A 57,671-nucleotide genomic window follows, 5' to 3' on the forward strand; every position below is an offset into this window, starting at 1 on the left:
TCCGAGCACGGACAGCAATTCCGGATCAATTCCCCGCCCGTTATCTCCAACCCGCATTAAAACCGACTGACCGGCGGATACCACGCTGACATTGACGGCACAGCTGTCCTGCTTTCTTGAAAATGCATGGCGGAGCGCATTTTCGACGAGGATCTGCAGCACAAAAGGAGGAATTTCGATGTCCTCCAAACCGCGTTCGATTTCAAGGCTGATTTTATATTTCCCGGGAAAACGGGCCTGCTCCAATGATAAATATGCCTGCAGATGGTTTAGTTCTTTAGAAAGCGGGATGAGCAGCTGCCTTGCCCCCTGCAGATTGGAACGGAAATAGACGCTGAGCTGCAGCAGAAGCTTTCGGGTTTTTTCCACATCCGTACGGCAAAGAGCAGAAATCGTATTGATCGCATTAAACAGAAAATGCGGATTGACCTGTGCCTGAAGCGCCTTTATTTCTGCGTCTTTCAGCAATTTGCTCTGCAGTTCCGCCTCGCCGAGTTCAAGCTGGGTGGAAAACAGCATGGCGAGTCCTTCTGCAAGCTCTTCTTCAACCCGGCTTAAACCTGACGGGCTTTTAAAGTACATTTTCAGCGTCCCGATCGTTTTGCCGTTTGACGTCAGCGGCAATACAATCGCCGCATGCAGCGGACAAGGATCATGCGTGCATTCAATTTCTTCCTTTGATGTCGCTTTCATAATATGACCCGTTTTAATGACGCGCTTTGACAATCCGGTGATCAGGCTTTCAGTAGGAATATGATGGTCGGCACCCGCGCCGACGTGCGCCAAAATCTTTTCGTTATCCGTAAGCGATACCGCGTCCGTTCCTGTTTGCCTGTGAATGATGGCGGCGACGCTTTTGCATGAGCTTTCATTCAGCCCCTGGCGGAAAAACGGAAGCGTCTGATCGGCAATCATCAGCACCCTATGGGTTTCAAGGGCTCTCGCCCGTTCTTCCTTCCTGATAATCGACTGAATGATCGAAAGAAAAATAAAAGTCCCTGACCCGTTTACCAATATCATCGGGATGCCGATGATGCTCACAAGCGTCCAAGCATCAGAAAACGGCTTGGCCATCAAGAGGATGAGCAGCATTTGCAGCGATTCCATCCCGAGTCCGACAAGCGCGGCCACCCGCGGTGTCGGCATCGCATAGCGTTTTCTGAAATACCGTCCGATCCAGCCGGACAAAATGCCCGCTAAAACGGATGAGACGGCACAGCTGACTGCGGTCGCGCCGCCGAGTGATAAACGATGCAGGCCGGCCAGTATGCCGACGCCGATCCCCACATACGGGCCGCCTAAGAGTCCGCCGATTTCAACGCCCATAATTCTTGTATTGGCAATTGAACCGGACGGATTAATTTGAAACACCCAGTCATTATTCATGATTGTATTCCGCTGAATTTCTATTCCCGTATAGTTGCTGATGATACTGAACAGCGAGAAAATTGAAATCAGCACCGCTTTGCCTTTATAGCTCTCAGGCTGCTGGAGCGCCTGTCTGAACAATCTGGTATGAGCCAGAACAAATCCCAATATGACGATAATTCCGACTCTTTCCAGCATCATGATGATCAAATGCAGCATACTTTTCACCTGTTCTTTCAAATTTTATTTTATCACGTTTCAGAGCCTGAGACAGAATCTGACACAAACCTGCCTGTTTTTTTCAAATCATCTGAAAACAAATCTTTCACAGTCTATATATCTATTGTAGAATAAACGGGAGCCTTGCGGCAGAGAGTTTCAGAATATAACAAAGAGGAGAAGATCATGAAAGCCGTATTTTTTGATTTGGACGATACACTGTTATGGGATGAAAAAAGCGTCAGAACAACATTCAGGGAAACATGTTTACAAGCGAAAAAAAAATATGGCCTTGACCCGCATACATTTGAAGAGGCGGTTCGGAAAGCGGCACGGGAATTGTATATGTCATACGAAACCTATCCTTATACGGTCATGATCGGCATTAATCCGTTTGAAGGATTGTGGGCGAATTTTTCCGAGCCGGTCAGCGAAGGATTTAAACAGCTGAATCGGATTGCGCCGGAATACAGACGAAACGCCTGGACGAACGGCTTAAAAAGCGTCGGTATAGACGATGCGGCTTACGGCGAATATTTGGCGGAGTTTTTCGCGGCGGAACGCAGACAGCGTCCGTACGTGTATGATGAAACGTTTGCAGTGCTTGATAAGCTGAAAGGTGTTTATGAATTGCTTCTGCTGACAAACGGCGACCCCAGCCTGCAGAAAGAAAAACTCGCCGGCGTTCCTGAGCTCGCGCCTTATTTTAATGAAATCGTCATCTCAGGCGCTTTCGGAAAAGGGAAACCCGACGCCTCCATATTCGAACATTGCCTCGGCCTCCTGAACCTGAAAAAAGAAGACGCCATTATGGTCGGAGATAACCTCAATACTGATATATTGGGAGCGAAACGGGCAGGCATTACGACAGTCTGGATAAACCGGACGCAAAAGAAAAATGATACGGACATTGCCCCTGATTACGTGATCAGCGATCTTCACGAGCTGTTTGCGATTATAGAGAAACAAAAAGAAAGATAATGTTATACGCAAAAAAACCCCATTCTGAATGAACGGGGTTTTTTGTATTTCCGGTTATTTTTTCGCTTCGGCTACAGCCTTTTTCACAAAATCGTCCAATGAGACGGTTTCTGATTTCTGCTCGCCGTATTTCCGGACGTTTACCGCGCCGTTTTCCGCTTCTTGGTCACCGACCACAAGCATGTACGGGATTTTTTGCATTTGCGCTTCACGGATTTTATAGCCGATTTTTTCGTCCCGGCTGTCAAGCTCGACACGCAGGCCTTCACGCTGCAGGCGCTCCTGCACTTTTTTCGCATAGTCAAGATGCACGGACGGTGATACAGGAATGACTTGGAATTGCACCGGCGCAAGCCATGTCGGAAGGGCGCCTTTGTGCTCTTCGATTAAGAAAGCAACGAAACGCTCCATCGTTGACACGACGCCGCGGTGAATAACGACAGGACGGTGCTGTTTACCGTCTTCCCCGACGTAAGTGAGATCAAAGCGTTCCGGAAGAAGGAAGTCAAGCTGTACAGTTGACAATGTCTCTTCTTTGCCGATCGCCGTTTTCACCTGTACGTCAAGCTTAGGGCCGTAAAACGCCGCTTCGCCTTCCGCTTCATAGTAGTCATGGCCGATTTCGTCCATTGCCGCCTTCAGCATGGATTGCGCTTTGTTCCACATCTCATCATCATCAAAATATTTTTCCGTGTCTTCAGGATCGCGGTAAGACAGGCGGAATGTGTAATCATTCAGGCCGAAGTCTTCGTATACGTCTTGAATCAAACGGACCGTGCGGATGAATTCTTCTTTAATCTGATCAGGGCGGACGAAAATGTGCGCGTCATTTAACGTCATGCCGCGTACGCGCTGAAGACCTGAAAGCGCCCCTGACATTTCATAACGATGCATCGTTCCCAGCTCTGCGATGCGGATCGGAAGCTCACGGTAGCTGTGAATGTCCTGCTTGTAAATCATCATATGGTGAGGACAGTTCATCGGACGGAGCACGAGTGTTTCATTGTCCATTTCCATCGGCGGGAACATGCCGTCCTGATAATGTTCCCAGTGACCTGATGTTTCGTACAGGTCTTTGCTTCCGAGAACAGGCGTATAGACGTGCTCATAACCGAGGCTCAGCTCTTTATCCACAATGTAGCGCTCGATCACGCGGCGGATGGTTGCGCCTTTCGGCAGCCAGAGCGGCAGGCCTTGTCCGACTTTTTGAGAGTTGGCGAACAATTTTAATTCTTTGCCCAGTTTTCGGTGGTCACGCTCTTTCGCTTCTTCAAGCATCCGCAAATGCTCTTTTAAGTCATCCTTTTTAAAGAAGGCCGTGCCGTAAATGCGCTGAAGCATTTGGTTTTTGCTGTCGCCGCGCCAGTATGCGCCCGCAAGGCTCAGCAGCTTAAATTCTTTAATTTTGCCTGTAGACGGCACGTGCACGCCGCGGCACAGGTCAAAAAATTCGCCCTGCTCATAAATGGAGACCGTTTCGTCTTCTGGGATGGCATCCAGCAGTTCAAGCTTCAGATTATCGCCGATTTCCGCAAACATGGCTTTTGCTTCATCACGGCTCACTTCTTTTCGGATAATCGGCAGATTTTCACCGACGATGCGTTTCATTTCTTTTTCAATCTTCGGAAGGTCATCCGGCGTCAGCGCCTGCTCCATTTCAACGTCATAATAGAACCCGTTTTCAATGACGGGGCCGACACCGAATTTCACATCTTTATAAATGCGTTTAATCGCCTGGGCCAATAAATGCGCCGTGCTGTGCCGCATGATGTTCAAACCTTCTTCTGTGCCTTCTGTAATGATTTCTACGGCACCATCCTCTTGAATCGGCGTTCTTAAATCAATTTCCTGTCCGTTCAGTTTTCCGGCTAAAGACTTTTTCTTTAATCCCGGGCTGATGGATGCCGCGATATCTTCTGTTGTTGTTCCTTTCGGAAATTCCTTTACCGCTCCGTCCGGAAATGTGATGTTGATCATATCTGACATCTTCGTCACTCCTTTTTTTATGCAAATCAAAAACCCCGCCCCCTATGAAAGGGACGAGGTTAAATAAACGGAATCGTGGTTCCACCCTTTTTTCCGCGCGGCCGATTGTTTCGGCACCTGCGGCTCTAAACTCTGTAACGGGAGTTCCCGTCAGCTATTACTGGCGCTTCTTCCGGCGTTCACAGCTGAAGTTCAAAGGCGGTAAAGACAATGATCCATAGCTGGAAAGCTTTCAGCCTGGGCTCTCCTCTCTTATAAAGCCGGTATCAATGCTTCATGTCCTTATCAATACGTGTAGCAATCATTAATCTTTTATGTATTATAAAATGTCTGCGAGAAAAATGCAACTCGGTTTTCCGTCTGATTTCGCACAGACAGCCCTGCCGCCTACACAAGGCCGTCCGTGCGGCTATCCTTCCGTCTTCTCGGCTGCAAACGCGCCCAGCGGAAAAAGGCGCACCCTCTCCTGAAACACGTTTTGAATCGTTCTGGACATCATATGCTCCGGTTTGTCCGTATACAGTTCTACCGTCTCAGGCGCAATGGAGATCAGCGGCGCAAGGAGATGGGAATCTATATACATCGGGTGCTCCCGGACAAACCGTCTGTCTATGTATTTTTTCTGTTCCCGTTCTGACAAATAGCGTAGCTCCCACAGCGTAAAAGCCCGGTCATGTACGATGCGGACTTTCTTCATCCGCGGCGGATTGGATGTCACATAATCTCTCAGAGACTGAATAAAGTTTTGATATTCCTGTTCCATCCGGTATTCATCTATCGCGGCCTCTGCGTATTCTCTGAGCCGCTCATAATACCTGCCGAGCCGGAACGTCTGAAACGAACGCACGGAAAAAACACCCGCATCAAGTGAAATCGTCCGGAGCGCATCTGAAATAAACTGTGTGCGCGGCTCTTTCTTCGGCTCGAACGGATGATCATCCAACTCTCCTTCCATAATGCTGTGTGCAAGCTGAAGGATTTGCTGCTGTTCATCCTGATCGGTGAAGCAGTATGCATCCTCAATAAGCGAAAGCATATGCTCGTCTTCTTTGCATTCCAAAAAAAACCTGACAAGTATCGGCTCAATAAAGCGCTGAACGCAAAAAGCCGTTTCAGACCTTGCGATTCCGACTTTTTTTGTGCCTTCACGGACAATAAAATGTCTCCGGTCGTCCGATTGCTGAATGAGATGTAAAAAAGCGGCGGTATCGTGGTCATCTTCAAAGATCACTTCAAGCATATTTGTCCCCCCTTACGGCATCTGTTACAAGTATATGGGGGATGTTTTTAAAATAGACGTAAAGGTTAGCTTTCACCGCCGAACAAATGGCGCACCTTCTTTTTAAATATAACGGGAAGCGATAAAAATACGATGTAAAGAAAGATCACGCAGAGTACGGTCAGCACATTGCCGGACATAAAGCTCGCGCCGAGCACATTCAGGACGATCGTCCCCGGAATGATGCCCGCTGCGGTCGCCAAAAAATACGTCATCGGCCTGACTTTCGATAGGCCTGCGGCATAGCTGATCACATCAAAGTTAACAGGCAGAATGCGCAGGATAAAAATATAAAAGAAGCCATTGGTTTTCATCTGCTTTTGAATGGCTTCCATTTTTCCATGACGGCTTTTCTCATTAAAGGCAAACAGCCCCGCCGCAAAAAATGACGCGGCGGCAGCGCCCATTGAGCCCGCCAGCGTATACACGGTGCCGAAAAACGGGCCGAACGCCAATCCTCCGGCGACGGAAACGATTGATACGGGAAACAGCACAAAAGGCCTGACGATGGAAATTCCGATAAACACAAGCGGCGCAAAAATACCGAACGATAATATCCACAGCCGGATCTCCTTAGGCGACAGATTCAGATATTTGCGGTTTGCCCACAGCAAAAGACCCGCTCCCGCCGCAGCCGCAGCCCAAGTGACAGCCTTCTTATTCCTCATTCCCTCAAATCCTTCCCATTGGACGCCGGCATCATGAACGGCGGCGGTTTTCCCCGTCAAGACGGACGGGCGAAGCCAAATATAAAATCCGCTCCATCAGTCTTGCCGCTTTTACTTCTTCCTTTTCTCCCCGCTGTGAATACGTAAAATGATGCTTCAGCTCGTCTGGTGAAAAATTAGACGAGAAGAAAGTGGGAAGCTGCTGGCTCATTCTGTGCTGAAGCACGGTGCCGATAACTTCATCCCTTACCCAGCTTGTCATTGACTCCGCTCCGATGTCATCAAGCATCAGTACGGGCGTGGTTTTCACCATATTCAGTTTCGCCTCCAACGACTGATCCTGGAGCGAGTTTTTCAGCTCTCTGACAAATTCGGGAACATATACGATCATTGATGAATACTCTTTTTCCGCCAGCTCGTTGGCAATGGCGGCTAAAATAAATGTCTTTCCGATTCCGAATTTTCCGTACAGATACAGCCCTTTGCCTTTTCCCGTTTCATTATAGCTCTTCAGAAAATCCGTCACATGCTGGAAGATGCCGACTCTGCTCGGATCGGTAATATCGATCTGCTGAAACGTCGCGCCGAGAAGATCCTGCTGAATATACATGCTCTTCATCAGGGACTTTTGCCTTTTCTGGCGGTCGAGCTTTCTCTTTTCCGGACATTCGTAATATTCAATATCGATGGAACGCCCGTTGATCACAAGCTTCGGATGATAGCCTTCAAGCAGGCTGTTCGTCCGGCTGTCTTTCGAACAGAAGGCGCACTGTTTGCTTTGCTGAACGAATTCGTACAGTTTATTTAACCCTCTGTCAATCATGCTTTGATTGATTACATCTTTCTGTTCCTTCAAAAAAGCCTGGACGTCTTCGTCAGCCATGACTTGCTGCTGCATTCGTTCCAGGCGTTTTTGAAAGTCAGGTCTTTTCGTCACGCCTTCTAAGGATCGGCTGATCGGTTCCATTCAATATCACCCCGCTTCTCTGTCTCAATAGGCAGAGTATTTTTTCAGTTTTTTCATTTCTTCCATCATTTTTTTCTTCTGTTCCTCAAGATCCTGCGCGGAAAGAGCCGGCTGTTCTTGTTTCTTCCCGGTTTCTTCTTCTTTCATCCAATCAGGGCGCTTTTCTTCCCGGACGGTTTTTTTGCCGCGCGCCGCGCCGTTTGTTTTGCCGTCCGCCCAATCAAGATATTGCCTGTGCTCTTCTATTGCCAGCTTCATTGCTTCCCGTACCGTTTTGACTTTCTTTCTGGCCCAGTGGGCGGCGATTTTTTGGATATAGTTTTTGGACAGCTTCATATCCGTTTTCAGCATGACATAATAAATCAGCACATTGGTGACGCCGGGCTCAAGCTTTTGTTCGAACATAATATCGGCGATAATCTGCAAGTCGGCTTTTGACGGCTCGGTCCCGTCCGCAATGTCCTGAAGAAGCTTTCTCGGTGATATGGTCTCAAGCTGTGCGATGAGTTCGCCGTTCAATGAATCGTCCTTTTCCGTCCGGTTTTCTCTCAAGGTGACAGGCTGTGTTTTATCAATCAGTTCCGGAAGCTTCCCGCTTCTTTCAATTTGGTACCAGTCGCTGGCCGCTTTCCTCAGCGCTTCGGCCGTTATCGTATCCTGTTCATTAATTGCGGTCATGACGACGTGCTGCATGGAGATAGGATCTATTCCGTATAAATATGAAAGCTTTTTAATGCTCTCCCGCACGTCCTGCGTGATTGATTTTCGCGGTATCATCGTTTCTGACAGTCCCGCCATGAAAAGCTCAAAATCAAACACTTCCTCCGTCACCGTATAGGAAGGCGCTTGTCCGACAGACGCCGTCTCATAGTCCTCGGAGAGCTTCATCGCCTCTTCCATATCAGGCGTCATTTTCCATTCACTCGGCTGAAAAGAGGCAAAGGCGTGATTAAACGGACGGGTAATTTCCCTTGCGCCCGCGCCGACGGAAGGATGCGTGTAAAATTGTCTCAGCTGCTGGTATTTCGTTTTACCGACTCTGTTATAAAGAAAGACATTCAGCATGCCGTCTTCAAAAAAATCATTCGGTCTGAGCGGGGGCAGCAGCTCATAAATAAACATCCGCTCTTTTTGCTCGGACTCCCGGATATACACTTTCAGCAGCCCGATCCCTTCAAGCTTTCCCTGTTCATGATGAATCTTTTTTAAATTTGACTGCATCATGCCCATCAGCTGCCTGTGCGTGGATTCCGCTCCCCACAAGCGGTTCTGCTCAAGCTCCCCCCATAAGGTCATATAAAGGGAGAATGCAAATGAACCGATCAGCGGCTGGTACAGATGTGTCAAAACCTGTCTGTCGACATCCTGAAGAAGCGAACGGCTTTTGACCGTATAAGGATCTACAGGCAATACGTCATTCCAATAGTCAGCCATGATTCTCAAACCTTCCGATATGTTTCTACTCTCATTTTACACCGTTTCTGCGATCTATCAAATGCCAATTTTGCTCATGAGAAAAGAGCCAGACACAATCTCTTAGCTCTCTCAGCGTTCTTTCTTTATTAAATCTTTCAATTCATCGATAAACACGTTTATATCCTTAAACTGCCGGTAGACGGAAGCAAAGCGGACATAAGACACCTCATCGATTTTCGCCAGACGGTCCATTACCATTTCTCCGACAAGTTCGCTTTTGACTTCAGATACACCTTGGTTTCTCAGCTCTTTTTCAATGTCAAAGCACATGTCTTCCAATGTTTTTAAAGGAACGGGCCTTTTTTCACAAGCTTTAATTAACCCGCGCAGCATTTTTTCACGGCTGAATTCTTCCCGGACGCCTTCTTTTTTCACGACGATCAGAGGCATCTCTTCAAACTTCTCAAATGTAGTGAAGCGGTAATGGCAGGCTTCGCATTCCCGCCTTCTGCGGATTGATTTCCCTTCGTCCGCAGGCCGTGAATCAAGTACGCGGGAACCGTTATGCTGGCATGAAGGACATTTCAAATTGGATCAGCTCCCATCTGTTTCGTTGCTGTAATGCGGTTCGCAAGCTCCCGGTAAATGCCCGCCAACGTTTCTAGGATGAGCCTATTTGTTGGGAGAGCCGATAGACCGGCCTTATCTTTTCTATTTTACAAAAAAAATGCTTAAAGAAAAAGCAATGCTGTTTTTTTACATTAGAAAAGGAGCATCAGCTTCAAAGCGCGTAATGGCTTTTTCAGCTTAGCTCCCTTGTGTTTGCGTTTTGAAAATTACAGTACTTTCGCTTGTGCCTGTTTAATCTGTACAGGCCCCATTCCTCTCGGTATTTCAATGTTTTCTCTTGTATCTGCATGTAATGCGTCCGCAATGTAATCCGCAGCCACATTAGGATCCAGGTCTCCACAAGTATAAACATCAATGCTTGCATATCCGTGTTCAGGAAAACTGTGAATCGTTAAATGTGACTCAGAGATGATAACGACTCCGCTTACGCCTTGCGGTGCAAATTTGTGAAATGCGACCTCGCGCACTTCAGCTCCTGATTTCAAAGCAGCATTTACAAACGTTTTTTCAATAAAATCCATGTCATTGAGCTTATCAAAATCGCATCCCCACAGCTCGGAGATGACGTGACGCCCCATTGTTTCCATAATCATGGACCCCCCTTAACAAGAATTAAAAAAGTGAATTTCCGAGAACTGACCCGGCCATTTACCACGGGGGAAAGTTAGTCCGGAGAGGTCCTAACCCTTTAAGTAATTCCGAAGCAGTCACGAGCAAGAAGTTCACGAAAGATAGTATACTGTGTTTAAGTTTATTTTGCAAGGTGTGTTTTTTGCGAATATGCCGTTAAGGGTTTTTTTCTAACAAATGTCCATGATCTTTAGTCTACACAGCTGACGGGTGTTTCATTCGCGCGGCGACATGACGGATAAGATCAACGACCCGGCAGGAATATCCCCATTCATTGTCATACCAGGCGAGCACCTTTACTTTTCGGTCTTCCATCACCATCGTTGTCAGTCCGTCGATGATCGCAGAGTGTGAATTCGTATTATAATCCGAAGAAACGAGCGGCTCATCCGAATAATCAAGAATTCCGTACATCGACGTTTTTGCGGCTCTTTGGAAAGCGGCGTTCACTTGCTCGGCCGACACATCTGTTTTCAGATCGCAGACAAGGTCCACTAATGACACATTCGGAACGGGAACACGCAAAGCAAGACCGTGAAGTTTTCCTTTCAAATGAGGCAGCACGAGCGACAGCGCTTTGGCGGCGCCTGTAGAAGTCGGAATGATGGATTCTCCGCACGCTCTCGCCCTCCGCAGATCTTTATGCGGATTGTCGATATTTTTTTGATCATTCGTGTAAGCGTGAACAGTCGTCATCAGGCCGCTTTCAATCCCGAATTCCTGATCAAGCACTTTGACGACCGGCGCAAGACAGTTTGTCGTGCAGGATGCATTTGAAATAATGACATGTTCATCGGGATTGAACTGCTCTTCATTTACTCCCATGACAATGGTAACGTCTTCATTTTTGCCCGGAGCCGTTAAAATAACTTTTTTCGCCCCTGCTTCAATATGGCTCATTGCTTTTTCTTTTGAATTAAATTTCCCCGTTGCCTCTACGACGATGTCTATTCCGCATTCTTTCCACGGAAGCTCTCTCGGGTCCCGGCGATTGAACAGCATAATATGTTTTCCGTTGACGATCAGGCTGTCGTCGGAGGTCTCAACTTCTTGATCGTATTTGCCGTGAATTGTGTCATACTTTATCAAATGAGCAAGCGTTTCCGGGGGATAGCTTGCATTAATGGCTGTTATTTGAATTTGATCATCTTCCATTGCTTTTCTGAACACCATTCTTCCGATTCTTCCAAACCCGTTGATTGCTACTTTTACCTTCATGCTCAGGTCACCCCTTTTTAATATGCCACTCTAATTTACCTTTATTTATATATAGTATAACACATTAAAAGAAATCCGCCAGTACAACTTGATAAAAATCCACCCTTATACCGATCAATATGTTGTTCAATCGGTTTTTTTGCATATAAAATGATCTTTCTTCCATAAAAAAAGCAGGATCAGCGTCTCAGGCTGCCTGCTTTTTTCTTATATTTGTCCCGGTTCTTTGAATTTGTCATTTAAAATACTGTCCTCTAAAACGGAAGACACCTCGCCGTACCGTTTAGCAATATGCATCGCGCCCCAGTCGCACAGCGCGTTTAAAATTCTTTCCAGACTGTGCCCGTATTCACTCAGCTCGTATTCCACTTTCGGCGGCACCTGATTGTATACGATCCGGTTGATGACGCCGTCAGCTTCCAGCTCCCGCAATTGCTGTGTCAGCATCTTCTGGGTGATGTCCGGCATAAGCCGTTTCAATTCGCTTGTCCGTTTTTTCCCGCGCATGAGGTGGCAGAGGATCACACACTTCCATTTTCCGCCGATCACTTCAAGGGCCGCTTCTACGGATATATTGTATTTTTTCTTCAGCAACGGTAATTCCTCCTCATCTATAGGAACTAAAAAGTGCCTATGGCACTTAAAAGTACGTTCTTTTCAATGACACTTCTATCGATCATAATGACATTTGCCGGCTGAAAAGGAATGTACTCTTATACTTATATCGTTTACCCGGCATCATTTCAACCATACATTATCGTTCAAGGAGGAAAACAGATGTCTTCACATCGCCAAAGCTATTTACCAGCGCTGCTGGCACTAGCCGTCAGCGCTTTTGCGATCGGCACAACCGAATTTATCAGCGTCGGGCTGCTGCCGCTTATATCTCAAGATCTGCATATACCTGTGACAACGGCGGGGCTTACCGTTTCCATGTATGCTCTGGGCGTGACATTCGGCGCGCCGGTTTTAACATCTCTCACATCCGGCATGTCACGGAAAACGCTGCTGCTCTGGGTGATGTTAATTTTCATCGCCGGAAATACACTCGCAGCGAGCGCTTCCTCAATCGGCGTCTTACTGGCGGCACGGGTTATTTCGGCGTTTTCCCACGGCATTTTCATGTCAATCGGGGCAACAATCGCCGCCAATATCGTGCCGGAGCATAAAAGAGCAAGCGCGATTTCCATTATGTTTACGGGGCTGACGGTGGCTACGGTGACCGGCGTTCCGTTCGGCACCTATCTCGGCCAGCAATTCGGATGGAGAATCGCATTTGCCGTCATTGTGGCGGTAGGAATCATCGCATTCCTCACAAACGCGCTTCTCGTTCCGTCACATTTGCGCAAAGGAACGAAAACCGCATTTTCCGAGCAGGTCAAACTCGTCACAAACGGCCGGTTATTGCTTTTATTTATTATTACCGCGTTAGGCTACGGCGGAACGTTTGTCGTGTTTACGTATTTATCTCCGCTTCTTCAGGAGGTAACCGGTTTCCAGAAAGAAACCGTCGCGGCCATCCTGCTCATTTACGGAATTGCGATTGCCATCGGAAACATGATTGGCGGCCGTTTATCAAACCGGAATCCGCTGAAAGCCTTGTTTTATATGTTCATTGTCCAGGCTGCTGTGCTGTTTGTTCTGACTTTTACCGCGCCGTTTAAAACAGCCGGGCTGATCACCATTATTTTCATGGGGCTGTTGGCGTTTATGAATGTGCCGGGGCTTCAGGTATATGTCGTGATGCTGAGTGAACGTTTTGCGCCAAGCGCCGTTGATACAGCATCAGCCTTAAATATCGCGGCATTCAATGCCGGAATCGCGATCGGCTCGTTTGCCGGCGGAATCATTACAGACTCAATCGGAATCATTCATACCGCTTGGATCGGGGCGCTGATGGTGCTCAGCGCCGTCGTATTAACCGGATGGAGCAGGAAGCTTGAAAAGCGGGATCGCACTGCCCTTGAAAGGAGGTGAGTTTTTCTTCAGCGCATTTTGATTGTTTCAACAGACAACTAATAGGAGGAATATATACATGACAACACATTTACAAGCAAAAGCAACATTGCATAACGGAGTAGAGATGCCTTGGTTCGGCATCGGCGTTTTCAAAGTAGAGGAAGGCGCGGAACTCGTCAACGCGGTGAAAACGGCATTGGTGCACGGCTATCGCAGCGTTGATACCGCCGCGATTTACGGAAATGAAGAAGGTGTCGGCGAAGGCATCCGCCAAGGGCTGCAAGAAGCGGGATTAAAACGTGAAGACATTTTTGTCACGTCAAAAGTATGGAATGCCGATTTAGGATATGAAGAAACGTTAAAAGCGTTTGACACAAGCTTAGAAAAACTCGGTTTAGATTATTTGGATTTATATTTGATTCATTGGCCTGTCGAAGGAAAGTACATCGATGCGTGGCGGGCGCTCGAAACCCTCTACAGGGATGGACGCATTAAGGCGATCGGGGTCAGCAATTTCCAAATTCACCATCTGAAACATCTCATGAAAGAAACGGAAATCAAGCCGATGATCAACCAGGTGGAGTACCACCCGCGTCTGACACAGAAAGAACTGCTTGCTTTCTGCACTGAACAAGGCATTCAGCTTGAAGCGTGGTCGCCATTGATGCAAGGGCAGCTGCTTGATCATCCCGTCTTACAGGAGATCGCTGAGAAGTACGGCAAATCAGCCGCTCAAGTGATTTTGCGCTGGGATTTGCAGAACGGTGTCATCACCATTCCGAAATCAACTAAAAAACATCGTATTGAAGAAAATGCAAATGTCTTTGATTTCGAACTGTCAGCTGACGATATGAAGCGGATTGATGATCTGAACGAAAATCTCCGTGTCGGTCCTGACCCTGACAATTTTGATTTTTAACCAGAAAAACACCGTTCGGCTTTCCGAACGGTGTTTGTTTATGCCCAGCCGCTCAATACTTCCTCAAGCTGGTGCTTTGTATATTCAAGACTGCCGCTGTTATCAATGACGGCGTCAGCTTTTTTTGTTTTGTCCGCTAAAGGCATTTGCGACGTTATCCGGCTCATCGCTTCTTCTTCTGTAAGGGAATTCCGCTCCATCAGCCGTTTGAGCTGAATGTCTGCCGGTACGGTGACGACGAGCACCTTGCCGACAAGATAATCAAGCCCGCTTTCATACAAAAGCGGTATATCCAAAACGACGAACTGCTCTTTTCGCGCAACGGCTTCATCCCGCTGTTTCAACATTTCCGCACGTACCGCCGGATGAACGATCTGATTCAGCTTCAGACGCTTCTGTTCGTCAGTGAAAACGATAGAACCGAGTTTTTTTCTGTCAATATCGCCATTTTCCAGCAGGATGTCTTTTCCGAATGCTTCCACAATTTGTCCGTAAGCCGGCATTCCTTTTTCCACCGCCTGTTTTGCGATGACATCCGCATCAATGACTGTTATTTTTTTGTCGATCAGCATACGCGCTACCGTGCTTTTGCCGCTTGCGATGCCTCCCGTTAAACCGATGACCAAGCTCAAAAAGCCCACTCCTTCTTACATTTTCCAAATCCCGATGATAATCAGCAGGACTCCCGGCAAAAATGTCATTTTATCTATCCAATTCCATCTTGAGAGCAAATGCCCCGCGTTTATGCCGAGTGAAACAAACAGCGAGCTCATCAGCCCGACAGTCACGCTCATCATAACCGGAGAAAAGCCGAGAATGGCCGCTCCCAGCCCGGCGCCAAACGCGTCAATGGATAAGGCGATACCGAGCAGAAGCGCCTCGACTCCGTTAATGGTTCCGGATTGATCAATATCGGCGCTGGTCGGTTTTTTCAAAATGTGAATGACGATGCCGAGCGATTTCACTTCAAGATTAAGTAGCGTTTTTTCATGCAATAAGTAATCCGGCTCTTTAGCCGGTTTGAAAAATTGCCAGATGACCCATGCCCCGATTCCGATTAAGATCAGCCCGCCCAGTTTTTCCGTGACGGATACGGGAAAAATCTTTGTCAGAAAATGGCCGATCAGCATGGATATAAACATCACAGAGGCTGAACAGCAAGCGATCACGGCAATCGCTTTGAACGGGATTTTCATTTTTCTCAAACCATACGTAAACCCGACTGAAAAACTGTCCAAGCTGACAGCAAAAGCCAAAAGCAGCAAAGAAACAATCTCCATATCCGTTTCTCCCTTTCTCTTGATCGGCAATTGTGACATATGCCTATTGGGTGAATCACAATATATATATGGAGAAAGGTCATCAACTGTGTTAGAAAAAAGTCATTCTGCTGCCGCCTGCTTGAACAGCTTCAGTTCATGATTTTTTTTGGCAGCGGGCGCAAAAATGCGTCCCTCTTCCGCCGACCACGATTTTAGAAATCATCGTGCCGCACGACTTGCACGGCTCATCCTTTTTGCCGTATACGTAATGTTTGAGCTGAAACATTCCGATTTCCCCTTGAGAATTGATATAAGACCGGACGGTGCTCCCGCCCGCGTCAATTGCTTCCTGAAGGGTGTCTTTAATTTCTGTATGAAGCGTTTTTATCTGCCCGTCTGACAGACTGTTCGCTTTTGTCTCAGGATGAATACGCGCCCGGAATAAAGCTTCATCGACATAAATATTGCCGAGGCCGACGACCGCTTTTTGATCGAGCAGGGCTGTTTTCACCGCGCGGTTCGTTTTTGCAAGCCGCTCTTTTAAATAAGCAGCGGTAAATGCTTTATCATCGGGTTCGGGCCCGAGCTGTGAAAGCGGTAATGCATTCAATTCCTCTCCCGGCGCAAACAAATGCATCGTGCCGAATTTCCGGACATCCCGGTAGCGGAGCTGTGTTCCGTCCGTCATGTGAAACACGACGTGCACATGTTTATCGTCAGGCTCATCGGCCTGATGAAGACCGTATTTCCCCTCCATCCGCAGGTGGGACACCATGACATAATGATCGAGGTGGAAAAGCAAAAACTTTCCCCTTCTTCCGATGGATCGGATTGTTTCTCCTGCAATCTGCCGCGCGAATTCCTCCGGCTCGGCGGGTTTTTTGATGATATTCGGCCATCTGATATCCGCCGATTCAATCGTTTTCCCCTTCACAAGACCGGTCAGAGTGCGCCGGACCGTTTCAACTTCTGGTAATTCCGGCACAATCATCACTTCCTTTTTCTCTGTTTATTTTGCATCGTACCAAGACGGCCCTGAAGCATAATCCGCCTTCAGCGGCACGTCTAATGCCAAAGCATGCTCCATCACTTCAGGAACCAGCTTCTCTAATATTTCAATTTCTTCCTTAGGCGCTTCAAAAATCAATTCATCGTGCACCTGAAGCAGCAGTCGTGCCTTCAGGTTTTTTTCTTTCAGCTCAGCTGCCATGTCAATCATGGCTTTTTTAATAATATCGGCGGCGCTTCCCTGAATCGGCGTATTCATGGCCGTCCGTTCCGCAAAGCTCCGCAGGTTGAAGTTGCGGCTGGTCAGCTCAGGAATATAGCGGCGGCGCTGCATAAGTGTCGTGACATATCCTTTTTGCTTCGCTTCCTGCACCGATTCTTCCATATATGCCTTGACGCCCGGGAAGCTCTCCAAATAGCGGTCTATAAAAGCGCCCGCTTCTTTCCGGGTGATGCCGAGGTTTTGTGACAGCCCGTAATCACTGATGCCGTAAACAATGCCGAAATTGACGGCCTTTGCCTGGCGGCGCATCGCTTGTGTCACTTCATCTTCACTGACATGAAACACGTCCATGGCGGTTTTTGTGTGAATGTCCATGTCATTCGTAAACGCTTCGATCAGATTTTCATCTTTTGAAATATGCGCAAGCACCCTTAATTCAATTTGTGAATAATCGGCGGCGAAAATAAGCCAGTCCGGTTCGGACGGTACGAAAGCCTGACGGATTTTCCGCCCTTCCTCCAGCCGGATCGGAATATTTTGCAGGTTCGGGTCCGTTGAGCTGAGGCGTCCGGTTTGAGTCAACGCCTGATTGAATCGTGTATGCACCTTATGAGAATCCTTGCGCGTGACCTTCAGCAGCCCTTCTATATAAGTCGATTGAAGCTTGCCGATTTGTCTGTATTGCAGGATATAAGCGACGATATCATGTTTGTCGGCGAGCTTCTCAAGCACATCGGCTGAAGTGGAATAGCCTGTTTTTGTTTTCTTTACTGGCGGCAGGCCGAGTTTTTCAAACAGAATGACGCCGAGCTGTTTTGGTGAATTGATGTTAAACGGCTCACCGGCGATGTCATGGATTTTTTCTTCATATTCTTTCAGCTTTGCCTTGAGCTCTTCGCCCATTCGCTTCAGTCTTTCAACATCCACTTTGACGCCCATTGATTCCATTTCTCCAAGAATAAGCGCAAGCGGGAGTTCGAGATCTTCATATAATTCAAGCTGATTATTTTCTTCCAGCGCGTGCAGCAGTTTGTCACGAAGGCTGTTAACGGCAGACGCTTTCCGCGCGAGATGATCGGCAAGCTCTTTTTCAGCCGGAACGGCGCGCTTTGCGCCTTTTCCGTATACCGCTTCATCTTTTGAAACGATATTCAGCCCGTATTCTTTCGCTACGCTCGCGACATCGTCGTACGAATTGCCCGGGTTTATAATGTAGGCAGCAAGAAGCGCGTCAAATTCCGTTCCCTTCAGCTCAATTCCCTGCCAGCGCAAAGCGACGACGGAACGTTTGCTGTCAAACACCCATTTTTTCATCGATTCATCTTCAGCCCAAGATTTAAAAGCTTCAGACTGAATGGCGATTTCTTTCGGAATATAATAAAGACCTGTTTCATTCACGATGGAAAAGCCGAGGATCGGTTCTTCGTGATAGTTATCACCGATTTGTTCGACGACCAAAGCGGACGGCGAAACGAGCATATCTTCGGTGATTTCTTCTGCCGTTTCGACATTGATGTCTTCAAAATTTTCTTCCGCCGTTTCCCCGCTTTCTTCACCGAGCCGCTCAAGAAGCGTATTAAAACCGAGTTCTTTAAAAATGGCAACAACTTGTTCACGGTCAAACCCTTTGTAATCTAAATCTTCGGGCTTGACTTCAATCGGCGCATTTGTCATAATCGTCGCCAGCTCTTTGCTCATCAGGGCTTGCTCCTTATATTCTTCAAGCTTTTCTTTTAATTTTTTTCCGCTGACTTCATCAATGGAATCAAGCAGTTTCTCAACCGAATGGAACTGCTTTAAGAGCTTAATCGCGGTTTTTTCTCCGACGCCGGGGACGCCCGGTATGTTATCGGATGAATCCCCCATTAATCCCTTCATATCAATGATTTGCAAAGGGGTCAGACCGTACTTTTCCTGCACGTGCTCCGGCGTGTAATCTTCCACGTCGGTAATGCCTTTTCTCGTAATGGCAACGGTCGTTTTCCCGGTTGCAAGCTGGGTTAAGTCCTTGTCCCCCGACACTACCTTTACTTCGAAGCCTTCTTTTTCAGCAGATACGGCAAGGGTGCCGATAATATCGTCCGCTTCATATTCAGGAAGCTCGTAGCGGCTGATTTTGTAGGCATCAAGGAGCTCGCGGATGAACGGCATCTGTTCTGAAAGCTCCGGCGGCGTTTTTTGTCTTCCGCCTTTATATTCTTTAAACGTGCTGTGGCGGAAAGTGGTTTTTCCCGCATCAAAAGCCACCAGCATGTGGGTCGGCTTTTCATCTTCCAGCATTTTCATTAAAATCATCGCAAACCCGTATACGGCATTTGTATGAATGCCTTTTTCATTGCTTAAAAGCGGCAATGCAAAAAACGCCCGGTATGCCAGACTGTTTCCGTCGACAAGCACTAATTTTTTTCGTTCCGTCATTCAATATCCTCCTAAGAGCAAAAGCTCGTCATTCCTCTATTTTTTAATCTCACAGCTTCTCTTATTTTAACAAAGTTCAATTTGAAAGGAAAATGAGCGAACCCCGTGAAAACGCAAAAAAGGACGGGAACAAGAAAACACGTTCCCGCCGTCAAAATTGGCTCCTTGGATGAAGGGGTTCTGTTATATCCTAACAAGATAGGTTTAACAGGTCATGAAGAAATTGTTAATCCTTTGTAAAGCTGATCACGCTTCCGGCTGCCGCTTCAGCGTCACGGTAAATACAGTGCCCTGTCCCGGCTCGCTTGTGACCTCGATTTTACCTTCATGGGCTTCTATTAAGTGCTTCACGATGGCGAGGCCGAGCCCGGTTCCTCCCGAGTTGCGGCTTCTGTCTTTATCCACGCGGTAGAATCTCTCAAATATCCGCGGGATCTCTTCCTTCTGAATGCCGATTCCCGTATCGGACACTTTGATATCGACAACGGTTTCTTTCACATGTACCGAAATCCCCACCGTCCCTTTTTCAGGCGTGTAGGTCAGGGCATTGTTCGCCAGATTCAAAAATACCTGCTTCAGCCTGTGCGCGTCACCCGTCACAAAAATCGGCTCTTCCGGGAGATCGAGCTGAAAGCTGATGCCTTTTTCCTCAGCCTTATGCCGCAAAAGCGCTTCAATTTCATGCAGAATTTTTGCAGCGTCAAAGGACTCTACGCGCATCGTAAAGTTTTGCTGCTCCATCTTGGATAAATCCAATAAATCCTGCACGAGAGATTGGAGCCGCTCACTTTCTTTCAGAATGATAGACAGAAAGTCTGAAAGCGCCTTTTCGTCTTTCATCGCTCCGTCTAACAGTGTTTCCGTAAATCCTTTAATCGAGGTGATCGGTGTTTTCAGTTCATGGGAGACATTGGCGACGAAGTCCTTTCTCATCTGCTCCAATTTTTTAATTTCCGTCATATCGTGAAAGACGAGGACGATGCCCTTCCATTCATCGTCGGGGCCCATGATCGGAACGCCGTCAACTTCAAAGTAGCGCCGCTCAATATTGATGGGAAGTCTGAGCAGCTGGCATTTTTTCGTCTCTGTCATAAAAATGTCTTCGACAAGCCGAATGATCTCCTCATGTTCAAACGCATCATGGTAAAGGCGCCGAAGCAGACGTTCAGGCTTTGTATGAAACTGCTTCGTATATGACCGGTTCACGAGATTGATAAAACCTCTCCCGTCTATTAAAATCAAACCGGATCCGATATTTTCAATAACGGTTAACAGACGATCGCGCTGCATATCCTGCGTTCTCGTCATTTCCATTAAATCGACCGCCAGGCTGTTCATCGCACGCCCGAGACGGTCCGACCGCCTTGCGTAGCCGCTGTAGGAGCGGGCGTCGTAATTCCCTTTGGACAGCTCCGTTGCCACCTTTGTCGCGGCGTCGATTGATTTTTTGTAACGGGACGTCATGTTTGTATAAAAGAAAACGATAATGATAAAAGCGGTACAAAGACTTGCTGCCAGCATGCCCCACATTTCTCCGGTAACACTTGAACCGCCGTTGATCTCAGAGGAAACGAGTACATACCCCGCAATTTTCCCGGCGTCATTTTTTACGGCAGTGCCGCGGATGACTTTGTTTTTCGACTGTACGGCTTCCTCGCTTTTATTGTGAGAAATGAACTCCTTTACGGCTGAATCATCAGCATGACTGCCGGAATGATATACGGCGTCACCCTTCTCGTTGAGCACGGAGACGTTTATACCGAGGGTGCGGCCGGCGTCACGGATTACCGTTTCATTGCTTTTATTGCCGATTCGGCCGGTGTCAAGAAGGCCCGCTATGTATACCGATTCCTTTTTCAGCTGATCCGCCGTTCTTTCTTCAGCGGATGAAGAAATAAGCTGCTGTAAAAAAAGGCCGAGAACACTGAAAACCAATATGATACATACAACGAGTAAAGCGAACAGACGCACACGGACTTTATTCATTCATTTTTGGCTCCTCCAGTTTATACCCCAAACCTCTGATTGTTTTAATATAGATGGGTTTTTTGGTATTTGATTCGATTTTGTCGCGCAGATGACTGATATGAACGTCAACAATCCGGGTATCCCCGGCAAAATCATAGTTCCAGACCGCGCTCAGCAGAAGATCTCTCGTCAGCACTCTTCCCTTATGTTTTCCTAAATACAGAAGCAGTTCAAATTCTTTAGGCGTCAATTCCAGCTGTTCTGACTTAAAGTACGCTTCGTAATGCTCCGGAAGAATTTTCAGCTCGCCGATGAGAATCTGCCCGTCCTTTTCCTCTTCTCTGCCTTGTGACAGCGAAGAAATGTCAGCCCTTCTTAAAATGGCTTTCACCCGCGCAGTGACTTCCCGCGGACTGAACGGCTTTGTCATGTAATCATCCGCTCCGAGCTCCAGTCCCAGCACTTTATCAAACTCCTCATCTTTTGCTGTCAGCATCAAGATCGGAACCATCATTTTCTGCTGTCTGAGCTGTTTACAGACGTCGATTCCGTCCACTTTCGGCAGCATGACATCCAGTACGATTAAATCCGGATTTTCATTCTCTGCCTGCTCCAGAGCCTCTTCGCCGTCTGATGCGGTGATGACATCATAGCCGGACCGTTCCAGATTATACTGTAAAAGAGTAACGATAGATTGTTCATCATCTACAACTAAAATTTTTTTGTTCATGCTGCGCCCTCCGCTGTCTATTTTCCCCGACATCCAATTTTCTCTATTTTATGTGCTGCATATCACTTTATGATTTCATTTTATCCAATACTGCCCGTTCAGACAATTCGCCTTTTTGATCATTTTCAGAGAAAGGATCGCTCAGGGAAAAAGAAAACGCTTTCATTAATTGTAAAAAGAGGAAGGCTTCTGATTCGGAAGCCTTCCCTTTTTTCTTATGACAATACTTTCATCACGTTTTTGACAGATTCAACTGATTTACTCAGCTGCGCTTTTTCATAGTCTGTCAGTTCAAGCTCGATGATTTGCTCTAGGCCGTTTCCTCCGATAATCGTCGGTACGCCTAAGTAAATGCCTTCATGACCGTATTCGCCTTCTAAGTAAGCGATGGTCGGAAGCACGCGGCGCTGATCTTTCAAAATGGCTTCTACCATTTCAGTCAGTGACGCAGCAGGCGCGTAGTAGGCGCTTCCGTTTCCGAGAAGGTTGACGATTTCCCCGCCGCCTTTTCTTGTGCGTTCTACAATCGCATCAAGACGGTCTTTCGGGATAAGCGTTTCAAGCGGAATGCCGCCCGCATAGGAATAACGGACGAGAGGAACCATGTCGTCACCGTGTCCGCCAAGAACAAAACCGGTCACATCTTTTACAGACAGGTTTAATTCTTCAGCGACGAATGTTCTGAATCGCGCAGTGTCAAGCACTCCGGATTGTCCGATGACGCGTTCTTTCGGGAAGCCTGATTCTTTGTACACCGCATATGTCATCGCATCAACAGGGTTTGTCAATACAACGATAATGCAGTCAGGAGAATATTTCACGATCTCACGTGTGACGCTTCTCATGATTTTTTCGTTTGTAGATACGAGATCATCACGGCTCATGCCCGGTTTTCTCGCAATTCCGGCTGTGATGACGACGATATCAGAACCGGCTGTGTCCTCGTAGTTGGACGTGCCTGTGATTTTCGCGTCAAATCCTTGGACCGGACTTGCTTCGAGCATGTCTAGCGCTTTTCCTTTTGTCGGGTTTTCTAATTGCGGAATATCAACGAGCACAACGTCCGCAAGCTCTTTTTGAGCTGTAAGAAAGGCTGTTGTCGCTCCCGTAAATCCTGCTCCGATAACAGAAACTTTACTGCGTGTTTTTCCCATGATTCTCTTCTCCTTTTTTGGCTTCATTAGAAGTCTGCTTTAGGTTCAGTCCATGTTTTTGATTAGCTCTTCACCAAACTCTGAACATTTCACTTCAGTTGCACCGTCCATTAATCTGGCAAAATCGTACGTTACTACTTTTGAAGCAATCGTTTTTTCCATAGATTTAATGATCAAGTCGGCAGCCTCATTCCAGTTCAGGTGTTCAAGAAGAAGCACTCCTGAAAGGATGACGGATGACGGGTTGACTTTGTCAAGGCCGGCATATTTAGGAGCCGTTCCGTGAGTCGCTTCGAAAATCGCATGCCCTGTTTCATAGTTGATGTTCGCTCCCGGCGCGATTCCGATTCCGCCTACCTGAGCGGCAAGCGCATCAGAGATATAGTCTCCGTTTAAGTTCATTGTCGCCACGACGTCGAATTCGCTCGGACGGGTTAAGATCTGCTGAAGGAAAATATCAGCGATGCTGTCTTTGACGATGATTTTTCCTGCCGCTTCCGCTTCGCTCTGCGCTTTATCAGCCGCTTCTTTTCCGTCTTTTTCGACAATGCGGTCATATTCAGCCCAAGTGAATACTTTATCTCCGTATTCTCTTTCGGCAAGCTCGTAGCCCCAGTTTTTAAATGCCCCTTCAGTGAACTTCATGATGTTTCCTTTGTGGACAAGCGTGACAGACTTACGGCCGTTTTCGATCGCATACTCAATGGCAGCTCTGACTAAGCGGCTTGTGCCTTCTTCAGAAACAGGTTTGATGCCGATTCCTGACGTTTCAGGGAAACGGATTTTGTTAACACCCATTTCATTTTGCAGGAAGCTGATCAGCTTTTCAACTTCTTCAGAACCTTTCGCATACTCAATTCCGGCGTAAATATCTTCCGTATTCTCGCGGAAAATGACCATATCCGTATCTTCAGGACGTTTGACCGGAGAAGGCACTCCCGTGAAATATCTGACAGGGCGCAGGCACGTAAACAAATCAAGCTCCTGTCTCAGCGCCACGTTCAGAGAACGGATACCGCCGCCGACCGGTGTCGTCAGAGGACCTTTGATGGCGATGAAGTACTCTCTGATGTCTTCCAGCGTTTCGGCAGGAAGCCACTCACCTGTTTTATTATAAGCCTTTTCACCGGCATAAACTTCTTTCCACGTGATTTTTTTCTCGCCTTTATATGCTTTTTCAACAGCGGCTTCCAATACTTTAGAAGCGGCGTTCCAAATATCAGGGCCTGTGCCGTCGCCTTCAATAAACGGGATAATCGGATTATTTGGTACGTTTAATACTCCATTAGAGACTGTAATTTTTTCACCTTGTGACACAATATTACCTCCCAGTATGTAATTCATATTTAGAAAACATTTTATTTTTCTTGTATAGAAAATAAAATGACTTTTCTCAAGATTCTATCAAAATTGTAAACCAATCCGGGCTTGATTAACAAGAGGCTAACGACATGAAAATCACCAGCCTCCCGTTTGATCAGGCTCTTTCATCAATCGGAACAAAAGTCTGCTTATCCGGACCCGTGTAATCAGCGCGCGGGCGGATGAGGCGGTTGTTATCGTACTGTTCAAGAATATGGGCGATCCATCCTGACATTCTGCTGACCGCAAAGATCGGCGTGAACAGATCGTGATCAATGCCGAGACTGTGGTATACAGATGCGGAATAGAAATCAACGTTAGGCGGGAGTTTTTTCTCCGACGTTACGATTTCTTCGACACGGATTGACATCTCGTACCATTTGCTTTCACCCGTCAGATTCGTCAGGCGTTTGCTCATTTCTTTTAAGTGTTTGGCGCGCGGGTCTCCATGCTTATACACACGGTGTCCGAAGCCCATTACTTTTTCCTTTTTCTCCATTTTGCTGCGAATATAAGGCTCGGCGTTTTCCACTTCGCCGATTTCTGTCAGCATTTTCATGACGGCTTCATTGGCTCCGCCGTGAAGCGGTCCTTTTAAAGCGCCGATGGCGGCAGTGATGCCTGAGTAAATATCAGATAAGGTGGCGACACATACTCTCGCCGTAAATGTTGATGCATTCAGCTCATGATCCGCATGAAGAATGAGCGCTTTGTTAAACGCTTCCACTTCGATCGGAGAAGGCTCTTCACCGTTTAAGGTGTAAAGGAAGTTCTCCGCGATTCCATACTCTTCCTTCGGTTCAACAGGATCAAGTCCTTTGCGGATTCTTGAGAAAGCGGCGACAATGCCCGGCACTTTCGCCTGCAGACGGATGGCTTTTCTGTAGTTCGCTTCCGGATTCATGACATCGGCTTCACTGTCAGTCAGACCGAGTAATGAAATCGCCGTCCGGAGCGCAGCCATTGGATGTACGTTATTGAGGGGATAGGATTTGAAGTGCTCAATGATTTCTTGTGGAACGGCAGCTTCTTTCGCAAGCTGTTTTTTCAGTTCAGCAAGTTCCGTTTTATTCGGCAGGCGCAGATGCCACAGCAAATAAATGATTTCTTCAAAACTTGCATTCTCTGTCAAGTCGTCAATATCGTACCCTACATATGTAAGGGTATCGTCGATAATAGAGCTTACAGATGATGTTGTTGCTACAACCCCTTCAAGACCGCGTGTTGCTGTCATATTCAACCTCTCCTTTTCAATCAAAATTCCCCTTTAAAGAGTATATAAAACATACGGCTTACTTAAAATGAGTCATGCAAACACTCCCTTTCCCCTTCAAGAAAATGCTTACATTTCAATGGTTGCGATTACATAACCAGTATGCTTATAGAGGAACATAACAAATTCTTATAAGCTTATTTAAGTTTAAGCCTATTCTTATTATAAACAATAATCTGATTAATTTGTAGACTTTTAACTAAAAATGTTTTAAAAGCCTTATATATCAAGGCTTTTCGTTGATAAATTTAATCGTTTGTTTTCAAGTGCTTTGTAAAACCATGTATTCTCATGTTTTCAATTGGGGGAGTTTTAGGGGGCTTTTAAATAGGACAGACGCAAATCGCTCTCCTTTCTTGCTCTAACTTTACCCTCTTTACAAAAAAGAACATTCGTTCTGTACAATTAACTCAATTCAAGGAGGGGCGCCATGAGATTTAAGGATAAAACATGACTATTAAAAAAAGCCCTATCTAAGGGCTTTTTCTGCTTTTACTTTATGAAGATGGGGTCTGATAAAAAGAGACAACTCCAATTACCATTAACACGATGACTATCCCTAAGATGGTCCATAATGTTATTTTAACGCTTTTTTTCATGTTATGACCCCCATCTTTTTATTGAGATTGTTTTTTATTATGTGCCGACTGGCTTTTCAGCTAATATATAAGTACCGACTGGCTTTTCAGCTACATGTTTATTAGAAAACCCCATAAAGCCCGCAACAGCTAACCCGCTCAAACAAGCAACAGATAATGCCGCAAAAAGAATTCTCTTTTTCATCAAATTCCCTCCAACTGCTTCATTTTCTTTTCAGCTAAAATAGCTTTATTAGAAAACTTTAGAGCCTCTTTATACAGTCCCCTTTCTTCAAATTTTTTTGAAGTGACTAAAGCCAGATCGCGAATGCTGTCAAAGTCATTTTGTTCTGCTAATCTGTTCATATGATTGTGAATCCGATCAACGCGCTCATTCAAAGGACATTGTGAAAGCTCATGAATAATATTTATTTTAGCTTCGTATATTTTATTCTGTTTTTGTCTAAGATTTTCCTGTCCCTTTTTCAAATAATATGATGCTTTATTGTTTTCCCCCATCATCACCAGCTCTTTTGCAATCATATATAATGAATTTATATAATACGATGATTCACACCAGTCTTTATTTCTTAATGCATGCTTGATGGCATTAAGACAATCCTGCGACCGCTTCGCCTCTGAGTATGTAATGCTTAAGTTGTGATGAATCATTGCTGCGAAAAAAGAATCGTCCAATTTTTTTGCCACTTTAATTGCTTGCAAATAATGTTCCTCTGATTTTTCGTATTGTCCCAATTCAGTGTAATTATGAGCAACCACCATTAGCGACGTCGCAAATTTCTTCAAATAATTTTCGTTATTCTTATAGATATTCACTGCATTGGTTATATAATTTAACGATACGATGTTCTGGCCCAACATCATGTACATAGAGGCAACCTTTGAATAAAATTCTGCAGCTTCAATTTCATCCGGTATTAATGAAAGCTTTTTTTCAGCGATATTAAATAAACTTATGGCGCTCTCGAAATTTCTCTATATGACTCGTACAGCGCTTCAAATAAATAAAAATAATATTCAATCATATGGTCTGTTTTTTGGATTTTATCAGCGTGGTTTTCATTAAAATACGAATGGGAAGGCAGCTCTTTACCTCTCACCTGATACAAAAGCATTCTATGACGCTCTTCCAATAAAGAATAGTACATTAAAACCTCTTGATCTTCTTCCATTTCATCTAAAAGCGGTTTGATCTCTTCAAAATATTTCTCAGCAGACTCAGCGTCTTGTTGTTTTATCGCGATATACCAATCATTTAATATATTTGCAACTCTTTCAGAAGCCAGTTTACTCATACGATAAACCCCTCTTTATACAAATATTCTAAATTTTCTCAAAAAATATTCTAGCATACATTTAGCATAATATGTAATATATAGGAATCATTTTCGACATACCGCATTTCTTATTTCGTTTTTACGCAATCAGAGGAAAAGGTAATTCAACCTATTTTTTTAAGTTCTAATCGAAGTCTAATAGTAAAAACAAACCAACCCAAAAGAACCGTTTTGTATTTGGAAGTTTTGTTATGTATTTACTCCGGCTTTCATCGTGGTAAAATTTCGAATAACATTTTATCGCGAAAGGATATGAGCATGAAAATCTTTGAAGCAACCTCCCTGCTTTCTGCCGCCAAACAACGCGCAACCGAATACAAAGAATTGCGCAGCCAAATGACGAACCTCAAAAAGGCGTTCCAAGGTATGGCAGACTTGGGCGACAGCGATTTTTCGGGCAAAGGCACCGACAACATCAAAGCTTTATTTCAAGATCATGCAGGCGTCACAGATGAATGGCTGGAATTGATTGATATGAAAATTGCGTTTCTCACAAGCATAGAAGCTATGATTGAAGATGCCGGCCTTTCAGACTCTTATGTGGAAGAATCTTTCCTTGAACATGAATTGACAAACGAACTTGATAAATCAAAAGCGATTATGCAAGAGCAGCGGAACGAAATGAAAGGTATCCTTGATGAAATCGCAGATATACTGCCGCTCGATCTCTTTTCAACCGATAACGCGGATCAAAAATTAGATGATTCTGATACAACAAAAAGAGATACAATACAAAAAATTGGTGAGCTGGATAACAACCTTTCAAATGAATATGGGCTGTCAGAAGCTAATGAGGCGTTCATTATGGCAGATTTTCAGGCATTACAAGATGCGACAGGTAAAGGCAAAAACGCCACCCCGCTCAACTATAATGCCAAGGCGTACCGGGAAAGTGAAATCCATCAGATGCAAGCAGGATTACATAAACAATCATCGGAATATCTTTCGTTCAAAAAACAGCAGGCAGAAGAGAGAAGAATTGCGAAGGAACAGGAAGAGCTTGCGAACAGGCCGTGGTACGAAAAAACATGGGATGTTGTTTGTGATTTTACAGGTGAGGTTACCGGATATTATGATTATAAAAGGGCAGCTGATGGAGTTGACCCCGTTACAGGTGAAAAACTTACTGCCGGGCAACGGGTCGCAGCCGGGGGAATGGCTGCTGCAGGGTATATTCCGATTGTCGGTTGGGCCGGCCGTATCTTTAAAGGCGGAAAAGCAGTCTATTCAACTGGGAAAGCGATATACAAGGCTGATAAAGCCCTCGAAATATATAAAACTCCCAAAACCTTTCATGCATTGGAAAGTTCTCAAAAAGGGCTTTATGGCTTAGTCTCAGCAAATGGTTTAAGTGAAGGGATAACAGGCCGTGATATGTTTGGGAATAAGATTTCCAAAGAACAGCAGCATAACAGTATTAATGCAGCGCTTGCTGTTTTTATGCCTTTCGGGGCAAAGGGTTTTTCCGGTAAAACAGGCCTTAAAACTTCAACTTCAGTTAAAAACACAACTATTATTGTTAGCAGAAAAGGGGCTTTGAAAGAAGCTAAAAGAGACGCCGGTATACCACGTGCTCAACATCCAGAGTCAATTAATCGAGTAGAAATGCGCACTGCTCCCCACGAAGGTAGTCGTGTAATTAAAGATAAAAATGGTAAGATCATATGGACGAGGGAGTACACTTTCACTAATAATAAAGGGGAAAAGATTATCATACAAGATCATAGTGCTGGGCATGAAAAAGGTGGTCAGGGCCCACACTTTAATGTTCGACCGATTGATAACACTCGAACAGGAAAGGTTCCTGGCACAAAAGAACATTATCCTTTTAACAAATAATTTGAGGTGATTTTATGTGGTACACAAAGATTGAAGAGAGTCGTTTTTTAAATAGTTTATATAATGAGGTGCCAAATTTAGAAAATGTACGCATCGAAGGAATTTACATAAAGGAGGAAGGCAGAAAAGTAACATTACATTTTGACATGCCATTTTATGCAGAAAACCCTCCTAAGAAATGGGCTAATTTAGGATACAACTCAATTGCTCTTCAAGTCGACTTTTTTGATATTCATTCTTTAGAAATGAAAACAACATCAGATACATACAGAGGAAACATCGAAATAAATAATGATGAAGAGGGATTATTAGAGGTTAATGTGACTGGGGAGATTACGGCAAAAATTAAAGCTGATGCAGGATTTATTCAATCAATAAATGGTTATATTAACGGCGCTATATAATTATGCTATATATACAAAAAAAGCCCCCTCTCAATGAGAGATGGGGCTTTTTATTATTCCAAAAGAGTTCTTAGTTTCATCTTTGTCTTTGGCCCATGAATGCCGTCAGCAGTCACGCCGTACATGGACTGGAATCGTTTGACTGCATTTGCGCTGTTTTCGGGCCGTAAATATCTTCATCAAACCGTTCACTAATTGAAACTGACTCATTTACTGATGTAAGTGAATTTAAATAAATTGCAGAAAAACCCTCCTCATCTCGAGAAGGGCTCGATTTCTACTTCTTTTTCTCTAAATCAGTCCGAAGAAACAAACTGATGCCGCTCAACTTTTCAATCGAAGGGCTTTATCGGGCTCTCCAACTATTTTCCCCTATGCTTTTCTTTTGCTTTTTGTTTTCTGATTAAATATTTTTGTTCCTTTATTTTTTCTCTTTGTTTTCTATTCAGTTGTTTTTTCTTTTCTTTTCTTGCTTCAAGCTCCTGTTTTATCGCTTTTTGTGCCTTAGTTGATATTTTTCATCTCTTTAGAAGCTTGTCGTTGCAATCTTTTTGGGTTTAATTTCTTAGATTTTGCTTTAACACAAACCCCTTCTTGTTCAGTGTGGGAGAGAGTCTGTAAAAGTTGATTATTAACAAAATGCATTATTTCTGAATCCTTTGGCTCTTGTCCAAACAAATGACGAATTGCTCTTAATTTCCCATCATTCACAACTTCAATGACTCCTACCCAAAACTGACCATCGTAGTAAACCGTTAATTTCATAACGATTCCCTCCTCCTAAATTTACTGAAGAATGATGGACATCCCGAGGAGGGGAAGGTTACTGACATTTTAAATCATGCATCCGGACTACCAACCGAATTGTGTTTTTTCATTCTCATTATAAATTTAACAAACTTTCAAATTGAAGGAAAGGGTCTCCGCTTATTTTAACAACACTTCAAGTTTTGCTTTGGTATCAGCACATAAATTCCATCAGCTTTTAATCCATTCATCAATTGGAATTACTGCAATCGCTGTTTTCGCTCCATGTGCGCCGTCAATCCCGAAGTTCTTTGTTACATGGTAAGCCGCTTCATTCATCGGAATAATGCAAATGGCATTTGTCTGAATTACAAAATGCGCAAGTGCAAACTCTAATTTTCTCCACAAAAAAAAGCAGCTTTACGCCGCTTTTTTACTTTACGAAGTGAATATTTTAACGATTTGCATGGCCAAGTAGGCGATTCCGGCGCCGATTAACGGGCCGACGGCGACGCCTCCGAAAAGCGCGACGGCAAGTATCGTGCCGATGACCAGCGCCGTTGTAATATGAGGGTCGTTTTCCAATAAGGTGAGACCGTTTTTGGCGATTAAGGCAACCGCGATCCCGGCACCGAGAGCGATCCACGCATAATATGATTTCATTGCTTCTCCGAGCTGTTTAAAACCGATATCACCTGTGGCAATCGGCACTAAAACGGCGATTGTAATGACGGTGACTCCCCAGTTGATGCCTTTTGACTGAATAACCGGAAATAGTTTCTGATCAAGACCGACAGCTTTTATCACAATGAGAAAGCCGACGGCAAAAAGCAATGACTGATTTTTGGCTATCAATGCGATGGCCAGCAATAATAGTAAAAATAAATTCGCCTGTGTAAACATCCTGAAAGCACCTTCTTTCATCATATCTGTATTCATATCCTTTTTTTTGACGAATAAACTAATGTAATAGGACGTGCCGACCGAGAGGAGGATCGATGTGAACCCGCACTACGCAACTGTTTTTTTCCGCGCGCTGTTTGTACTCGCTGCGGCCGGCGGCGCTTTAGCGGCCGGTTACGCCTCATTTCCGTTAACTTATCCGTTTCTGATCGCCCTTATTCTGTCATCAGCGATCATTCCCGTTGTTGACTGGCTGGACAAACTGACGGGGATGCCCCGGTCAGTCAATACAGTCATTGTCCTGGTCTTCTTTTTGCTTATTCTTCTTGGCGCGGCGACATTTCTCGTTGCGGAAATCATTTCGGGAACCGCCTATCTGGCCAAAACGCTCCCTCCCCATATCAGCGCCTTTATGACGTATTGTGAAGAGCTGTTCACTTCCCGCATTCAGCCATTGTACCACGAGCTGACCGTCCTATTTAACGGACTGGAAACCAATCAGCAGGCATCCATCGTGACGCATATTCAGACCCTCGGTGATACAGCCGCTAAAAATGCGGGGCTGATGCTTTCACATCTTTTGGAGCTGGTGCCGAAATGGATTGCCTTCCTTCCCAATACAGCTGCCGTCTTCATTTTCGCAATGCTGGCGACTTTTTTTATGACAAAGGACTGGCATAAGCTGAAGGCGCTGCTTTATTCCATTCTTCCGGAACGGGTTTCGGCAAACGCCAAGGCCGTGTCGGGAGAGCTGAAAAAAGCGATGGCAGGTTTCATTAAGGCGCAGGCCGTGCTCATACTTTTCACGATGATCATTGTCTTTATCGGACTTTTTCTTTTAGGGATTGAGCATGCGGCAACCATCGCCTTTTTTATCGGCCTGGTGGACCTTCTCCCGTATCTCGGCGCCGGGTCGGTCTTTGTTCCCTGGATTATGTATTTGGCCATTGCCGGTCAGCTTCCTCAAGCGATCGGTCTCGGTGTTTTATATATTGTCGTTCTCATTCAGCGCCAGCTGACGGAGCCGAAAATTTTAAGCAGGTCAATCGGACTTGATCCGCTTGCGACCTTAATCGCCCTGTTTGCCGGCTTTAAACTGTTCGGAATTTTAGGACTGGCTGCGGGGCCCGCGCTGCTCGTTTTCATTCAGGCCTTTATCACAACGGGCGCTTTAAAAGAAATATGGGCCTATATTACTGTTCAATCCAAATAAAAACAGCAGCCCTGTAAGAAGGCTGCCGTTTTTATTTGATAATGATCCGCTTGTTTTTTGACATTCCTCTCAGCCATTTGAACAAAAGCGGCTTCATGCGGTTCCGAGTGAACGGAATCAGAAGACAGGCCCCTGCAATATCGGACAGAAAACCCGGAAGCATCAAAAGCAGGCCTCCGAAAAAGACGCATATTCCATCAAGAAGCGCTTCCCCCGGCATTTTGCCGTGCTGCAGGTCGCGCATCACCCGATGATACACATCGGTTCCCTGTCTTTTTGCCACCAAGGCGCCTAACACGCCTGTCAAAATGATGAGAAGGAAGGTCGGAAAAATACCGAGCCATTTTCCCGCCAGCAGAAACAAGCCGATTTCAATTGCCGGACACACGATAAACAGTAAGAATAACACTCTCATTTTTCTGCCCTCCTGCCCTTCTAAAAGCGCGTCACCGCCCGCATGGGAATAGGAAAATCAGCCTAAAGACAAAAGAGAAGGGAGAACCCCCCTCTCTTTTTTAAAGCTGTTTAAAGAACGCTTGCGCGGCCTTCATACACAGCGCCGCGGGCAGCGTCAACTGTGATAACCTGTCCTTCTGTTAAAACTGAAGTTGCGTTCTCCAGACCGACGATAACCGGAATGCCCAAGCTTAAACCGACAACGGCTGCATGGCTTGTCAGACCGCCTTCTTCAGTGATGAGCGCTGATGCTTTTTCAAGTGAAGCGATCATGTCACGGTCAGTGCTTGAAGCAACCAATACTGCGCCGTCTGTCATTTTTTGTTCAGCTTCTTTCGCATTTTTTGCAACAACGACCGGACCGAATGCAGATTTGCGTCCGATGCCTTGTCCTTTTGCGATAATGCTGCCGACAGTGTGGACTTTCATCAGATTCGTCGTGCCTGATTCACCGACAGAACCTGCTGTAATGACAATCAGATCACCGCGTTTCACGATGCCGCTGTCAAGTGATTTTTGAACCGCGTCTTCAAGCATTTCATCGGTTGAAGTCGCGTTTTGGCCGCTTGCCGGGAATACACCGAATACAAGGCCGAGTTTGCGTGATACAGACTCATTGACCGTAACCGCTACAATCGGAGCCTGCGGACGGTATTTCGCGATCATACGCGCCGTATGGCCGCTTTCTGTAGGGGTAACGATAGCTGCCGCACTCAGATTGATCGCCGTGTGCGCAACTGATTGGCCGATCGCATCGGTAATCGTCATGCCGACCTGATCTCTGCGTTTAGACAGAATTTCTTTGTAGTTCAGAGATTCTTCCGTGCGTGTGGCGATGTTAAACATTGTTTGAACCGCTTCAACAGGATATTGTCCCGCAGCCGTCTCACCGGAAAGCATGATAGCGTCTGTGCCGTCGAAAATGGCGTTGGCAACGTCACTTGCTTCAGCGCGTGTCGGGCGAGGGTTGCGCTGCATGCTGTCAAGCATTTGAGTCGCAGTAATAACCGGTTTGCCGAGCGCGTTGCATTTTTTGATCATTTCTTTTTGCACGAGCGGCACTTCTTCAGCCGGAATCTCTACGCCGAGGTCTCCGCGCGCTACCATTAAGCCGTCAGATACTTCCAGGATCGCATCCAGGTTGTCCACGCCTTCCTGGTTCTCGATCTTAGGAATGATTTGAATGTCAGACGCGTTATGCTCTTCAAGCAGTTCGCGGATTTCCAGGACATCCGTAGAACGGCGTACAAATGACGCAGCGATAAAATCAACGCCTTGCTCGATACCGAATACGATGTCTTTGGCGTCTTTTTCAGTAATTCCGGGAAGGTTGACGCTGACGCCGGGAACGTTTACGCCTTTTTTATTTTTCAGCGTGCCGCTGTTTAAGATTTTTGTTTTGATTTCGTGTTTTTCCGGATTTGATTCCAGCACTTCCAATCCGATTAAACCGTCATCCAACAGGATGATAGATCCTGCTGACACGTCGTCTGCCAGGCCTTCATAAGAAACTGAGAATTTTTCAAGCGTTCCCAGCACCTGTTTCGTAGAAACGATAATTTCATTTCCCGCCTGAAGCTCAAGCGCGCCATTTTCCATATCGTGCGTACGGATTTCCGGACCTTTCGTATCGAGGAGAATCCCCACGTTTTTGCCGAGCTTTTTGCTTGCTTCTCTGATGTTTTTGATTCTTGCGCCGTGCTCTTCGAAATCACCGTGTGAAAAATTCAGACGAGCAACGTTCATACCCGCTTCCATCAATTTTGTCAGCATTTCTACACTTTCACTGGCCGGACCGATTGTACAAACGATTTTTGTTTTTTTCAACTCGTTCACTTCCTTCTGAAATCTTCAGCTTCTTCCGCCTTAAATAGACAGTTCTTTTGAAAGCTGATACATGTTTGGTTCAACAGTATGTTTTGATTCTAAAATTTCTATAATATCATGGTCTACAAGCTTGTTGTTTTGTATACCTACGCAGCGTCCGCCTTTTCCTTTAAGCAGAAGCTCAACCGCGTAAGCGCCGAGGCGGCTTGCAAGAACCCGGTCAGAAGCGCTTGGAGATCCGCCGCGCTGGATGTGCCCTAAAACGGATACCCGTGTTTCAAGGTTCGTTTCTTCTTCGATGCGTTTTCCGAATTCAACTCCGCTGCCTACCCCTTCTGCAACGATGATGATACTGTGTTTTTTGCCGCGGTCGTGCCCTCTCTTCAAACGGCCGATAATTTCCTGCATATCGTAGTCCGCTTCAGGAATTAAAATTGATTCCGCTCCGCCTGCAAGACCTGCCCATAAAGCAATGTCGCCCGCATGGCGCCCCATCACTTCAATAACGTATGTACGCTCATGAGACGTAGCGGTGTCACGGATTTTATCAATCGCATCAATTACGGTGTTTAGCGCCGTATCAAATCCGATCGTAAAATCAGTTCCCGGGATGTCATTATCTATCGTACCCGGTACACCCACACACGGAAACCCGTGTTCCGTTAATTTTTTCGCACCCATGTATGAACCGTCTCCGCCGATGACGACAAGACCTTCAATGCCGAGTTTCTTTAAATTTTCGATTCCTTTTTCACGGCCTTCAACTGTTTTGAATTCAGGACATCTGGCCGTATACAGCTTTGTTCCGCCGCGGTGGATGATGTCACCGACCGAACCAAGCTCCAGTTTCTCTATTTTTCCGCTGATTAATCCTGAATAACCGTTATAAATTCCGTACACTTCGACGTCGTGGTAGATAGCTTTCCGCACAACCGCGCGCACCGCAGCGTTCATACCCGGGGAATCCCCGCCGCTCGTTAAAACTCCTATACGCTTCATTTCCTATTCACCTCAGCAACATATATATGTTAAACATATCATGATCATTGCCCTAAAACAATGAAAAGGGACGCCTGAGCTCCCATGAAACCTTACCTATTATACAATTAAATAAATTGTTTTTAAATAAAATTTAAGGAATATCACAAAAATCACAAAAAATAAACGTGAGCCATAGGCTTCACGTCTATTCAGTTTACCCCGATATATTGATCCTCAACCGAAACTTTCCCGATTGCTTTATATTTTTCATAGCGCTGTGAGATCAATTCTTCGGCGTTCAATTGAAGAAGAGATTTTAATGTTTCTTTAAGAATACCGTCAATATAGCCCGCCTGCTGCTTGATATCATGGTGAGCTCCGCCCTTCACTTCTTTAATCATATCATCAATAATTCCTAATTCTAATAAATCGGGCGCAGTAATCTTCATGGTTTCGGCCGCTTTTTTCGCAAGGCTGGAGTCTTTCCACAAAATGGACGCGGCTCCTTCAGGAGAAATAACGGAATACGTCGAGTTCTCAAGCATCAGCATGCGGTTGCCCACACCTAATGCAAGCGCGCCTCCGCTGCCGCCTTCCCCGATGACGATACAAACGACAGGCACTGTCAGGCCGGCCATCTCGAACAGGTTCTTGGCGATGGCTTCACTTTGTCCCCGTTCCTCCGCCGCTTTACCCGGGTACGCTCCCTTCGTGTCGATGAAGCAAATAATCGGGCGGTTGAACTTATCCGCCTGCTTCATGAGACGAAGCGCTTTGCGGTAGCCCTCAGGGTGAGGCATCCCGAAATTGCGGACAAGGTTTTCTTTCGTGTCTTTTCCGCGCTGATGTCCGATAACGGTGACCGGCATGCCGTGATATTTGGCGACTCCGCCGACAATCGCCGCATCGTCTCCGTATGTTCTGTCTCCGTGGCACTCAAAAAAGTCGGTAAACAGGTATTGAATGTAATCAAGCGTCGTCGGCCGGTCGGGAAGGCGTGCGATCTGCACTCTGTCCCACGGCTTCAGGTTTTTATAAATCTCATCCTGGAGCTTGCTGAGCCGGTCTTCAAGCCTTGCGATTTCAGCGCTTAAATCCATCTCCGAATCTTGGGTAAATTTTTTCAGTTCGGCGATTTTCGTCTGCAGTTCAATCACTGGTTTTTCAAATTCTAATCTTGCAGCCACTCATGCTCACCTCCTGTTTGGTGCATGTCCAGCAGAAATGCGAGTTTGTCTTTCATGTCGTTTCGGTGAATCACCGCATCAAGCTGGCCGTGCTTTAATAAAAATTCCGCCGTCTGGAAATCTTCCGGCAGTTTTTCCCCGATCGTCTGTTCAATAATACGTCTTCCGGCAAATCCGATCAAGGCGCCCGGTTCAGCGAAATTATAATCACCGAGAGACGCGAAACTGGCCGATACGCCGCCTGTCGTCGGATGGGTCATGACAGAAATAATCAGTCCCTGCTCCTCACTGAACAGTTTTAATGCAGAGCTTGTCTTGGCCATTTGCATAAGGCTTAAGACCCCCTCCTGCATACGTGCGCCGCCGGAAGCGGTAAAGATGATAAACGGGACTTTTTCCTCTTTTGCTTTTTCAATTGCAAGCGTGATTTTTTCGCCGACAACCGAACCCATGCTGCCCATTCGGAATGTTGAATCCATGATCGCGATCACGGCAGGGAATCCGCTGATGGTTCCTTTTCCGGTAACCACCGCTTCATTCAGCGATGTTTTCTCACGGTCTTTTTCGATTTTTTCTAAGTATTCCGGGAAACCGAGCGGGTTTTCAGATATCATTCCCTGGTTGAATTCTTCGAATGAATCTTCATCCAGGAGGCTTTCAATGCGCTGCTTTGCATTCATCGGGAAATGGTGCCCGCAGTTCATGCAGACGCGCAGGTTTTTATCTAACTCTTTTGTGAGCATGATTTTTTTACATTTGGAGCACTTTGTCATAATGCCTTCCGGAACATCATGTTTAGCCTGCTCAGACGGCACGGAAGCATATTTTTTCTTTTTTGTGAATATATCCTTTAACAAATGATTACCTCCCTTTTGTGAAGGGTTCTCTTCACTGCATGTCTTCCGATTAGATAGACTTAATAATAACTTTACCGAAACTATTGTACTTTTTTTGTCAAACGGTGTCATCCTCCATTCGACATTTTTTGCTGCAAAACAGACGGAAACGGACGGATTTCATACCGTAAAAAGCGTTGTTCAGCCTTATCTGTCAGCGTTTTCAAAAGAAATAAGGATTCTGCTGAAATTTTTTTAAGACCTGCCCTTAAAAAAATGCCAGCAGTCCGTATATTGAACAGCAGCGCGTTGTTTTTTTCCAACGCGCTGCCATTTCATTTTTGTGTTATTATTCGCCGATGACTGTGAGCTGTCTTGTTTTTTCAGCCACTTCCTCAGGATCGACCGTAATTCTGGCGACGCCCGTTTCCATCGCTGCTTTCGCAACAGCTTTCGCAACGGCAGGAGCCACACGTTTGTCAAATGGAGCCGGGATGACATAATCAGCGCTTAATTCTTCCTCTGAAACGAGGGAAGCAATCGCTTCAACCGCAGCAATTTTCATTTCTTCGTTGATGTGAGTCGCGCGAACGTCAAGCGCCCCGCGGAAAATTCCAGGGAATGCCAGAACGTTGTTGACCTGGTTCGGGAAATCAGAACGGCCTGTTCCGATTACGCTTGCGCCGGCTGCGCGCGCGTCTTCAGGCATGATTTCCGGATTCGGGTTGGCCATTGCGAAGATAATCGGATCTTTCGCCATGCTTTCCACCATTTCTTTCGTCAGCGCGCCTTCGACTGATACGCCGATAAAGACGTCTGCATCTTTAATGACATCCTGCAGCGAACCGTCGTTGCGGTCTTGGTTTGTAAACTTCGCCACTTCGTTTTTCACTGCGTTCATGCCGGCCGGACGCCCTTCGTAAATCGCCCCTTTAGAGTCGCACATTACGATGTCGCGTACGCCGAAATGGTAAAGAAGCTTGATGATCGCGATGCCTGCCGCTCCCGCTCCGTTTGCCACAACTTTAATGGATGACATGGATTTTCCTGATAATTTCAGCGCGTTTACAAGTCCGGCAACGGTTACGATGGCAGTGCCGTGCTGATCATCGTGGAAAACCGGAATGTTTGTTTCTTTTTTCAGGCGCTCTTCGATAATGAAGCAGTTCGGCGCCGCAATATCTTCAAGGTTGACACCGCCGAATGTCGGTGCAAGCAGCTTCACAGTGTCAATGATTTTGTCCACATCGTTTGTGTCAAGCGCGATCGGGAATGCATCCACGCCCGCGAAACTTTTGAACAGCACCGCTTTCCCTTCCATGACCGGAAGTGAAGCTTCAGGCCCGATATTACCGAGACCGAGAACGGCTGATCCGTCTGTTACGACTGCTACCATGTTCCCCTTCATTGTATAGTCATATACTTTATTTTTATCGTCATAAATCTCTTTACAAGGCTCAGCTACTCCGGGAGAGTAGGCAAGGCTTAAGTCGTCCGCGTTTCTGACTTCTACCTTTGCTTTTGATTCCAGCTTTCCTTGATTTACTTTGTGTAAATGTAACGCTTCTTCTCTTAATGACATTCTAAACACTCCTTTTAAGTACTTTGTTATATATTCTGCCGCATAGACTGGTACAATCGCTGGAGGTGAAAAATTTCAGAATCTTTAAATAAGATAGCACAATTGTTTCAATTGTATAACAAAATGATTATTGTTACCACTATTTTAACACGACGTTTTCGCGGCCCAGCAGCTCTTTTAAACGGTATAACGCCTGATGGTCCGCCTGAATATGAAAAGTATCCGGCAGCCTGATCGTCTGCTTGTCTTTTTCATAATAAAGATAAACGCCGGTTTCCCCTTTATGCTCCAGTAAAATACGCTTCATCTTTTCCAAAAACTCCTGATTGTGCCGGCTGCCTTCGATTTTGATGTAAACAGACGGCGCTCTGTCTGCCTCCGTCTGCTCAAGAAGAGAGGCGGATGACATGATGAATTGTGTCTTCTCCTGACGCTCTTCCATTTTCCCGGCGGCGAATAAAAGCGCGCCTTCTTCTAACAGCGGAGACAGCCTTCTATATTGGTCAGGAAACACGACGGCTTCCATTTCTCCCGTTTCATCACTTAATGTGAGAAACGCCATATGCTGACCTGTCTTTGTCCGAATCGTTTTGATGCCCGCGAGCAAAGCGCCGATTGACAGCTGCCCCTTCGGCATCTGCCGCGCTGCTGTGATCGCTTGCGCCCCCCTTTTTTTCAGGAGATCCCTGAAAGCAGATAAAGGATGGCTTGAGAAATAAACACCGAGAGCTTCTTTTTCGAACCGAAGCTTGTCCACGAGCGGAAATTCCTCAGCCTCTACATATTTTGGCTTAATGGAGAACGATTCTTCCAAAAACAATCCCATTTGGTCATCGTCTGCACGAAAAAGTTCAGCGTGCTCTAAAGCCACATCAACGGAGGCCAGCAATGCGGCGCGATTTTGATTGAATTCGTCCATGGCGCCAGAAAATATAAGGGCTTCGATGGTTTTCCGATTCACGCTTTTTGCGGGTACGCGAAAGCAGAAATCGAAAAGATCCTCGAACGGTTTATGTGTTCTTGCTTTATAAATATCTTTCACTGCCGAGACGCCTACGTTTTTAACGGCCCGCAAACTGTATCTGACGGCTCCGTTTTCCGGCGCAAACGGAAAACCGCTTTTGTTTATTGACGGCGGAAGGACTTGAATCCCACTCCCCTTCGCTTCATGCAGATATTGCGATATTTTGTCCTCATTGCCGATGACGCTCGTCAACAGCCCGCACATAAAATATAACGGATAATGCGCTTTTAAATAGGCGAGCTGATAGCCGATCATGCTGTATGCGACAGCATGGCTTCTGTTGAATCCGTAGTTAGCGAATTTTACAATCAGATCGTAGACCTCGTTTGCAGTGACTACAGAATACTCCTTTTTTATGCACCCTTCAACAAAATGGCTTCGCTCTCTGTCCAGAATGTCCTTTTGCTTTTTGCTGACAGCCCGTCTGAGCAGATCCGCTTCACCTAATGAAAACCCTGCCATGCGCGAGGCGATCATCATTATCTGTTCTTGATAGACGATGACGCCGTAAGTGTCACTGAGAATATTTCTTACATCCTCGTGCGGCACTTCCACACGCGCCCGCCCGTGTTTCCGGTCGATAAATAACGGAATATTTTCCATCGGTCCCGGCCTGTAAAGCGCGTTAACCGCGACAATGTCTTCCAGTCTTGACGGCTTCAGGCGCTTCAGCACGTTTCTCATTCCTGAAGATTCCAGCTGGAAAATACCCGTCGTATCACCGTTTGACAATAGTGAGAACGTTTTTTCATCCTGATAAGAAATCTCGGAAAAATCAATTTTCGTATTCGTTTCTTTTTCAATCATCGTTTTAATGGATTCAATAAGCGTCAGGTTGCGCAAACCTAAAAAGTCCATTTTTAAAAGACCGAGATCTTCCAAGTGATCCATCGCATACTGCGTTAAATACACGCCGTCATGCCCTTCTTGAAGAGGGACAACTTCCGAAAGCGGCTCTTTACTGAGAACGACCCCGGCCGCGTGTGTTGACGTGTGCCGCGGAAGACCTTCAATTTTCCTTGCGATCTGAAACACTTTATGAAGAACGGCGGATTCGGACAGCCGCCTGTTCAGCTGAGCGGACTGCCGCCTCGCCTCCTCAAGCGTCATTCCCGGTTTTGACGGAATCAGGCGGGCAAGCTGGTCGGCTTCTTTCGGGCTGATTCCGAACACTCTCCCGGTATCCCTTAACGCCGCCTTTGCGGCCAATGTCCCGAAGGTGATAATCTGGGCGACGTGCATGGCCCCGTACTTATTTTGTACATACTGAATGACCTCATCCCTTCTCGTATCAGGGAAATCGATATCAATATCCGGCATGCTGATCCGCTCGGGATTAAGAAATCTCTCAAACAGCAGAGAATGTTTAAGCGGATCCACGTCGGTAATGAAAAGGGAGTAAGCGACAAGCGAGCCTGCCGCGGACCCTCTTCCCGGGCCTGTCACAATGCCCTTTTCATGCGCGTACTTCATAAAGTCCCATACGATGAGAAAATAATCACTGAATTTCATGCGCCTGATGATGTCCAGCTCATATTCAAGCCGGCGGACAGCGCGCTCATCAGGAGTGCCGAAACGGAGGCGCAGCCCCTCATGACAGATCTCCGCCAAATAGTCATCGGCTGATTTGCCGTCCGGTGCCGGAAAAGACGGAAGCTGTGTCTGTCCGAGGCTGACATCGACCCGGCATTGCCGGGCGATACGCGCGGCTGCTTCAATCGCTTCCGGATGCCGCGTGTAAAGCTCTGCCATTTCTTCAGGCGTCCTCAAGTATAAGTCCGGCAGATCCCCGCTCTGATCCTCCCACTTCTCTCCGGCTTTAATAGCGCACAGACAGCGGTACGCATCTTGATCTTCTTTCTTGATATAACGGACATCCCCCGCAGCGCAGACAGCGATTTCCGTTTCGGCTGACAGGCGGAGAATCTCTTCTGATAACGTCTCATGTCCTTTAAACGGCTGGTACCCTAAATAAAAACGGCCGTCTCCGAACAGCTCCCGGAATCCTTCGGCAGCCCGGACCGCTTCTTCAAACTTCCCGACTTGAAGCAGGCTTTCAATGTAGCCGTTTTCACCGGGCGTAATGGCGATCAGCCCCTCACGATAGCTCTTCATCCATTTTCGCTTCATGCCGCCCTTTGCCATGGATTGCAGCGCACTTGAGATTTTCACCAGGTTCTGATAGCCGGTGTTTGTCTCTGCTAAAAGAATGAGCGGGTGTGCTTCAAGCTCCGTATCGTCCGTGTATATAGAAGCCGTCAGACCGATAATCGGCTTAATTCCGTTTGATTTGCACGCTTTATAAAACTCAATGGCGCCGTACATCACATTTTCGTCCGTCAGCGCCAATGATGAATATCCGAGTTCCTTCGCTTGTGTAACAAGCTCTTTTACAGAAGCGGCGCTGTTTAACAGGCTGTAGCCGCTATGTACTTGCAGGTGAACAAAAGACAATGCCGCCACTCCTTTCTCATACGTTCATTTTGCCTTTCTACATTATAAGACGGGTTTTCTTAAGAAACAAACGTTCTTTTTTTGACTCATCATCATACTTGTCCGTTTCGCTCAATATGATAGAAAAGTGAGGTGGTGTATATATGGATCAGGAAGCCGGATTTATGGCGAATTTCATCAGCAGTTATTTTATCGCCCTCGGTGTGTTGCTCGGCGGCGCGCTGATCGGCGGCCTCGGGGCTTATTTATCAGGCGAGCCTCCGCTGACAGCGATCACAAAATTGGCGAACAGGCTGAAGATCTGGGCGCTTGTCGCGGCCATCGGGGGAACATTTGACGCGGTATACAGTTTCGAGCGGGGGCTGTTTGAAGGCAACACGCGCGACATCTTCAAACAGCTTCTTTTAATTATTTCAGCAATGGGCGGCGCGCAGACCGGCTGGCTGATTATTTCATGGCTGACCCAGGAGAATATGTCATCATGAGAATTCCCGAGTATTATAAAAAACCGGGATGGCAGCGTTTTTTTGCGGGAATGATGTGCGGAGCCATCGTCAGCTGGCTGTTCTTTCTGTTTACATACGGAACGTTTCAGGAAGAACAGGTGACGTTAATTGAAAAGCAGCGGGAGCACGCGCGGGATTTAAAAAACCAAATCTCCATCTATCAGAAGGATCTTCATAAATTAAATGAGGATAATAAGCAAAGACTTCTCATCCAAAGTGTTGATGTGAAGCTGATCAATGGGGAAAAATACAGAATCGCCCAGCCTGACAAGATGAAATTTGAGGAACAAGTGAAAGATAATATTTCTGAAGTCATCACAAAGGATATTGAAAGCGTGTATAAAACAAAGGAACTTTTAAAACGGACGATCGAAAACAAAATATACACCATAAATGAGAAGGAATTTAAGGCTGAAGTAAAGGAACTGACGATTTATACGAGATTGTCTGTCGAAATTCATATTTCTTTTGCGACGTAATTATGTCATTTTTAAAAAATTTCCATAGACCTGTCGCTTTTTTCTCCGCTTTTTTATAAACTGTAGATGAGACATTTTCAATGATTCTGAAGGGAGGAAGGGAAAATGGAGGTTTTTAGTGAACGCCGCTTGGCAAAAGATCATGCAGCCCGAATCAGACAAGGCTATTCCGCATATGCAGAAACAGACACACTCGCTTCCCTCATAAAAAAAGAACTCCAAATCTGTAATCTCCGCGTCTACGAAGACCTGACTGATTTCGGCTGCTGGTTCATCCCCGTGACAGATGAACACTAAGAAAGAGGGTCTCCCCTCTACTTGTGTTCGTTACATACCTCTTCCAGATCAGCAAGAATCTGATCGGTTTCATCCCAGCTGAAGATGGATGCGCCGGCCGCAAGCGGATGTCCGCCGCCATTGTATTTCCGGGCAATTCCGTTGATGACCGGACCTTTTGAACGGAACCGGACTCTGATTTGATCGTCTTCTTCTACGAAAAACACCCAAGCGCGGATACCCGAAATATTTCCGAGTGTTCCGACAAGCTGCGACGCTTCAGAAGCGGTGGTTCCATATGTCTCCAAAATGTCTTTTTTAATGAAAACGGAAGCGACGCCGTTTTCAGACAGTGACACATTTTGATAAATAAAGCCGTTAAGCTTCACCACATTTAATTTTGTTTCATACAATTGATTGAACAGCTCTGACGATGAAAATGGGAACTCAATGAGCTCTCCCGCGTATTTTAATGTCTTTTTTGTGGTGTTCGGGAATAAGAAACGCCCCGTATCACCGACGATACCCGCGTAGATCAGCTCAGCTGCTTTCGTATTCAATTTCCAGCCGTGCTGCTTTCCTTCCAGGTACAGCTCATAGATCATTTCGCTTACGGAGCTTGCATTCGTATCGACCCATAACAGATCGCCATACGGATCTTCATTTGGATGGTGGTCTATTTTCATGAGCTTTGCGCCGGAATGGTAGCGCTGATCGTCGACCCTGCCTTGGTTTGCGGTGTCGCACACGATGACAAGAGCATCTTTATAGGTTTCGTCATCCACCTCATCGAGGGAATATAAAAAAGACAAGGACGGCTCAGGCTGTCCGACGGCAAAAATATTTTTTTCGGGATACGTTTCCCGCAGGATTTCCGTAAGGCCGCACTGTGAACCGTAGGCGTCCGGGTCAGGCCTCACATGTCTATGTAAGATAATGGTGTCATATAATGATATGGTTCTGATCAGTTCGGATTTCATCGTTCTCTCCTTTTCGTTTTTATTCATTTAATCATACTCTTTATCCATGGAAAAGGAAAATCTTTCAGCAACGGTATAAACGGTTTTGCAAACTCATATAATGGAGGATTTCATTTATGCTGGTTTTTGTTTTTCTCATCGGGCTTTCTGCCTGCTTTTACGTGTATTACAAAGTAAAAGGAATCCAGACGAAACGGGCGCTGGAGAAGGAATGTTTTTCGGCTAAATCAAGTATGGCATTAGGCGCGCTGGTGCTTTTGTACGGAGTAAACCAAATGATTCTGTTTCACTCCGTCCTGACCCTGGTCATCGGCGGCGTCTTCATTTTAATCGGAGCAGGCAGCGCATGGGCCGGGTATAAAGCCTATAAGCATTATGAGCCCATCCATGCAAAGGAAGCGGAGAGGGACCACGCATAATGAATGCCAAGGGACCCGGGTGCGTCCCTTAACTTCTCTCCATCAGCTGCACCATGAGCATCGCTTTTGAAACGATGCCGCTTTGGCTTGACACTTCCACTTCCATTTTCCCGAATTTCCGGCCCGCCTCTAAAATGCGCGGTTTCACTTCAATGACCGACTCCATCTGTACGGGCTTCAGGAAGAAAATCGTAATGCTTTCAATGACCAGCTCGCCGCGTTTGCGGGAGCGTAAAAATCGGCTGGCGGCCTGGGTTAAAATCGTCGTAAACACCCCGTAAGAAATCGTGCCGAGCTGATTGGTCATTTGCGGCGTGACTTCATATTGATAAACGGCCGGCGTTTTGTCATCTTCCTCTTCTTTAAATCCCCTTGAAACAATATCATCCAGCTTTTCCCCGACCTGAGGCTGCTTTTGAACCATTTGAAGCGCTTTTAAGACATCCTGGCGGCTGATCATTCCGATCAATTTGTGATGCCCGTCTGTCACCGGAAGCACTTCAATTCCTTCCCAAACCATCATTTGAGCCGCTGAAGCGACAGATGTTTTCCCGATCACCGTGACAGGGTTTTTGGTCATTACTTTTTCAATCGGAACTGACCGGTCATGCCCCGCGATATCTTTCGATGTGAGGATTCCGTGGATTTTCATCTGCTGATCGATAACCGGGAAGCGGCCGTGTCCGGTTTCATAGTTTTTTTCGTACCATTTCTCCAGCTTATCCTTAGGGGACAGCGTCACTGTCCGATCTGCGGGCGTCAAAATGTCTTCCACGAGCACAATCTCTTTTTTTATGAGCTGATCATAGATCGCCCGGTTGATCATCGCGGCTACCGTAAAGGTATCGTAGCTCGTGGAGAGAATCGGAAGCTCAAGCATATCGGCCAGCTCGATAATGCTGTCGTCGGTATTAAACCCTCCTGTTACCAAAACAGCCGCGCCCGCTTCAAGCGCCTGGCGGTGGGCGTTGATTCGGTTCCCGACGATTAACAGGTTCCCCGCCGCCGTATAACGCATCATCGCGTCAAGCTCCATCGCGCCGATCACAAACTTATTCAACGTTTTATGCAGACCGGCTTTTCCGCCGAGCACCTGGCCGTCTATCACATTGACGACCTCGGCGTATGTCAGCTTTTCAATATTTTCTTTTTTCTTCTGTTCAATCCGGATGGTCCCCACACGTTCAATAGTGGAAACGAATCCTTTGTTTTCGGCTTCCTTAATTGCTCTGTAAGCCGTTCCTTCACTGACTTTCATTTCTTTCGCAATTCTTCTGACCGAAATTTTTTCACCGACAGGAAGCGAATCTATGTATGATAGGATTTGTTCATGCTTTGTTGCCAAGCGTTTCACCTCTAAGGACAGTCTTCTGCTTTTATTATAAGGGTACGGGGGATTCATTCGCAATGAGACGCCTGAAAAAAGGCGGCATCACAAAAAGACCTTCTGAATGCTTGATTCAGAAGGTCTTTGACACATATGTCAGGCAAGCTCAATGGTCTCGCCGGCCGCCATGACTTTGCCGACGCCTCCGGGCAGACTTTCGGCGAAAGCGTCAGGGTCCTGTTCAATGACAGGAAATGTATTGTAATGAACGGGAACGACCTGTTTCGCTCTCAGCCACTCAGCCGCGAGTTTCGCATCTTCAGGCCCCATGGTGAAGTTATCACCGATCGGCAGAAACGCCAGGTCAATGTGATTCAGTTCCCCGATCAGTTTCATATCTGAGAACAGCGCCGTGTCCCCGGCGTGGAAAATCGTTTTGCCGTCAATCGTCAATAAAATCCCGGCCGGCATCCCCGTGTACGTAATAGTTTTGTTTTCTTCATCAGTGACCGCCGATCCGTGGAATGCCTGTGTCAGTTTCACTTTGCCGAAATCAAATTGGCGCGCCCCGCCGATATGCATCGGGTGGACCTTTAAACCTTTAAAGCCGAGATAAACGGCCAGCTCGTTCGGCGCAATGACGAGCGCATCGTTTTGTTTGGCGATCTGCTCTGTATCTCCGACATGGTCATTGTGTCCGTGAGTAAGCAGGATGACATCCGCTTTCACTTCTTCCGGTTTCAAATTTGTCAGACTGTTTCCGGTCAGAAACGGATCAAAAATAATGTTATGGGTTTTCGTTTCCACTTGAATGACAGAATGTCCGTGATAAGTCACTTTCATTGTTTTCACCTCATAAAAAATTAATATTTATCAAGTTCCCTTTTTGACAAACGAAAAAACTTACAGGGATTGATGCCTGTTAATCACATTCAGCCCGCCTGTTGCTTCAATGACCGTTCCGGTTACAAGATCGGAATCTTCTTCACATAAAAAGGCGATGATTCTCGCAATATCCTCTCCGGTTCCGGACCTGCCGATCGGCGTCTTTTCTTTGCCGATTTTCCGTCTTGCTTCCTCTATAGACGCTTCTTTCATATCTCCTACAATATCACCCGGACAGACCATATTGGCCGTAATGCCTGATTCAGCTTCTTCAATCGCAATGGTTTTCGTTAACGAAGCCAATCCGACTTTAGCCGCTCCGAAAGCGGAACGGTGAAGCCAGCCGGGGGCATGGTCCGCTCCTTGAAAACCGTATGTAATAATCCGGCCGAACCGCTGCTGTCTCATGACCGGGATAACCGCTTTAAACAGATGGAAAACGGCGCTTAAATTCCCTTCAAGCATGTCATACCATTCGTCATCGGAATAATCGGCAAGCTTTTTGCGCTCAAATATGTACGGCCCGGCATTGTTAATCAGTATGTCAATCCTTCCAAACCGCTGAAGGGCTGCATCGGCGATCCGCATGAGATCTTCTTTCCGGGTTACATCGCCCTTAACGAATTGCAATCTGTCATGGCACCCGGGATAATCCGCCTTCAGACAGGCGACCGCTTCTTCGTCTTGTCTGTAATTCACTGTGACAGAAAAGCCTTTTTCCAAAAGCATTTCAGTCACTTTTCGGCCCAATCCCTTTGTACCGGCAGTGATTAGAGCATGTCGCACATTGAATACCCTCCCCAGGCAACGTTGCCGCTTCAATAAAATCAAGACGTTTCTCCCTCTACTTTACTATAAACAAACGGCAATATCACTTTTTTGCACTTCGTCCGCACGAAAAAAAAGCCGTCTTTACAGACAGCTTAATTTTCTGAAGGAGCAGAGGCTTCCTCCATGCCGACATAACCGCTTTCGTATGCCTCTGAAATGAGCCTGGCCGTTTCTTCACTTTCTTTTTCATCATAGATGTAACGGTCTTGTTCTTTGCGCATTCCTTCTACCTCCCATCTTTATAGATGTAGGGTGTCTGATATGACGGGAAAATATGAAGGAAATTTCAGCAAATTAAATGCCGGCGCAGGCTTTTGCTTTTACGAGCGCTTGTTCTACCTGCTGAAAACCCGTTCCGCCGGCGCTCATTCTTTTTTCAACCGCATGATGCGGATCGAGCACGGTATAGATGTCTTCTTCAAAGAGACTGCTGGCTTGAAGGAATTCTTCAAATGCCATATCACTTAAATAGATTCCTTTTTCAATGCAGCTGTACACAAGCTTGCCGACCACTTCATGCGCTTCTCTGAACGGCATGCCTTTTTTAGCTAAATAATCGGCAAGTTCCGTCGCGTTTGAAAAATCTTGTTTTGTCGCTTGTTTCATGATGTCTTTGTTTACTTTCATCGTTTCAATCATGCCCGTGAAAATCTGAAGGCTTCCTTCAACGGTTTTCACCGTGTCAAACATGCCTTCTTTATCTTCCTGCAGGTCTTTGTTGTAAGCGAGCGGGAGCCCTTTCATAATCGTGAAAAGCCCCATCATATCACCGTATACGCGTCCGGTTTTACCGCGGATCAGCTCCGCCATGTCGGGGTTTTTCTTCTGCGGCATCATGCTGCTTCCCGTCGCATACGTATCATCCAGTTCAATGAATCTGAATTCCTGCGAGCACCATAGAATGATTTCTTCTGATAAACGCGAAAGGTGCATCATCAGCATGCTGCTGCCGCTTAAAAACTCGAGAATAAAATCTCTGTCACTGACTCCGTCAAGACTGTTCTCATAAATGGAGTCAAAACCGAGCAGCTCCGCCGAATAGTTACGGTCTATCGGAAACGTGGTTCCGGCAAGCGCCCCGCATCCGAGCGGCGATATGTTAATCCGCTTCATAGCATCCCGAAAACGCTCTTTATCCCGTTCAAGCATCCAAAAATAAGCAAGCAGATGGTGGGCGAAAGAAATCGGCTGAGCCCGCTGTAAATGGGTGTACCCCGGCAGAATGGTCTCGACATTGGCCTCCGCTTTTTCGATCAGCGCTTTTTGGAACTGTTCAATCAGCACGATGATATGCGAGACATGATCTTTCAAATACAAATGCATGTCGGTCGCCACCTGGTCATTCCGGCTTCTGCCGGTATGCAGCTTGCCGCCTAGCGGTCCGATTTCTTCGATCAGCATTTTTTCAATATTCAAATGGATATCTTCATAATCAACAGAGAATTCAAGCGTCCCTTCCTCTGCTTTTTGCAGGAGGGTCTGCAGCCCCTGTCGGATGGCGCCTTCTTCTTCTTCCGTCAGAATGCCGCATTTTTTCAGCATTGCCGCATGAGCGAGAGACCCTGTAATATCCTCTTTGACTAAGTTTTGGTCGAATGTGATGGATGCGCCGAACTCATCGACCCACTTTTCCGGTGTTTTTTGAAAACGGCCTCCCCAAAGCTTCTTCATGCTTCAATCTGCTCCTTCTTTTTCACAATGCTGTTTACTTTTGTCGGCAGCCCCCAAAGCTCAATGAAACCGATTGCCGCGTGATGGTCAAAAGCATCGTCTTTTGTATATGTCGCAAGTTTTTCATCGTAGAGTGAATATTCCGACTTACGTCCTTCTACAATGGCATGGCCTTTAAACAGCTTGACGCGCACGACGCCGGTGACGTGTTTTTGAGTTTCTTTCAAGAATGCAAGCAGCGCGTCTTTTAACGGCGAGAACCATAAACCGTTATAGATGATTTCAGACAGTTTTTGTTCAATTGCCGGTTTGAAATGGGCCACTTCTTTCACTAAAGTCAGATCCTCAAGCTCTTTGTGAGCCGTAATCAAAGTCATCGCGCCCGGGCACTCATAAACTTCACGGGACTTAATGCCGACCAGGCGGTTTTCCACATGGTCAATCCGGCCGATGCCGTGTTTTCCGGCAGTCTCGTTCAGCTTGAGAATTAAATCAGCGAGCGGGTAGGTTACGCCGTCGATTGAAACCGGAACACCGGCTTCAAATGCGATTTCGATGATTTCCGGAACGTCCGGCGTGTTTTCAAGAGATGCTGTCAGGTCATATGCCCCTTCAGGCGGCGCCGCCCACGGGTCTTCTAATATACCGCATTCATTGGCGCGTCCCCATAGGTTCTGATCGATGGAATACGGGCTGTCAAGATTGATCGGAATCGGAATGCCCCGGCTTGCGGCATATTCAATTTCTTCTTCACGCGACCATTGCCACTCACGGACCGGAGCAATGACCTCCAGATCAGGATTTAATGATTTGATGGATACTTCGAAACGAACCTGATCGTTTCCTTTTCCCGTGCAGCCGTGCGCTACGGCCACCGCGTTTTCCTTTTCCGCGACTTCAACGAGTTTTTTCGCGATTAACGGACGGGATAATGCAGATACGAGCGGATACTTGCCTTCATACATTGTATGGGCCTGCATAGAAATAAGCGCGTACTCCCGGGCGAATTCTTCTTTCGCATCAATCACATAGGAATTTACGGCGCCTACTTCCAGCGCTTTTTGCTGAACGAATGCCAAATCCTTTCCTTCCCCTACATCTAAGCAGCAGGCAACAACATCGTATCCCTGTTCTTGCAGCCATTTTATCGCTACAGAAGTATCAAGACCTCCTGAGTATGCCAATACAACCTTTTTTTGTTCTGCCATGTTAAAAGCTCCCTTTTGTATAAAAATTAGTTTTAATTAATAAAAATGCATTTTGTATGTATACACTGTAACAAGTAAATTCTGTTTTTTCAAGCCTTTTATAAAAAAAACCCCACCCAATTTTTTGAGCGGAGCAGAGCCTTTTTATACATTTATAAATCTTTTCGGAGTTCCCGGAGCACATGAGGCAGTTCAGGAATAATCAGTTTACTCATCGCAAGCTTTACGGCGCCTGAGGAGCCGGGCGTGCAGAAGACTGCGGTATTTTGGATCACACCCGCTGCCGCTCTGGACAAAATGGCGGCGGAACCGATGTCCTCCGTATAGCTCAGCATGCGGAACAGCTCGCCGAATCCCGGAAGTTCTTTTGAAAACAGCGGCGTGACCGCTTCAATTGTGACATCCCTTTCGGCAATGCCCGTCCCTCCGTTTAACAGCACCGCATCTGTATATTCATCCATACAGCCGGATAAAACGGCTTTCTGCAATTCATCTTTTTCATCTTTAACAATGTCATAAGCGACCGTTTCAAATCCCGCTTCCCTGAGGAAGTCCATCATGACGCGCCCGCTTTTGTCGGTTTCTTTCGTTCTCGTGTCGCTGACTGTGATCACCTTGCAGCGCACGGCTGACGGGGCTTCTTGTTTATGTTCATGCACACTCATTGCTTCACCTCATCGTTTATGTATTAAACATATCGTAACGTTTGATTCTGGGGCATTCAATAAAAAAGCACACCCTAAAGGATGTGCTTTTTTCGATCATTACTGTGCAAGGCGGACAACGTCGCGTGCGATCATGACCTCTTCGTCAGTCGGAATGATCATGACTTTGACAGGAGAGTGAGGGTAGCTGATAAACGCTTCCTCGCCGCGCACGTTGTTCAGCGCAGGATCCCAATATACACCCATGAATTCTAAGCCGCGAAGCACGCGTTCTCTGACTTCGACGCTGTTTTCACCGATACCCGCAGTGAAAATAATCGCGTCAACGCCGCTCATTCTCGCAGCGTAAGAACCGATGTATTTATGGATTCTGCTTGCGAACACTTCAAGAGCCGTTTCCGCTCTTTCGTTTCCTTCTTTTGAAGCTTCCACGATATCGCGGAGGTCGCTGGAGAAACCGGATACGCCAAGCAGTCCGCTCTTTTTATTTAACGTATTTAATACTTCATCTGCCGTCTGATCCGTTTTTTCCATAATGTACGGAATCAATGCAGGGTCGATGTTTCCTGAACGTGTTCCCATCGCAACACCCGCAAGCGGTGTGAAGCCCATTGACGTATCAATGGATTTTCCGCCTTCTACGGCCGCGATACTTGCGCCGTTACCGAGGTGGCAGGAAATCAGACGCAAGTCTTCAATCGGACGGCCGAGAAGCTCAGCTGCGCGCTGTGTCACGTATTTATGAGATGTGCCGTGGAAACCGTATTTGCGGATGCCGTATTTCTCGTAGTATTCGTACGGAAGGCTGTACAGGTAAGATTGCTCAGGCATCGTTTGGTGGAACGCCGTATCAAACACTGCAACCGCAGGCACATCCGGAAGCACTTCTTTAAAGGCTTTAATGCCGACGATGTTAGCCGGGTTATGAAGCGGCGCAAGTTCTGAAATCTCTTCAATCTCACGGATTGTTTCATCCGTAAGCAAAACAGAATCGCTGAATTTTTCTCCGCCGTGAACCACACGGTGGCCGATTCCGTCAATTTCATTTAAATCCTTTATAATACCGAATTCAGTCAGCTTGTGAAGCAGCATCTTCACCGCAACCGCATGATCCGGAATATCTGTCACTTCTGTATTTTTTTCGCCGTTAACAGAGATTGTGAAAACGCTGTCGGCGATACCGATCCGTTCTACTAAACCTTTTGTTAGCACCTTTTCTGAAGGCATTTCGAATAACTGAAATTTTAAAGATGAGCTTCCTGCGTTAATTGCAATAATTTTAGACATAAATGACGCTCCTATCAAAATTCTTCTTCGTTTGTTCGTTCTTTTTTCCCAGACCATAACTGCAGTCCAAAAAATATCTGACTTTTCCATTTAAACATTGTCAACTCAGCATTTCAAGTCAACATCCATATTGGTACCGCTTACAATATGAAGTCGATATTTTCTGATAAATTTTATTTGTGCCAAATGGACGGCACGGCCTTACGGAATGTTATTTTCTTTCCTTAATTTGTGTTATCGTCCTGATTTCCATTCATTTTAAAAAGCAAAAGCAGCGCGGGATTTTGCATCTCGCACTGCTTTTTCGCCATTATTTTTCTGTTTGAATCCATTGATCCAATTTTGCCATCATCTCCCGCATCGCCTGCTGGTTCGCAAAAGAAGGAAGATTCGCCAAAAGCGCTTGTTTCGGCGGCTTTGCGTCTTCGCCTTTTTTCTGCAAGATTAAAATGCTCTTTGCCTGCGCTTCGTCTTTAAACATAGTAGCCGGCAGCTGAAGAAGGGCGTTGATATACACTTTTTCCGCAAAAAACCGCTTCAGTTTATCGCTTTGCGCGCTGTCAAACAGATGGTTCGGAATCATAAAAAATAAGTATCCGCCCGGTTTTGTATGTTTGACGCTCTGCTCAATAAATAAGTGGTGAGCAAAAGAGTGGCCTTCATCCGCTTTCAGCTCAAACGCTTCAGCGCCTTCGTCATTCGGATAGTAGCCGACCGGCAAATCGCAGATGACCGCATCGGCCGGTTCGATAAATAACGGCTGAAGACTGTCCTGGCAGAACAGCTCCATTTCTTTTTCCTGCAGATTCGCCTGAGCATAAGCGATCTTCAGAAGGACATCGTCGATTTCAATGCCGAAGCTTTTTCCCGCTTTGTCAGAAAGCTGGTTTGCCGCGGTCAGCAGAAGATTTCCGGTGCCGCAGGCGGGGTCCAGCAATGTCAGGCCTTTTCGGCCGCCCGTAAATTTATTCACGAGGTAACTGATGAAAAGGCCGATCGTATCAGGCGTCATCTGTCTGTTCGGATGGGACTTATCTTTGAGCCCTTTTAAAATGGCGAGCTGGAACGCCTTGCGGATCCATTCATGCTCCCATTTTCTGAAGTCTGCTTTCGCAAGCAGGCTGTTAAGCTCGCCGGTTTGCTTTTCCTGAAGCGGAAGCTGGTCGGCCTTTTCGAGAAAATACATCTCTCCCGCTTCCGCAAGCCCCTCAATATAAGAAATCTGAAGGCCTTCTGCTATCACTTGGGCGGCTTCATCTAAAAGTTCATAAATCTGACCGACATGGTCGTGTTGCATGCTGTTTCCTCCTTGCCATGAAAAGAGCTCCGCGGCAGCACCCGGAGCTCTTTTTCTCTCTTTACTTGATTAACGCTTTTGCAGCTTCGATAGGCTTTTCATAATTCGGGTGGTTTGTCGCTTCGCTTACGTATTCCGCGTAAACGACTTTTCCGTCCTGATCAAGGACGAATACGGAACGCGCCAAAAGACGAAGTTCTTTGATGTGAACACCGAATGCTTCACCAAATGACATCTCTTTATGATCCGATAATGTTTCAACTTTATCAATTCCGTTCGCTCCGCACCAGCGCGCTTGTGCAAACGGAAGGTCGGCGCTGATTGTATAAACGTTCACATCACCGAGTTTTGCGGCTTCTTCGTTGAAGCGGCGTGTCTGCGCGTCACATACGCCTGTGTCGATGGAAGGAATAACGGATATGATCGTTACTTTCCCTTTCATATCTGCTAATGTCTTCTCTTCTAATCCGTTTGTCAAAACCGTGAAGTCAGGAGCTTGGTCACCCGGTTTCACTTCTTGTCCGATCAGCGTCACGGCTCCGCCTTTAAATGTAATTTCAGCCATTCTGATTCCTCCCTTTATCTATGTATAGCTCTATCATAGTCGAGTTTTATGCAAACTGCAAAGGTTATGCCGCATCGTAAAAAAAGCTAACTGCGGGCGGCAGTTAACTTTTCTGTTATAAATCGATATCCGTTCTTTTTTGGTTCCGGCCTTTTTCATTCTTTTTAAACATATGCTGGATGCGTTCAATCGTTTGAGGCGCGGAGTCTAACAGTTTATCAATCAGATGGGTGTTTTCGTCTAAATGAAGCATACGCACCCCGTTTGTTCCGACAATCAGAAACGCAATCGGCGTAATGGATACTCCGCCGCCGCTTCCGCCGCCGAACGGGAGCTTCTGCTCTTTTCTTTCATCATCATCGGTTCTTTTTTCAGCCGGCTTTCCTCCAAACTCGCTTCCGCCCGCCGCAAATCCGAATCCGACCTTTGAAACCGTTAAGATTACGCTGCCGTCAGGCGTTTCAACAGGATCGCCGATGATTGTATTCACGTCAATCATTTCTTTTAAATTTTCCATAGCGGTTTTCATTAAACCTTGAATGGGATGGTCTGCCATATGCGCTCCTCCTTAAACTGATGAATCATTCTTTGAAGCAACCGGAACCGGCTGTTTCTTTCGTATGATAGAAAGTCCGTTCCGCCCGTATTTGAGCAATTTGAAAGCTGCACCTATAAGATGTCCAAAACGAAAAAAGAATATACACTGCAAATGCGTCTTGGATGCAGGCACTTGAAAAGACGGAATGACTTCGCACACCGGTTTATGTATGAAACGCAGATGATCATACAGCATCGCCGTAAGGCCTCCCTTTACGGCCCACAATCCGCCGGCGGCGATTCCCGTAACGGCGGCGTCCTTTATTCCGATAACCGTCACCCATTCGAACTTCGTAACACGGACTCCCGCAAGAAATGAGGCGCCGATTTGGCGCATCTGAAAGACTTGGTGCAGAATCATTTCTATTCTGTGAATGCTCTGTTTGACATCTTCATATGTGATTTTTTTCTTCTCTTTTTTCTGACCTTTCATTTCTGATTTCGTGTCCTGTTTGACATCAATTGACGCGTCTTCGCTGTTTACTTTAATGACGGGCAGCGTTTTTTTAAAACGGACCAGCCCGTATAAGGCCGAGAGTTTAAACGTCAGTTTGTCGTTATCTTTATCGTGAAGATATTCGAAAGTCAGGTGGATTTTCATCCTCATGAGCAGCCAGAACAAAATGAGAATGAGAATAACAGCTGCTGCGGCATATCCCATAAGCTTCACTTCCTTAGCAGCATTATCGCCAAAACCAAAAAAAATAAACCCGGACGTTTATTCCGGGTTTACTGCTTTTATTTTCGGTACAGCGCTTCGTGAATCACCGTTGTGTCGGCGATCAGATCATGAATGCCCTGCTTTTTGGGCGTAAACGCAATGACGATATAGAGAATCCAGATTTTATCGATATAACGCCCCACCGCTTCTCTGAAAATGACGGTGCTCCAAGTCAGCGGCTTTCCGGGCGTCAAAGAAGTGACCTTTAACCCGAAGACCATCTTGCCGAGTGTCTGATGAAACCATTTCGTCATGAACACAAAATAGGCGAGGTAGACGATCAGGGTTGTGACGGAATAAGCTGAGATTGTAAACATTCCGCTTGTTGCCGGGAGCTTCATCAGCGTGAATATCGGTGAAACGATGAGATGGTTTAGCCCCCAGACCACCAGCCAATCGAGAAGAAACGCCCAAAACCTGATCCAAAAGCCCGCATATGCCTGCTCGGGCGCCCTCTGTTGTTCGGCTTCCTCTTCTTTGCCGTGAAAGCCTTCGTAAGTCGCGTCCATTCTTTCTTCCCCCCTACTTTGCATAGAGATACATCATCCGCGGCGAACCGGATTGCGAAATGAGTTCTTTCATATTCAGAAAATCAATTTCGCTTTTAAACATTTTCGCTGCGCTCATGGAAAAGAGCGAGCCTAATCCGAATCCTTCCTCGTATGTGATGACTGAAGCGTTTTTCATATTTTTATGGTCCTTTTTCATCGCGCTGATCGTATCATCGTAAAAACCGAGCTCATCAACGAGGCCGATTTTTTTCGCTTGTCTGCCGTCGTAGACACGGCCGTCGGCAATTTTTTTCACATCGGATTTTGACATGTGCCGGCCTTTTGAAATGACATTGACAAATCCTTCATAAGAATCGTTGACCATTGTCTGCATGATCTTTCTTTCTTCCTTCGTCATGTCGCGGGTCGGGGACATGAT

At 46.3% G+C, this 57,671-nt stretch carries 56 protein-coding genes and 2 pseudogenes (2 of these 58 running past the window's edge); 10 read left to right on the top strand and 48 right to left on the bottom strand.

The window, feature by feature from the left end; translation table 11 throughout:
• Nucleotides 1–1,587 carry the 5' portion of a LytS/YhcK type 5TM receptor domain-containing protein gene (locus SB724_RS08870; RefSeq protein WP_410570823.1) on the bottom strand. The gene continues 195 nt to the left of window position 1, outside the view, so the window shows 1,587 of its 1,782 coding nt (coding positions 1–1,587); it begins with the start codon at nt 1,585–1,587; its stop codon lies beyond the left edge, outside the window.
• A gap of 186 nt (nt 1,588–1,773) precedes the next feature.
• Here SB724_RS08870 and SB724_RS08875 point away from each other — a divergent pair, with 186 nt between their 5' ends.
• The gene (locus tag SB724_RS08875) at nt 1,774–2,568 is read left to right on the top strand and encodes an HAD family hydrolase (RefSeq protein ID WP_410570825.1); all 795 of its coding nucleotides are present in this window, start codon (nt 1,774–1,776) and stop codon (nt 2,566–2,568) included.
• A gap of 54 nt (nt 2,569–2,622) precedes the next feature.
• Here SB724_RS08875 and thrS read toward each other — a convergent pair whose 3' ends face one another.
• The 9 genes from thrS to SB724_RS08920 form a co-directional block, all read right to left on the bottom strand.
• Entirely contained in the window at nt 2,623–4,554 is a 1,932-nt protein-coding gene (gene thrS / locus SB724_RS08880; RefSeq protein WP_410570827.1) for a threonine--tRNA ligase, read from the bottom strand.
• Between the two features lie 409 nt (nt 4,555–4,963).
• Nucleotides 4,964–5,794 (bottom strand): putative sporulation protein YtxC, encoded by an 831-nt coding sequence (gene ytxC / locus SB724_RS08885; protein ID WP_045208428.1) that lies wholly within the window; start codon nt 5,792–5,794, stop codon nt 4,964–4,966.
• A gap of 65 nt (nt 5,795–5,859) precedes the next feature.
• Nucleotides 5,860–6,501, bottom strand: a complete 642-nt coding sequence (locus SB724_RS08890; RefSeq protein ID WP_410570829.1) for a TVP38/TMEM64 family protein — start codon at nt 6,499–6,501, stop codon at nt 5,860–5,862.
• A gap of 31 nt (nt 6,502–6,532) precedes the next feature.
• A complete protein-coding gene (gene dnaI / locus SB724_RS08895) occupies nt 6,533–7,468 on the bottom strand; it encodes a primosomal protein DnaI (RefSeq protein WP_012118157.1) in 936 nt (311 codons plus the stop codon).
• A 24-nt stretch (nt 7,469–7,492) separates the two neighbouring features.
• Complete coding sequence (gene dnaB, locus SB724_RS08900) at nt 7,493–8,902, bottom strand: replicative helicase loading/DNA remodeling protein DnaB (RefSeq protein WP_285979170.1); 1,410 nt, start codon at nt 8,900–8,902, stop codon at nt 7,493–7,495.
• Nucleotides 8,903–9,013: 111 nt separating this feature from the next.
• Nucleotides 9,014–9,472, bottom strand: a complete 459-nt coding sequence (nrdR, locus tag SB724_RS08905; protein WP_003152473.1) for a transcriptional regulator NrdR — start codon at nt 9,470–9,472, stop codon at nt 9,014–9,016.
• Nucleotides 9,473–9,720: 248 nt separating this feature from the next.
• Nucleotides 9,721–10,101 (bottom strand): adenosylmethionine decarboxylase, encoded by a 381-nt coding sequence (gene speD, locus SB724_RS08910; protein WP_003152471.1) that lies wholly within the window; start codon nt 10,099–10,101, stop codon nt 9,721–9,723.
• Between the two features lie 238 nt (nt 10,102–10,339).
• The gene (locus SB724_RS08915; RefSeq protein WP_007408083.1) at nt 10,340–11,362 is read right to left on the bottom strand and encodes a glyceraldehyde-3-phosphate dehydrogenase; all 1,023 of its coding nucleotides are present in this window, start codon (nt 11,360–11,362) and stop codon (nt 10,340–10,342) included.
• 207 nt (nt 11,363–11,569) lie between these two features.
• On the bottom strand, nt 11,570–11,956 hold the full coding sequence (locus SB724_RS08920) for a winged helix-turn-helix transcriptional regulator (RefSeq protein ID WP_003152469.1): 387 nt from the start codon (nt 11,954–11,956) through the stop codon (nt 11,570–11,572).
• A gap of 183 nt (nt 11,957–12,139) precedes the next feature.
• Here SB724_RS08920 and SB724_RS08925 point away from each other — a divergent pair, with 183 nt between their 5' ends.
• A complete protein-coding gene (locus SB724_RS08925) occupies nt 12,140–13,339 on the top strand; it encodes an MFS transporter (protein WP_014305559.1) in 1,200 nt (399 codons plus the stop codon).
• Nucleotides 13,340–13,397: 58 nt separating this feature from the next.
• Nucleotides 13,398–14,240: an aldo/keto reductase gene (locus SB724_RS08930; RefSeq protein WP_003152464.1), complete on the top strand. Its 843-nt coding sequence runs from the start codon at nt 13,398–13,400 to the stop codon at nt 14,238–14,240.
• Nucleotides 14,241–14,278: 38 nt separating this feature from the next.
• Here the strand turns inward: SB724_RS08930 and coaE are convergent, their stop codons facing one another.
• The 12 genes from coaE to SB724_RS08990 form a co-directional block, all read right to left on the bottom strand.
• Nucleotides 14,279–14,872 (bottom strand): dephospho-CoA kinase, encoded by a 594-nt coding sequence (coaE, locus tag SB724_RS08935; protein WP_032873708.1) that lies wholly within the window; start codon nt 14,870–14,872, stop codon nt 14,279–14,281.
• Between the two features lie 15 nt (nt 14,873–14,887).
• A complete protein-coding gene (gene ytaF / locus SB724_RS08940; RefSeq protein WP_003152461.1) occupies nt 14,888–15,520 on the bottom strand; it encodes a sporulation membrane protein YtaF in 633 nt (210 codons plus the stop codon).
• 136 nt (nt 15,521–15,656) lie between these two features.
• The gene (gene mutM, locus SB724_RS08945; RefSeq protein ID WP_410570833.1) at nt 15,657–16,487 is read right to left on the bottom strand and encodes a DNA-formamidopyrimidine glycosylase; all 831 of its coding nucleotides are present in this window, start codon (nt 16,485–16,487) and stop codon (nt 15,657–15,659) included.
• 24 nt (nt 16,488–16,511) lie between these two features.
• A complete protein-coding gene (gene polA, locus SB724_RS08950; RefSeq protein ID WP_265971118.1) occupies nt 16,512–19,151 on the bottom strand; it encodes a DNA polymerase I in 2,640 nt (879 codons plus the stop codon).
• Between the two features lie 246 nt (nt 19,152–19,397).
• The gene (gene pnpS / locus SB724_RS08955; RefSeq protein ID WP_032873702.1) at nt 19,398–21,137 is read right to left on the bottom strand and encodes a two-component system histidine kinase PnpS; all 1,740 of its coding nucleotides are present in this window, start codon (nt 21,135–21,137) and stop codon (nt 19,398–19,400) included.
• Nucleotides 21,130–21,849, bottom strand: a complete 720-nt coding sequence (locus SB724_RS08960; protein ID WP_014418615.1) for a response regulator transcription factor — start codon at nt 21,847–21,849, stop codon at nt 21,130–21,132. Before SB724_RS08960 ends, pnpS begins: the two co-directional genes overlap by 8 nt.
• Nucleotides 21,850–22,064: 215 nt before the next feature.
• Nucleotides 22,065–23,003, bottom strand: coding sequence for a malate dehydrogenase (gene mdh, locus SB724_RS08965; RefSeq protein ID WP_003152455.1), 939 nt, complete (start codon nt 23,001–23,003; stop codon nt 22,065–22,067).
• A 45-nt stretch (nt 23,004–23,048) separates the two neighbouring features.
• Nucleotides 23,049–24,320 (bottom strand): NADP-dependent isocitrate dehydrogenase, encoded by a 1,272-nt coding sequence (icd, locus tag SB724_RS08970; protein ID WP_003152454.1) that lies wholly within the window; start codon nt 24,318–24,320, stop codon nt 23,049–23,051.
• Nucleotides 24,321–24,480: 160 nt separating this feature from the next.
• Nucleotides 24,481–25,599: a citrate synthase gene (gene citZ / locus SB724_RS08975; protein WP_003152453.1), complete on the bottom strand. Its 1,119-nt coding sequence runs from the start codon at nt 25,597–25,599 to the stop codon at nt 24,481–24,483.
• A 675-nt stretch (nt 25,600–26,274) separates the two neighbouring features.
• Nucleotides 26,275–26,421 (bottom strand): hypothetical protein, encoded by a 147-nt coding sequence (locus tag SB724_RS08980; protein ID WP_164906834.1) that lies wholly within the window; start codon nt 26,419–26,421, stop codon nt 26,275–26,277.
• The gene (locus tag SB724_RS08985; RefSeq protein WP_410570837.1) at nt 26,421–27,107 is read right to left on the bottom strand and encodes a tetratricopeptide repeat protein; all 687 of its coding nucleotides are present in this window, start codon (nt 27,105–27,107) and stop codon (nt 26,421–26,423) included. The genes SB724_RS08980 and SB724_RS08985 overlap by 1 nt, the downstream gene beginning before the upstream one ends.
• 83 nt (nt 27,108–27,190) lie before the next feature.
• A complete protein-coding gene (locus SB724_RS08990) occupies nt 27,191–27,532 on the bottom strand; it encodes a response regulator aspartate phosphatase (protein WP_410570839.1) in 342 nt (113 codons plus the stop codon).
• Between the two features lie 300 nt (nt 27,533–27,832).
• Between SB724_RS08990 and SB724_RS08995 the strand changes: the two genes are divergently transcribed.
• Complete coding sequence (locus SB724_RS08995) at nt 27,833–29,413, top strand: T7SS effector LXG polymorphic toxin (protein ID WP_410570841.1); 1,581 nt, start codon at nt 27,833–27,835, stop codon at nt 29,411–29,413.
• A 14-nt stretch (nt 29,414–29,427) separates the two neighbouring features.
• The gene (locus SB724_RS09000) at nt 29,428–29,817 is read left to right on the top strand and encodes an Imm50 family immunity protein (protein ID WP_280145378.1); all 390 of its coding nucleotides are present in this window, start codon (nt 29,428–29,430) and stop codon (nt 29,815–29,817) included.
• Nucleotides 29,818–29,870: 53 nt separating this feature from the next.
• On the opposite strand, the pseudogene SB724_RS09005 reads toward SB724_RS09000, so the two are convergent.
• The 4 genes and pseudogenes from SB724_RS09005 to SB724_RS09020 form a co-directional block, all read right to left on the bottom strand.
• Nucleotides 29,871–29,986 (bottom strand): annotated as a pseudogene (locus tag SB724_RS09005) (peptidoglycan-binding domain-containing protein); the annotation flags it as partial.
• Nucleotides 29,987–30,179: 193 nt separating this feature from the next.
• Nucleotides 30,180–30,582: pseudogene (locus SB724_RS09010) on the bottom strand (YjdF family protein).
• A gap of 213 nt (nt 30,583–30,795) precedes the next feature.
• The gene (locus SB724_RS09015) at nt 30,796–30,972 is read right to left on the bottom strand and encodes a hypothetical protein (RefSeq protein WP_410570843.1); all 177 of its coding nucleotides are present in this window, start codon (nt 30,970–30,972) and stop codon (nt 30,796–30,798) included.
• Between the two features lie 30 nt (nt 30,973–31,002).
• Complete coding sequence (locus SB724_RS09020; protein WP_007408072.1) at nt 31,003–31,467, bottom strand: DUF441 domain-containing protein; 465 nt, start codon at nt 31,465–31,467, stop codon at nt 31,003–31,005.
• A 97-nt stretch (nt 31,468–31,564) separates the two neighbouring features.
• On the opposite strand from SB724_RS09020, the gene ytvI reads away from it, so the two are divergent.
• The gene (ytvI, locus tag SB724_RS09025) at nt 31,565–32,680 is read left to right on the top strand and encodes a sporulation integral membrane protein YtvI (RefSeq protein WP_032873694.1); all 1,116 of its coding nucleotides are present in this window, start codon (nt 31,565–31,567) and stop codon (nt 32,678–32,680) included.
• A 31-nt stretch (nt 32,681–32,711) separates the two neighbouring features.
• On the opposite strand, the gene SB724_RS09030 is transcribed toward ytvI, so the two are convergent.
• The 7 genes from SB724_RS09030 to dnaE all read right to left on the bottom strand — a co-directional run bounded on the left by SB724_RS09030 (nt 32,712) and on the right by dnaE (nt 43,027).
• Nucleotides 32,712–33,095, bottom strand: a complete 384-nt coding sequence (locus SB724_RS09030; protein WP_012118168.1) for an FxsA family protein — start codon at nt 33,093–33,095, stop codon at nt 32,712–32,714.
• 110 nt (nt 33,096–33,205) lie between these two features.
• Nucleotides 33,206–34,963, bottom strand: a complete 1,758-nt coding sequence (pyk, locus tag SB724_RS09035; RefSeq protein WP_007613076.1) for a pyruvate kinase — start codon at nt 34,961–34,963, stop codon at nt 33,206–33,208.
• A gap of 39 nt (nt 34,964–35,002) precedes the next feature.
• Complete coding sequence (gene pfkA, locus SB724_RS09040) at nt 35,003–35,962, bottom strand: 6-phosphofructokinase (RefSeq protein ID WP_007408068.1); 960 nt, start codon at nt 35,960–35,962, stop codon at nt 35,003–35,005.
• A gap of 191 nt (nt 35,963–36,153) precedes the next feature.
• Entirely contained in the window at nt 36,154–37,131 is a 978-nt protein-coding gene (accA, locus tag SB724_RS09045; protein ID WP_007408067.1) for an acetyl-CoA carboxylase carboxyl transferase subunit alpha, read from the bottom strand.
• Nucleotides 37,116–37,988: an acetyl-CoA carboxylase, carboxyltransferase subunit beta gene (accD, locus tag SB724_RS09050; protein ID WP_007613077.1), complete on the bottom strand. Its 873-nt coding sequence runs from the start codon at nt 37,986–37,988 to the stop codon at nt 37,116–37,118. The genes accA and accD overlap by 16 nt, the downstream gene beginning before the upstream one ends.
• 328 nt (nt 37,989–38,316) lie before the next feature.
• Nucleotides 38,317–39,549: an NADP-dependent malic enzyme gene (gene ystJ, locus SB724_RS09055; RefSeq protein WP_007613079.1), complete on the bottom strand. Its 1,233-nt coding sequence runs from the start codon at nt 39,547–39,549 to the stop codon at nt 38,317–38,319.
• Between the two features lie 139 nt (nt 39,550–39,688).
• Nucleotides 39,689–43,027 carry a DNA polymerase III subunit alpha gene (dnaE, locus tag SB724_RS09060; RefSeq protein WP_265971112.1) on the bottom strand — a complete coding sequence of 1,113 codons (3,339 nt, stop codon included), beginning with the start codon at nt 43,025–43,027 and terminating at the stop codon, nt 39,689–39,691.
• A gap of 143 nt (nt 43,028–43,170) precedes the next feature.
• Between dnaE and ytrH the strand changes: the two genes are divergently transcribed.
• From ytrH to SB724_RS09075, 3 genes are all read left to right on the top strand, one after another.
• The gene (gene ytrH, locus SB724_RS09065; RefSeq protein ID WP_003152438.1) at nt 43,171–43,512 is read left to right on the top strand and encodes a sporulation membrane protein YtrH; all 342 of its coding nucleotides are present in this window, start codon (nt 43,171–43,173) and stop codon (nt 43,510–43,512) included.
• Nucleotides 43,509–44,012, top strand: a complete 504-nt coding sequence (gene ytrI / locus SB724_RS09070) for a sporulation membrane protein YtrI (protein WP_007408062.1) — start codon at nt 43,509–43,511, stop codon at nt 44,010–44,012. The genes ytrH and ytrI overlap by 4 nt, the downstream gene beginning before the upstream one ends.
• Nucleotides 44,013–44,117: 105 nt before the next feature.
• Nucleotides 44,118–44,309: a YtzJ family protein gene (locus SB724_RS09075; RefSeq protein ID WP_007408061.1), complete on the top strand. Its 192-nt coding sequence runs from the start codon at nt 44,118–44,120 to the stop codon at nt 44,307–44,309.
• A gap of 17 nt (nt 44,310–44,326) precedes the next feature.
• On the opposite strand, the gene SB724_RS09080 is transcribed toward SB724_RS09075, so the two are convergent.
• Nucleotides 44,327–45,268 (bottom strand): DHH family phosphoesterase, encoded by a 942-nt coding sequence (locus SB724_RS09080; RefSeq protein WP_003152435.1) that lies wholly within the window; start codon nt 45,266–45,268, stop codon nt 44,327–44,329.
• 116 nt (nt 45,269–45,384) lie between these two features.
• Between SB724_RS09080 and SB724_RS09085 the strand changes: the two genes are divergently transcribed.
• Nucleotides 45,385–45,687 (top strand): YtpI family protein, encoded by a 303-nt coding sequence (locus SB724_RS09085; RefSeq protein ID WP_003152434.1) that lies wholly within the window; start codon nt 45,385–45,387, stop codon nt 45,685–45,687.
• A gap of 28 nt (nt 45,688–45,715) precedes the next feature.
• On the opposite strand, the gene SB724_RS09090 is transcribed toward SB724_RS09085, so the two are convergent.
• The 14 genes from SB724_RS09090 to sppA all read right to left on the bottom strand — a co-directional run.
• Complete coding sequence (locus tag SB724_RS09090) at nt 45,716–47,032, bottom strand: CBS domain-containing protein (RefSeq protein ID WP_007408058.1); 1,317 nt, start codon at nt 47,030–47,032, stop codon at nt 45,716–45,718.
• Between the two features lie 138 nt (nt 47,033–47,170).
• Nucleotides 47,171–47,857 carry a metal-dependent hydrolase gene (locus SB724_RS09095; RefSeq protein WP_007613083.1) on the bottom strand — a complete coding sequence of 229 codons (687 nt, stop codon included), beginning with the start codon at nt 47,855–47,857 and terminating at the stop codon, nt 47,171–47,173.
• A 60-nt stretch (nt 47,858–47,917) separates the two neighbouring features.
• Nucleotides 47,918–48,685 carry an SDR family oxidoreductase gene (locus tag SB724_RS09100; RefSeq protein WP_017418355.1) on the bottom strand — a complete coding sequence of 256 codons (768 nt, stop codon included), beginning with the start codon at nt 48,683–48,685 and terminating at the stop codon, nt 47,918–47,920.
• Between the two features lie 137 nt (nt 48,686–48,822).
• A complete protein-coding gene (locus tag SB724_RS09105; protein ID WP_007408056.1) occupies nt 48,823–48,951 on the bottom strand; it encodes a hypothetical protein in 129 nt (42 codons plus the stop codon).
• A 73-nt stretch (nt 48,952–49,024) separates the two neighbouring features.
• Nucleotides 49,025–50,401, bottom strand: a complete 1,377-nt coding sequence (gene argH, locus SB724_RS09110) for an argininosuccinate lyase (RefSeq protein ID WP_003152429.1) — start codon at nt 50,399–50,401, stop codon at nt 49,025–49,027.
• Nucleotides 50,398–51,609, bottom strand: a complete 1,212-nt coding sequence (locus SB724_RS09115; RefSeq protein ID WP_003152428.1) for an argininosuccinate synthase — start codon at nt 51,607–51,609, stop codon at nt 50,398–50,400. Before SB724_RS09115 ends, argH begins: the two co-directional genes overlap by 4 nt.
• A gap of 152 nt (nt 51,610–51,761) precedes the next feature.
• Complete coding sequence (locus SB724_RS09120; protein WP_265971109.1) at nt 51,762–52,274, bottom strand: MogA/MoaB family molybdenum cofactor biosynthesis protein; 513 nt, start codon at nt 52,272–52,274, stop codon at nt 51,762–51,764.
• A gap of 99 nt (nt 52,275–52,373) precedes the next feature.
• Nucleotides 52,374–53,561: an acetate kinase gene (locus SB724_RS09125; protein ID WP_029326031.1), complete on the bottom strand. Its 1,188-nt coding sequence runs from the start codon at nt 53,559–53,561 to the stop codon at nt 52,374–52,376.
• 310 nt (nt 53,562–53,871) lie between these two features.
• Nucleotides 53,872–54,858, bottom strand: a complete 987-nt coding sequence (locus tag SB724_RS09130) for a class I SAM-dependent methyltransferase (RefSeq protein ID WP_130570710.1) — start codon at nt 54,856–54,858, stop codon at nt 53,872–53,874.
• A gap of 61 nt (nt 54,859–54,919) precedes the next feature.
• Entirely contained in the window at nt 54,920–55,423 is a 504-nt protein-coding gene (tpx, locus tag SB724_RS09135) for a thiol peroxidase (protein ID WP_007613091.1), read from the bottom strand.
• A 115-nt stretch (nt 55,424–55,538) separates the two neighbouring features.
• Nucleotides 55,539–55,979, bottom strand: a complete 441-nt coding sequence (gene ytfJ, locus SB724_RS09140) for a GerW family sporulation protein (RefSeq protein ID WP_003152423.1) — start codon at nt 55,977–55,979, stop codon at nt 55,539–55,541.
• Nucleotides 55,980–55,991: 12 nt separating this feature from the next.
• A complete protein-coding gene (locus SB724_RS09145; RefSeq protein WP_025649721.1) occupies nt 55,992–56,681 on the bottom strand; it encodes a DUF2953 domain-containing protein in 690 nt (229 codons plus the stop codon).
• A gap of 77 nt (nt 56,682–56,758) precedes the next feature.
• Nucleotides 56,759–57,250 (bottom strand): RDD family protein, encoded by a 492-nt coding sequence (locus SB724_RS09150; protein ID WP_007408048.1) that lies wholly within the window; start codon nt 57,248–57,250, stop codon nt 56,759–56,761.
• Between the two features lie 13 nt (nt 57,251–57,263).
• A protein-coding gene (sppA, locus tag SB724_RS09155) for a signal peptide peptidase SppA (protein WP_007613097.1) crosses the window boundary here: on the bottom strand, nt 57,264–57,671 show its 3' end. 600 nt of this gene lie beyond the right edge of the window; only the last 408 of its 1,008 coding nucleotides appear in the window; the start codon falls outside the window, past its right edge; it ends in the stop codon at nt 57,264–57,266.

The sequence above is a fragment of the Bacillus sp. SIMBA_031 genome (genome assembly GCF_046535225.1).
Classification (GTDB): Bacteria; Bacillota; Bacilli; order Bacillales; family Bacillaceae; genus Bacillus; species Bacillus velezensis.

Coding starts and splice junctions, on each gene's coding strand:
- SB724_RS09150 (WP_007408048.1), bottom strand. CDS start 57,250: ATGGACGCGACTTACGAAGGCTTTCACGGCAAAGAAGAGGAAGCCGAA.
- tpx (WP_007613091.1), bottom strand. CDS start 55,423: ATGGCTGAAATTACATTTAAAGGCGGAGCCGTGACGCTGATCGGACAA.
- thrS (WP_410570827.1), bottom strand. CDS start 4,554: ATGTCAGATATGATCAACATCACATTTCCGGACGGAGCGGTAAAGGAA.
- SB724_RS09130 (WP_130570710.1), bottom strand. CDS start 54,858: ATGCAACACGACCATGTCGGTCAGATTTATGAACTTTTAGATGAAGCC.
- SB724_RS09000 (WP_280145378.1), top strand. CDS start 29,428: ATGTGGTACACAAAGATTGAAGAGAGTCGTTTTTTAAATAGTTTATAT.
- ytfJ (WP_003152423.1), bottom strand. CDS start 55,979: ATGGCAGACCATCCCATTCAAGGTTTAATGAAAACCGCTATGGAAAAT.
- SB724_RS08925 (WP_014305559.1), top strand. CDS start 12,140: ATGTCTTCACATCGCCAAAGCTATTTACCAGCGCTGCTGGCACTAGCC.
- argH (WP_003152429.1), bottom strand. CDS start 50,401: ATGAAGAAGCTTTGGGGAGGCCGTTTTCAAAAAACACCGGAAAAGTGG.
- SB724_RS08960 (WP_014418615.1), bottom strand. CDS start 21,849: ATGAACAAAAAAATTTTAGTTGTAGATGATGAACAATCTATCGTTACT.
- polA (WP_265971118.1), bottom strand. CDS start 19,151: ATGACGGAACGAAAAAAATTAGTGCTTGTCGACGGAAACAGTCTGGCA.
- SB724_RS09020 (WP_007408072.1), bottom strand. CDS start 31,467: ATGTTTACACAGGCGAATTTATTTTTACTATTATTGCTGGCCATCGCA.
- SB724_RS09095 (WP_007613083.1), bottom strand. CDS start 47,857: ATGAAAGTGACTTATCACGGACATTCTGTCATTCAAGTGGAAACGAAA.
- dnaB (WP_285979170.1), bottom strand. CDS start 8,902: ATGGCTGACTATTGGAATGACGTATTGCCTGTAGATCCTTATACGGTC.
- SB724_RS08985 (WP_410570837.1), bottom strand. CDS start 27,107: ATGTACATGATGTTGGGCCAGAACATCGTATCGTTAAATTATATAACC.
- SB724_RS09080 (WP_003152435.1), bottom strand. CDS start 45,268: ATGAAATCCGAACTGATCAGAACCATATCATTATATGACACCATTATC.
- SB724_RS08995 (WP_410570841.1), top strand. CDS start 27,833: ATGAAAATCTTTGAAGCAACCTCCCTGCTTTCTGCCGCCAAACAACGC.
- dnaI (WP_012118157.1), bottom strand. CDS start 7,468: ATGGAACCGATCAGCCGATCCTTAGAAGGCGTGACGAAAAGACCTGAC.
- speD (WP_003152471.1), bottom strand. CDS start 10,101: ATGGAAACAATGGGGCGTCACGTCATCTCCGAGCTGTGGGGATGCGAT.
- SB724_RS09145 (WP_025649721.1), bottom strand. CDS start 56,681: ATGGGATATGCCGCAGCAGCTGTTATTCTCATTCTCATTTTGTTCTGG.
- SB724_RS09075 (WP_007408061.1), top strand. CDS start 44,118: ATGGAGGTTTTTAGTGAACGCCGCTTGGCAAAAGATCATGCAGCCCGA.
- ytaF (WP_003152461.1), bottom strand. CDS start 15,520: ATGGAGATTGTTTCTTTGCTGCTTTTGGCTTTTGCTGTCAGCTTGGAC.
- mdh (WP_003152455.1), bottom strand. CDS start 23,003: ATGGGAAAAACACGCAGTAAAGTTTCTGTTATCGGAGCAGGATTTACG.
- ystJ (WP_007613079.1), bottom strand. CDS start 39,549: ATGTCATTAAGAGAAGAAGCGTTACATTTACACAAAGTAAATCAAGGA.
- SB724_RS08990 (WP_410570839.1), bottom strand. CDS start 27,532: ATGAGTAAACTGGCTTCTGAAAGAGTTGCAAATATATTAAATGATTGG.
- ytrI (WP_007408062.1), top strand. CDS start 43,509: ATGAGAATTCCCGAGTATTATAAAAAACCGGGATGGCAGCGTTTTTTT.
- ytxC (WP_045208428.1), bottom strand. CDS start 5,794: ATGCTTGAAGTGATCTTTGAAGATGACCACGATACCGCCGCTTTTTTA.
- SB724_RS09120 (WP_265971109.1), bottom strand. CDS start 52,274: ATGAGTGTGCATGAACATAAACAAGAAGCCCCGTCAGCCGTGCGCTGC.
- citZ (WP_003152453.1), bottom strand. CDS start 25,599: ATGACAGCAACACGCGGTCTTGAAGGGGTTGTAGCAACAACATCATCT.
- SB724_RS09105 (WP_007408056.1), bottom strand. CDS start 48,951: ATGCGCAAAGAACAAGACCGTTACATCTATGATGAAAAAGAAAGTGAA.
- SB724_RS08875 (WP_410570825.1), top strand. CDS start 1,774: ATGAAAGCCGTATTTTTTGATTTGGACGATACACTGTTATGGGATGAA.
- SB724_RS09115 (WP_003152428.1), bottom strand. CDS start 51,609: ATGGCAGAACAAAAAAAGGTTGTATTGGCATACTCAGGAGGTCTTGAT.
- SB724_RS09085 (WP_003152434.1), top strand. CDS start 45,385: ATGCTGGTTTTTGTTTTTCTCATCGGGCTTTCTGCCTGCTTTTACGTG.
- SB724_RS08915 (WP_007408083.1), bottom strand. CDS start 11,362: ATGAAGGTAAAAGTAGCAATCAACGGGTTTGGAAGAATCGGAAGAATG.
- SB724_RS09125 (WP_029326031.1), bottom strand. CDS start 53,561: ATGTCTAAAATTATTGCAATTAACGCAGGAAGCTCATCTTTAAAATTT.
- SB724_RS08890 (WP_410570829.1), bottom strand. CDS start 6,501: ATGAGGAATAAGAAGGCTGTCACTTGGGCTGCGGCTGCGGCGGGAGCG.
- pfkA (WP_007408068.1), bottom strand. CDS start 35,962: ATGAAGCGTATAGGAGTTTTAACGAGCGGCGGGGATTCCCCGGGTATG.
- SB724_RS08980 (WP_164906834.1), bottom strand. CDS start 26,421: ATGAAAAAGAGAATTCTTTTTGCGGCATTATCTGTTGCTTGTTTGAGC.
- SB724_RS09030 (WP_012118168.1), bottom strand. CDS start 33,095: ATGAGAGTGTTATTCTTACTGTTTATCGTGTGTCCGGCAATTGAAATC.
- pnpS (WP_032873702.1), bottom strand. CDS start 21,137: ATGAATAAAGTCCGTGTGCGTCTGTTCGCTTTACTCGTTGTATGTATC.
- ytrH (WP_003152438.1), top strand. CDS start 43,171: ATGGATCAGGAAGCCGGATTTATGGCGAATTTCATCAGCAGTTATTTT.
- SB724_RS08930 (WP_003152464.1), top strand. CDS start 13,398: ATGACAACACATTTACAAGCAAAAGCAACATTGCATAACGGAGTAGAG.